Annotated in this window: 39 protein-coding genes and 9 pseudogenes (1 of these 48 running past the window's edge); 23 read left to right on the plus strand and 25 right to left on the minus strand. The window is 60.8% G+C overall.

All coding sequences use genetic code 11. The features are described from left to right. Positions 1-242 precede the first annotated feature (242 nt). The 3 genes and pseudogenes from ASF57_RS25445 (at position 243) to ASF57_RS25450 (ending at position 7,212) form a co-directional block, all read left to right on the plus strand. Positions 243-3,869, plus strand: a complete 3,627-nt coding sequence (locus tag ASF57_RS25445) for a glycoside hydrolase family 99-like domain-containing protein (RefSeq protein ID WP_156375982.1) — start codon at positions 243-245, stop codon at positions 3,867-3,869. A gap of 471 nt (positions 3,870-4,340) precedes the next feature. Then, positions 4,341-5,420: pseudogene (locus ASF57_RS24410) on the plus strand (IS5 family transposase). Between the two features lie 349 nt (positions 5,421-5,769). Then, positions 5,770-7,212 carry a hypothetical protein gene (locus ASF57_RS25450; protein WP_156375983.1) on the plus strand — a complete coding sequence of 481 codons (1,443 nt, stop codon included), beginning with the start codon at positions 5,770-5,772 and terminating at the stop codon, positions 7,210-7,212. A 137-nt stretch (positions 7,213-7,349) separates the two neighbouring features. Here ASF57_RS25450 and ASF57_RS26755 read toward each other — a convergent pair. The 7 genes and pseudogenes from ASF57_RS26755 to ASF57_RS05485 all read right to left on the minus strand — a co-directional run. Continuing rightward, positions 7,350-7,487 (minus strand): annotated as a pseudogene (locus ASF57_RS26755) (IS701 family transposase); the annotation flags it as partial. Positions 7,488-7,531: 44 nt separating this feature from the next. Next, entirely contained in the window at positions 7,532-9,184 is a 1,653-nt protein-coding gene (locus ASF57_RS05465) for an ISL3 family transposase (RefSeq protein WP_056480985.1), read from the minus strand. 105 nt (positions 9,185-9,289) lie between these two features. After that, positions 9,290-9,481, minus strand: a pseudogene (locus ASF57_RS05470) (transposase); the annotation flags it as partial. Between the two features lie 45 nt (positions 9,482-9,526). Beyond that, entirely contained in the window at positions 9,527-10,612 is a 1,086-nt protein-coding gene (locus ASF57_RS25455; protein WP_210166821.1) for a hypothetical protein, read from the minus strand. A gap of 185 nt (positions 10,613-10,797) precedes the next feature. After that, positions 10,798-11,432, minus strand: a pseudogene (locus ASF57_RS05475) (transposase); the annotation flags it as partial. A 16-nt stretch (positions 11,433-11,448) separates the two neighbouring features. Further along, positions 11,449-11,994 (minus strand): annotated as a pseudogene (locus tag ASF57_RS26760) (transposase); the annotation flags it as partial. Between the two features lie 234 nt (positions 11,995-12,228). After that, complete coding sequence (locus ASF57_RS05485; protein ID WP_162241540.1) at positions 12,229-15,531, minus strand: glycosyltransferase; 3,303 nt, start codon at positions 15,529-15,531, stop codon at positions 12,229-12,231. A gap of 572 nt (positions 15,532-16,103) precedes the next feature. Here ASF57_RS05485 and ASF57_RS05490 point away from each other — a divergent pair. The 9 genes from ASF57_RS05490 to ASF57_RS05530 all read left to right on the plus strand — a co-directional run bounded on the left by ASF57_RS05490 (position 16,104) and on the right by ASF57_RS05530 (position 26,960). After that, the gene (locus tag ASF57_RS05490) at positions 16,104-17,201 is read left to right on the plus strand and encodes a hypothetical protein (protein WP_056480920.1); all 1,098 of its coding nucleotides are present in this window, start codon (positions 16,104-16,106) and stop codon (positions 17,199-17,201) included. 436 nt (positions 17,202-17,637) lie between these two features. After that, positions 17,638-18,501, plus strand: coding sequence for a carbohydrate-binding domain-containing protein (locus ASF57_RS24415; protein ID WP_162241541.1), 864 nt, complete (start codon positions 17,638-17,640; stop codon positions 18,499-18,501). 343 nt (positions 18,502-18,844) lie between these two features. Then, the gene (locus ASF57_RS05500; RefSeq protein WP_056480924.1) at positions 18,845-19,093 is read left to right on the plus strand and encodes a hypothetical protein; all 249 of its coding nucleotides are present in this window, start codon (positions 18,845-18,847) and stop codon (positions 19,091-19,093) included. Positions 19,094-19,597: 504 nt separating this feature from the next. Continuing rightward, entirely contained in the window at positions 19,598-20,461 is an 864-nt protein-coding gene (locus tag ASF57_RS05505) for a porin family protein (protein ID WP_056480989.1), read from the plus strand. Between the two features lie 122 nt (positions 20,462-20,583). Beyond that, the gene (locus tag ASF57_RS05510; RefSeq protein ID WP_056480925.1) at positions 20,584-21,576 is read left to right on the plus strand and encodes a catalase family peroxidase; all 993 of its coding nucleotides are present in this window, start codon (positions 20,584-20,586) and stop codon (positions 21,574-21,576) included. A 274-nt stretch (positions 21,577-21,850) separates the two neighbouring features. Then, positions 21,851-23,080 (plus strand): Na+/H+ antiporter NhaA, encoded by a 1,230-nt coding sequence (nhaA, locus tag ASF57_RS05515; protein WP_056480927.1) that lies wholly within the window; start codon positions 21,851-21,853, stop codon positions 23,078-23,080. Between the two features lie 118 nt (positions 23,081-23,198). Next, on the plus strand, positions 23,199-23,861 hold the full coding sequence (locus ASF57_RS05520) for a TRAP transporter small permease subunit (protein ID WP_056480929.1): 663 nt from the start codon (positions 23,199-23,201) through the stop codon (positions 23,859-23,861). 45 nt (positions 23,862-23,906) lie between these two features. Then, positions 23,907-25,790 (plus strand): TRAP transporter large permease subunit, encoded by a 1,884-nt coding sequence (locus tag ASF57_RS05525; protein ID WP_056480930.1) that lies wholly within the window; start codon positions 23,907-23,909, stop codon positions 25,788-25,790. Positions 25,791-25,868: 78 nt separating this feature from the next. Continuing rightward, complete coding sequence (locus ASF57_RS05530; protein ID WP_056184449.1) at positions 25,869-26,960, plus strand: TRAP transporter substrate-binding protein; 1,092 nt, start codon at positions 25,869-25,871, stop codon at positions 26,958-26,960. Positions 26,961-27,922: 962 nt separating this feature from the next. Here ASF57_RS05530 and ASF57_RS05535 read toward each other — a convergent pair. Together ASF57_RS05535 and ASF57_RS26765 are read right to left on the minus strand one after the other, a co-directional pair. Then, a pseudogene (locus ASF57_RS05535) lies at positions 27,923-28,138 on the minus strand (transposase); the annotation flags it as partial. A gap of 73 nt (positions 28,139-28,211) precedes the next feature. Beyond that, positions 28,212-28,843 (minus strand): annotated as a pseudogene (locus ASF57_RS26765) (transposase); the annotation flags it as partial. Positions 28,844-28,916: 73 nt separating this feature from the next. Between ASF57_RS26765 and ASF57_RS05545 the strand changes: the two are divergent. Then, positions 28,917-29,942, plus strand: a complete 1,026-nt coding sequence (locus ASF57_RS05545) for an IS110 family transposase (protein WP_056480934.1) — start codon at positions 28,917-28,919, stop codon at positions 29,940-29,942. 260 nt (positions 29,943-30,202) lie between these two features. On the opposite strand, the pseudogene ASF57_RS24425 reads toward ASF57_RS05545, so the two are convergent. Together ASF57_RS24425 and ASF57_RS25460 are read right to left on the minus strand one after the other, a co-directional pair. After that, positions 30,203-30,840 (minus strand): annotated as a pseudogene (locus ASF57_RS24425) (IS630 transposase-related protein); the annotation flags it as partial. Positions 30,841-30,899: 59 nt separating this feature from the next. Further along, positions 30,900-31,157, minus strand: a pseudogene (locus ASF57_RS25460) (helix-turn-helix domain-containing protein); the annotation flags it as partial. 315 nt (positions 31,158-31,472) lie between these two features. On the opposite strand from ASF57_RS25460, the gene ASF57_RS05560 reads away from it, so the two are divergent. The 3 genes from ASF57_RS05560 (at position 31,473) to ASF57_RS05570 (ending at position 33,592) form a co-directional block, all read left to right on the plus strand. Beyond that, positions 31,473-31,940: a GspH/FimT family pseudopilin gene (locus tag ASF57_RS05560; RefSeq protein WP_056480939.1), complete on the plus strand. Its 468-nt coding sequence runs from the start codon at positions 31,473-31,475 to the stop codon at positions 31,938-31,940. 97 nt (positions 31,941-32,037) lie between these two features. After that, positions 32,038-32,721 carry a hypothetical protein gene (locus ASF57_RS26190; protein ID WP_056480940.1) on the plus strand — a complete coding sequence of 228 codons (684 nt, stop codon included), beginning with the start codon at positions 32,038-32,040 and terminating at the stop codon, positions 32,719-32,721. 1 nt (position 32,722) lies between these two features. Then, positions 32,723-33,592: a type II secretion system protein GspK gene (locus tag ASF57_RS05570; protein ID WP_056480942.1), complete on the plus strand. Its 870-nt coding sequence runs from the start codon at positions 32,723-32,725 to the stop codon at positions 33,590-33,592. Between the two features lie 22 nt (positions 33,593-33,614). Here the strand turns inward: ASF57_RS05570 and ASF57_RS05575 are convergent, their stop codons facing one another. The 5 genes from ASF57_RS05575 to gspD all read right to left on the minus strand — a co-directional run bounded on the left by ASF57_RS05575 (position 33,615) and on the right by gspD (position 39,851). After that, on the minus strand, positions 33,615-34,706 hold the full coding sequence (locus tag ASF57_RS05575; protein WP_082503718.1) for a class I SAM-dependent methyltransferase: 1,092 nt from the start codon (positions 34,704-34,706) through the stop codon (positions 33,615-33,617). A gap of 596 nt (positions 34,707-35,302) precedes the next feature. Then, positions 35,303-35,752, minus strand: coding sequence for a type II secretion system major pseudopilin GspG (gspG, locus tag ASF57_RS05585; RefSeq protein WP_244476826.1), 450 nt, complete (start codon positions 35,750-35,752; stop codon positions 35,303-35,305). Between the two features lie 12 nt (positions 35,753-35,764). Then, positions 35,765-36,985, minus strand: coding sequence for a type II secretion system F family protein (locus tag ASF57_RS05590; protein ID WP_056480949.1), 1,221 nt, complete (start codon positions 36,983-36,985; stop codon positions 35,765-35,767). Then, complete coding sequence (locus ASF57_RS05595; RefSeq protein ID WP_056480951.1) at positions 36,986-37,663, minus strand: A24 family peptidase; 678 nt, start codon at positions 37,661-37,663, stop codon at positions 36,986-36,988. After that, the gene (gene gspD, locus ASF57_RS05600; protein ID WP_244476827.1) at positions 37,605-39,851 is read right to left on the minus strand and encodes a type II secretion system secretin GspD; all 2,247 of its coding nucleotides are present in this window, start codon (positions 39,849-39,851) and stop codon (positions 37,605-37,607) included. Before gspD ends, ASF57_RS05595 begins: the two co-directional genes overlap by 59 nt. 356 nt (positions 39,852-40,207) lie before the next feature. Here gspD and ASF57_RS05605 point away from each other — a divergent pair, with 356 nt between their 5' ends. Continuing rightward, entirely contained in the window at positions 40,208-41,164 is a 957-nt protein-coding gene (locus tag ASF57_RS05605) for a ferritin-like domain-containing protein (RefSeq protein WP_244476832.1), read from the plus strand. A 697-nt stretch (positions 41,165-41,861) separates the two neighbouring features. Here ASF57_RS05605 and ASF57_RS24430 read toward each other — a convergent pair. The 4 genes from ASF57_RS24430 to ASF57_RS05630 form a co-directional block, all read right to left on the minus strand. After that, positions 41,862-42,919 (minus strand): IS630 family transposase gene (locus ASF57_RS24430; RefSeq protein WP_156375985.1). Its coding sequence is split into 2 segments (ribosomal slippage): positions 41,862-42,424 and positions 42,424-42,919, totalling 1,059 coding nucleotides; the frame shifts between segments, so codons are not numbered across the junction. Positions 42,920-43,583: 664 nt separating this feature from the next. Next, the gene (gspM, locus tag ASF57_RS05620) at positions 43,584-44,150 is read right to left on the minus strand and encodes a type II secretion system protein GspM (protein WP_056480961.1); all 567 of its coding nucleotides are present in this window, start codon (positions 44,148-44,150) and stop codon (positions 43,584-43,586) included. Beyond that, the gene (locus ASF57_RS05625; RefSeq protein WP_056480963.1) at positions 44,147-45,214 is read right to left on the minus strand and encodes a PilN domain-containing protein; all 1,068 of its coding nucleotides are present in this window, start codon (positions 45,212-45,214) and stop codon (positions 44,147-44,149) included. Before ASF57_RS05625 ends, gspM begins: the two co-directional genes overlap by 4 nt. Continuing rightward, entirely contained in the window at positions 45,211-46,893 is a 1,683-nt protein-coding gene (locus ASF57_RS05630; protein ID WP_244476833.1) for a GspE/PulE family protein, read from the minus strand. The genes ASF57_RS05625 and ASF57_RS05630 overlap by 4 nt, the downstream gene beginning before the upstream one ends. A gap of 361 nt (positions 46,894-47,254) precedes the next feature. Between ASF57_RS05630 and ASF57_RS25465 the strand changes: the two genes are divergently transcribed. The 4 genes from ASF57_RS25465 to ASF57_RS25470 are packed head-to-tail and all read left to right on the plus strand — an operon-like array spanning position 47,255 to position 52,906. Next, on the plus strand, positions 47,255-47,977 hold the full coding sequence (locus ASF57_RS25465) for a hypothetical protein (RefSeq protein ID WP_156375986.1): 723 nt from the start codon (positions 47,255-47,257) through the stop codon (positions 47,975-47,977). Continuing rightward, entirely contained in the window at positions 47,974-49,860 is a 1,887-nt protein-coding gene (locus tag ASF57_RS05635; protein ID WP_056480965.1) for a glycosyltransferase, read from the plus strand. Before ASF57_RS25465 ends, ASF57_RS05635 begins: the two co-directional genes overlap by 4 nt. Beyond that, on the plus strand, positions 49,857-52,034 hold the full coding sequence (locus tag ASF57_RS24435) for a glycosyltransferase (RefSeq protein ID WP_244476834.1): 2,178 nt from the start codon (positions 49,857-49,859) through the stop codon (positions 52,032-52,034). The genes ASF57_RS05635 and ASF57_RS24435 overlap by 4 nt, the downstream gene beginning before the upstream one ends. Next, positions 52,031-52,906, plus strand: a complete 876-nt coding sequence (locus ASF57_RS25470) for a hypothetical protein (RefSeq protein ID WP_156375987.1) — start codon at positions 52,031-52,033, stop codon at positions 52,904-52,906. Before ASF57_RS24435 ends, ASF57_RS25470 begins: the two co-directional genes overlap by 4 nt. Positions 52,907-53,309: 403 nt before the next feature. Here the strand turns inward: ASF57_RS25470 and ASF57_RS05640 are convergent, their stop codons facing one another. The 4 genes from ASF57_RS05640 to ASF57_RS05655 all read right to left on the minus strand — a co-directional run bounded on the left by ASF57_RS05640 (position 53,310) and on the right by ASF57_RS05655 (position 55,807). Next, a complete protein-coding gene (locus ASF57_RS05640) occupies positions 53,310-53,657 on the minus strand; it encodes a nitrile hydratase accessory protein (RefSeq protein WP_056480967.1) in 348 nt (115 codons plus the stop codon). Next, on the minus strand, positions 53,654-54,331 hold the full coding sequence (gene nthB, locus ASF57_RS05645; RefSeq protein WP_056480969.1) for a nitrile hydratase subunit beta: 678 nt from the start codon (positions 54,329-54,331) through the stop codon (positions 53,654-53,656). Before nthB ends, ASF57_RS05640 begins: the two co-directional genes overlap by 4 nt. After that, a complete protein-coding gene (nthA, locus tag ASF57_RS05650) occupies positions 54,328-54,990 on the minus strand; it encodes a nitrile hydratase subunit alpha (RefSeq protein WP_056184444.1) in 663 nt (220 codons plus the stop codon). Before nthA ends, nthB begins: the two co-directional genes overlap by 4 nt. Positions 54,991-55,147: 157 nt before the next feature. Then, positions 55,148-55,807 carry a sigma-70 family RNA polymerase sigma factor gene (locus ASF57_RS05655; protein WP_338011504.1) on the minus strand — a complete coding sequence of 220 codons (660 nt, stop codon included), beginning with the start codon at positions 55,805-55,807 and terminating at the stop codon, positions 55,148-55,150. 290 nt (positions 55,808-56,097) lie between these two features. On the opposite strand from ASF57_RS05655, the gene ASF57_RS05660 reads away from it, so the two are divergent. Beyond that, positions 56,098-56,316, plus strand: a complete 219-nt coding sequence (locus ASF57_RS05660; RefSeq protein WP_200935822.1) for a hypothetical protein — start codon at positions 56,098-56,100, stop codon at positions 56,314-56,316. 85 nt (positions 56,317-56,401) lie between these two features. On the opposite strand, the gene ASF57_RS05665 is transcribed toward ASF57_RS05660, so the two are convergent. Beyond that, complete coding sequence (locus ASF57_RS05665; RefSeq protein WP_056480971.1) at positions 56,402-56,725, minus strand: helix-turn-helix transcriptional regulator; 324 nt, start codon at positions 56,723-56,725, stop codon at positions 56,402-56,404. Between the two features lie 460 nt (positions 56,726-57,185). On the opposite strand from ASF57_RS05665, the gene ASF57_RS05670 reads away from it, so the two are divergent. After that, a protein-coding gene (locus ASF57_RS05670) for a type I secretion system permease/ATPase (RefSeq protein ID WP_056184438.1) crosses the window boundary here: on the plus strand, positions 57,186-57,671 show its 5' end (the start). It continues 1,281 nt past the right edge of the window; only the first 486 of its 1,767 coding nucleotides appear in the window; it begins with the start codon at positions 57,186-57,188; its stop codon lies beyond the right edge, outside the window.

Genomic DNA, 57,671 nt, shown 5'->3' on the forward strand with positions numbered 1-57,671 from the left:
GCTCATCGCCCGCGGCAACCTGTTCTCCAAGACCGCCTACGGCCAGGCTCATCGCCCGCGGCAACCTGTTCTCCAAGACCGCCTACGGCCAGAACCTGCTCAAGCTCGCCAAGGAAGATCAGGCCTCCCTCCTGGCACGGTGAGAATGAGCATAGCAAAAGCCTGAGACTGCGCTATTATCTACAAGAAATAATAGTAATCTCAGCAAAATAAACAGAAATCTCAAGGATTTGAGGGACCAGATGATATTCAATAAATACAAAAAATTAGTTCCAGCTAATTTTAAGGCAGAAGAGTATTTTCAACTTAATCCAGACGTCAGAGAAGCAGGTGCTGATCCCTATAGGCATTATGTTGAACACGGCGCAAAAGAGGGTAGAATATACAATATAAAAGAAAATCTGCCTCCAAATTTTGACTATAATACGTATTTTCTCCTTAATCCTGATGTGAAGGCTTCGGGGATTGACGCTGGCTTACACTATGTCCGCTTCGGGGTGTCTCAGAACAGACCCTACCAAATTGACAATGATGCCACGTTCGATCCCATGTGGTATATCGAAGAGTACCCCGATGTATCAACTACAGGAATGTCACCTTTCGATCATTATCAGAAAGTCGGTATATTTGAAGGCAGGCATAAAAAGTTCGACCCCGTTTGGTATTTGAGCGAGTACCCAGACATTGCAAACTCAGAATTAGATCCATTAGTTCATTATAGAAGTTATGGTCGTGATGAATGCCGTCATCCTGCATTTCACGAGTTCTGGTACAACCTTGAATATTATGATGTAAAAGAGTCCGGGTTGAATCCGGAAGACCATTATAACTTAGTTGGCAGAGATGAAGGAAGATTGCCAGCTTTCAACGCGCGTTGGTATGTCGATGAATATCCAGAAATTGCAGAAGCGGGTGTTAACCCATACCAGCATTATCTTACAAATGGACGCGGAGAAGGAAGAAAGCCAGCTTTTGCAACAAAATGGTACGTACAGGAATATCCAGATGTAGCAGCAAGCGGTCTTGGCTCGTACGCTCACTACCGGAAATACGCAAAACAAGTCGGATATAGTTCAGGGCCAACCCGATCGCAAATAATCGAGCATAGCGTTCGCCTGAAGGATTTTCCGGACCCATATGACGCTAGGTATGAACCCCAGAAAGATTTTGATAATTTATCTACCACAATAAAAGCAATTACATTTTACTTGCCACAATTCCATGTATCGGAACATAATAATAAATGGTGGGGCGAGGGATTTACTGAATGGACAAATACGAAAAAGTCTAAAGCTCGATTCGAGGGGCACTTTCAGCCCCGAGAGCCACATCTAGATATTGGTTACTACGATTTGAGTAATCCAGAGGTAATCAAGCGTCAGGCTGAACAGGCCCGTAAGCATGGAATATACGGTTTTTGTTTCTATCACTATTGGTTTTCAGGGGAGCGTCTGCTAGAAAAACCAGTAGATATACTATTGGCGAATAAAGATATAGACATAAAATTTTGCTTATGTTGGGCAAATGAAAATTGGACGAAGACATGGGATGGGCAAGAAAGTAATGTACTTATAAAGCAGCAATACAGCATGGAGGACCCTAGCAAGTTCATTAAAGATATATCAGTCTACTTGCTGGACGAGAGATACATTCGTGTGGCTGGTAAACCAGTAATAATGGTTTATAAACCTCATTTGATCCCCGAGGTAGGTAGGGTATTTGCTACTTGGCGGCAATTTTGGAAGATAAAGACTGGAGAAGATCTTCTGATCTGGTGCAATCGTACCGAACCGTCTGACTATAGTTTCGAGCAAATCGATGCAGAGATTGACGCTGTGGTGGAGTTCCCTCCACATGTAGTTCCGCATAGTCGGCATGTACCAAAATATAGGATGATTCAAAAGTTCGCCGGTATAAAGTCCGAGGGCAACTTCTACGATTATCGTCGATTGGTCGACGACATCGTATCCGGGAAGGATTATGCCCCTATTCCCGTTAACATACCCTTCTATCGTGGGGTTACGTTAGGATGGGATAATTCAGCACGTCGCGCGACTGGGCAATCGATCTGGTTTGGCTTCTCTCTTGCTTATTACTATAAATGGTTACGGTATGTAGTGGATTATACAGTGTCTACCTTCGATGATGATAAACGGTTTGTCTTCATAAACGCCTGGAATGAATGGGCGGAAGGCACCTATCTTGAGCCTGATGTGGCTACGGGCTATGCGAACCTAAATACGACCTCGAAGGCTATTTTTGGAGAGCAGCTTAAAAGTTTGCCAACGTTCTCGAGTGCAAAAATAAGTACTAATCTCAACTTAAAGATTGCTGTTCATCTGCATGTATACTTCTTAGACCAAGTTGATTTTTTTGTGGAGCAACTAAATCAAATTGATGCAAATTTTGACTTGTTTATTACGACCGATTCAGATGCAAAAAATGCATTCATAACAGAAATATTCAGTACAAGGGGAATTCAAAAACAACTAAAGGTTTTGACGACGCCTAATGTTGGCCGAGATATTGGCCCTATGCTCATGTTTGTGTCGAAATATTTGTTGGAATATGATGTTATAGGCCATTTCCATACGAAAAAATCTTCAACGGTTAAGTGGGGGGATCGGTGGTGTAAGTATCTAGTCAGCAATCTACTCGGAAGTACAAACAATATTAAGGGAATCTTCGCAGAATTTACTACGAATGAATCCCTTGGCTTGGTGTATCCGCCCACTTATCCGCTGATATCTCCGCATGTCAGCTGGGGTGAAGTAAAGGATCGATGCTATGAGATTTTAAAAACCCTGAGACTGAACGTTTTGCTTCCAAGTGATCCTGAATTCCCGGCTGGAAATATGTTCTGGGCTAGAGTTCCGGCAATCATTCCGATTTTGAGGCACAATTGGGAAATCGACGACTTTGAAACTGAAGCGGGCCAGATCGAAAAGACTTTGCCGCATTGCATAGAGAGGCTATGGGGATACGTTGCAAGTGCTTCAGGCTATGAATCCAAGGAAATTCTCAATGGTTTCTCTCTGGATAAATCTGACTGTTGCCCGCAGCCGAGACGGTTGACACTATTCGTCCATTACAATGCCAATGATGTTCACATCACTGATGCTGATCTGTATCTCCTCATGCAGCTTAAGCGCATCTCGGCTTATATCTGTGTAGCTTCCAATTCTGATTTATCCGCCGAATCAAAATCTAAGGTACTTTTATATGCAGACGATGTGTTCATAAGACCGAATGCCGGTCTTGACTTTGGGGCGTGGAGGGACTGTTTGAACCAAATTGGGTGGACGAAAGTCTCAAGTTACGATGAGATTATCTTCGTTAACAACAGTTGTTACGGTCCTATATTTCCATTTGAGACGATGTTTGATCAAATGTCTGTACCAAGCATCGATTTTTGGGGGGTTACTTCTTTCCCTGAGGTGAAAAACTCTGGTAGGCCAGAAGCTGTCTTCCTAAAAGATAGAAATATTCCAGCCCATATTCAGAGTTATTTTATGGTAGTTAAAAAAAATGTTGTTAACTCCCCAGAATTCTATAGGTTCTGGAGTAACGTTGAAGACAAGCACGACTTCATGGATGTTGTCACATCTTATGAGATGGGCTTTACCGCGAAAATGACTGCAGCAGGATTTCACTGGGGAGCCTATATCAAGGAAGCATCGGAGATGCAGTTGGACATGATAAATGACCATAGATTTAATACTCCGTACAATAAGCCATTTGATCTTATTATATTGGGGTCTCCGTTGTTAAAGAAGAGATCTTGGGATTACAATTCTCAAAGCTTGCTTGCCTGCCGAGAATTATTAATTAGCTCGTCAAACTTCCCTGCCCATTATATATGGCGTTGAATGAGAAGCGTGGGTCTTTAATCTTTTCTGCTTCTCAGATCTATCTGAGAAGCAGAATCGGTCGCTCAAAACTTAGGATGTCGTCGACATTCGGGGTTAGTTGCGGTATGCCTTTGATCTGTAGGGATCGGTCTGGTATTTACCTTTTTTGTTGTGGTTTCATTAGCCTCCCTGCAGCGGCCGCACTCCGAGAGGTTGTTGTGCCGCGAGATCAGCCGTCGGCCTGAAGCCGGTGAAGACCTGCCCGGCGATTGGTTCTGCTAAACTTATAAATTCGGCTTTTTCCATAGCGACCTTGCGCAGGTTCGGATCAGCGATTACAAGCTAGAGGCTGTTGCTCCTAGTCTGGACTATTCGGCTATAGCCGAACCGATCTCTCTCCATCGCCCCCGGTCGGACACCTCGAAATACCCCCTTCCGTGCGGGGCGGTGTTGTAATTCCCTGATGCCGTCGGCGTTGGGTCGGCTCGGATGGGTCCGCCAGGGTTCTTCGATCTGGAGGAGCGCTATCAGCGTCTGTCGGAGAACGGCGATCCGTTGGTGAAACTCGCGGCCCTGATCGACTTCAAGGCGTTCCGACCGAAGCTGGCCACAGCACCGAAGCGGTCCGACGGATCGAAGGGCGGCCGCCCGCCCTACGATTCGCTCCTCATGTTCAAGATCCCGATCCTTCAGACGCTCACCGCGCTCTCGGTCGACGCCCTGAGTTCCAGATCCGAGACTAGCTGTCGTTCATGCGTTTCCTCGGCCTCGGTTTCGAGGATGGCGTGCCCGACGCCAAGACGGTGTGGCTATTCCGGGAGCACCTGACCCGGGGCGGCGCGATCGACGGGTTGTTTGCCGCCTTCGACGCCTGGCTGAAGGGTAAGGGTTATCTCTCGATGTCGGGCCAGATCATCGATGCCTCGATCATCGCGGCTGCGCGTCAGCGCAACACCGATGCCTAGGAGGCGGCTCTGAATGAAGGCAGGATCCTGGAGGCGTGGGCGGCAAGACCGAAGAAGCTTGCACAAAAGGATCGCGATGCTCGCTGGACCCTGAAACGAGCCAAGGCACGGCCCGCAAAGGCGGATGGTGCTTAGGCCAAGGTCGAGATCGCCATTCCGGTGTTCGGGTATAATACGCACGTCTCGATCGACCGCAAGCACGGGTTCGTCCGCCGCTTCCGCGTGACCAGCGCGGCTGCCCATCATGGAGGGCAACTGGCCAACGTCCTCGACCCAGCCAACACAGCGAGCGACGTCTCTCGCTGATACCGCCTACCGCTCGAAGACCAACGAAGCTCATCTTGCTAAGCATGGCCGGCGCTCGAAGATCCACTTTCGACGGCAGCTTGGCCACGACCTAACGCCGGCGCAGCGCAAGGCTAACCGCGCCCGCTCCAAGGTCCGATGGGCCGTCGAAACGGTGTTCGCCAGGCAGAAGCACCGCTTCGGCCTGTTCGTGCGCACCATCGGCCTAGCTCGAACCCGGACCAAGATCGGGCTCGCCAACCTCGCCGACAACCTCAAGCACTTCCTATGGATCGAGGCCCGGCCGGTGGCGGCCTGAAGCAACCTCGGGATGGGCTCCTGAGCTCCTCGCGACTACCGCCAGACTGCCAGAACCTCAAACCGAGCCCACCAAAGTTGCTGCTGTCGTTAAACCGACAACCAAACCCCTCAATGACGCGGTTCTTTGAGGTTTCCGGTCGTTACTCGACTTAAGGTGCCGAAAACTGTGGATATTGCAAAACTATTCTACGCCAGGAGGTGGACCTTCTGTGCCCGGCCGACTAAGGCACCCTTCGTTTGTGCTGCGGCCGTATCTGATACCATCTTGGAGTAGCCAGCTAGGTCATCGCAAGCCTTCGCCGCGAGTTCGCATTCTAACCCAGTCGCATGAACCTCCGGACCATCTGATGCGCAAGCTCCTTCTAGCAGATATCGCCACGCTCGCTGCATTGGCGATCGTTGCTCCGGTAAAGGCTGATCAGCTTCTCCGTCAGGCTCGAGTCGACAATAGCGGCCGTGTGATCCCGCCTGATGGTCCGATTCTTGGGCGATGGCAGGGCAACAAGTACACTGCCACTCCCGATGCCCTTGTGCTACCACCCACCGACCAGGGCTCCACGGGCAACCTGTCCGGGATGAGCGTCACTCCCTCGTCGACCGCTTCCATTAATACCTTAGGGCGGCTGTTCGGTGATATCTCCGGCTTTAAAGCGCCTGGCCTAACGGGGTTCGCAAAGCTGGATGCCGCCTACTTCACGGTCAATAGCCGAATGTTGGTCAACTCGCCGCCATCAGGGCACCCTACAAACTGGCTAGGGAATGCCGCGGGCGGGTCGGCCTTGCAATACGCTTACGGAGGAATCGGTCAGATCGTTTCTTTGTCTAGCATCGGCGATGTTGGCATTGTCGGCGCAACGCGTACCACGGACATGGCATCATCCGGGCGCCTCCCGGTCGGCACCATGGGTTGGGGCTTCAACTTCCGCACAGATGCCTCAGTCGTTCCACTTACGTCAGCCTGGGGCGGCTACTTTGAAGCGCGCCGAAAGACTGGCGCGGGGTCTGCGCAAGCGATGGAGATCAACGTCACCGAGCTTAGCTCGTCCGACGTAGCTGATATTAGCGCAAAGAACACTGCACCGAATGCCTATTTTAACTATTCTTCAGCAGCGCTCAATCTCGCTTCAGGTGGGAACTGCACGACGGTTGCAGGGTCCTGCTGGGATGGAATGAGGCTTGCCAACGCGGTTGATGCTTCCGTTGCGCTTGTAATCCACAGCAACGGGGCGAAGTTCCGGAAGGGGCTCATCTTTGCTGAGGACGGACTGACGGGCTGTGACGGAGCCGGTGGTAAGACCTGCACAGCGATTGAAGCGGGTCGCGGCGCGACCTTCGCTTGGATTGATGGAACTCCGCGTCAAGCCGTCAAGATCCGGGGTGACGTTTCCCCCGCTGGGGATCCCCTTAGTATGACTTTCACGGATGGCGGTGTTCAGTTTGAAGGCGGTGGCGCGGTGACGATGCAGGTCGTGAGCAAGGCTACCGATGTGAACGGGGTGCAGGTTCTGGGTGGCAGTGCTGCCGGTAACCCCGCGCGCGTTATGGCGACGGGCAGTGCGAACGCCAGTCTCGCCCTTTCCCCGAGTGGGATGGGTACGGTCCAGATGCAGGCGCCCGTCCAGCTTGCCATGTTCAGGGTAGGAACTCTCCCCGCCTGCAACGCAAGCCTCGAAGGTGCGATGGCCTACGTTAACGATGCAAGGAACATCACCTACCGCGGCGTTCTAACGGGTGGCGGCGGTGAACGGGTACCGGTGTTCTGCTCAGGTACTGCCTGGGAGGCACATTGACATCCTGATTTGGTGCGCTGCGCTGCGCAGCCCGTCTCTTCGAGTACTACCTGGGCACTTTGATGTTAGAGGGCAGCGTGAAGCGTCTCTGGCAGTTCGGACACAGGACTGGCGGGACGAGGCTGGCAAACAGGTGACCGATGATGGCCTGCCGCACGGCGGGCAGGCTGGGTGATGGCGGCGGCCCCGGAAGGCGGGTCGTCATGTTTTCCCCGCCCCGTCCGACAATGTTCGGCGAGGCGTAGGTTCTGCAGGTAGGTGCAGGCGATACACGACTGAGATTGCCCCGATTTGGCGGCTCTTGCTCACTTTGCGTGGATCATGCGGCCAGAACTAAGCGGCGCTGGAGCAGATTGAGGCCCGCTCGCCCGTAGCTTTGGCGCTTGATGAGCTTCAACCGATTGATCTGGCCTTCCGCCTGTCCGCTGCTCCAGGGCTCGGTCAGGGCGGACCGAACCGCGGCGTCACCGTCCAACCCCGAGGCAAACGTCGCGACCACTGGGGCGGTGCAGACCTTCGCCGTCGTGATCCAGGCCGCCAACTCCGCTGCGGCATCGCGGCCCTGAGTCGACGCCCTACCCACGCCCGACGCGCGCACGAGCGCCGTTAAGCGGCGCGCCAGATCGGCGACGGCGCTGGCCGTCGCGTCCTGCTCGACACGAGCCACGACGGCGGCCGCGACGGCGTCCAGGGCCGAGGTCGCTTGAACCAACAGCCACGCGAGTTGCCGGGCACTCGGTAGGTACCGTTCAACGGCTGGCGCCTCCAGCACCGGTATGATTTCGCCTCGGGGCTTGCGGCCCGACCGGATCGGCTTCGTCCGCCGCTCGGCGACGAAGCGGTGCACTTGCCGGCTCGTGCCCGGATAGCCGCGCTCCCGGAATTCGCGCCAGAGCGCCATGGCGTTCTCGCAGCCCTCGCCGATCCGAACCAAGAGATAGTTCACGTGCGGGTCGAGCAAGCTCGGGCCCGGGCCGTGAGGCAGCCGCGCCGGGAAGGTGTCGGCGGTCGCGTATTTGCGCACTGTAGCTCGGGCCAAGCCCATGGTGCGGCCGATGCCGAGCAGCGTCTGCCCATCGGCGTGCCGACGCCGCACCTCGTCGTAGGCGGCCTTCCACCGCGCCCGGCTCTCTGCGCCTGCTTCGCATTCCGACGCCGTGCGTGGGAAGGCGCGATCTCGTCGGGGAGCAAGCGGTGGTCCAGGGATAGGTGGCAGGCGGCGAAGCCTCGCATGAGCGCTTTGCAGCCAGCGTTCGACGGCTTGGCGCATGTTGCCGAGAAGGTGCCAACGGTCGGCAACCTGTACGGCTTGGGGCGCACCGAGACTGGCGCCGCGGGCGTACTCGATCGAGCGGTCCCGGGCTACGACTTTGATGTCCGGTTGCTGCAGGAGCCAGCCGGCCAACGTCGCCGCGGTAAGGTCCGGGAGAAGGTCGACGACGCGGTGCCGGTCCAGGTCCACCACGATGGTTCCGTAGCTGCAGCCCTTCCTCATCGCCCAGTCGTCGACGCCAACGTGTGTAGGTGCCGGCGCGTCCGGCATCGGCATGGCCCTGACCAGGCGCAGCACGGTGGCTCGGCTCGCTGGCATGCGCAGGTGCGTCAGGAGCCGCGCCCCGGGGGCGCCGCCGCAGACGATGCCGACCCGAAATTGCGTTTCGGCCAGCCGACGCGTCCGCCGAGCCGACGGCGCAACAAGATCGGATGCGGGCTCGGCGAAGGTACGTCGGGGGCAGCAGGGGTTCGAGCAATAGAAGCGTCGGACCTCGATGTTCAGTGTCGTTCGTGAAATGGAGACCGGCAGATTAGCCGGGCGACGATGATAGCGGCTATGGACGGATCGGCTCGCCTGGCCACACTCGAGACACCGACCAACCTCTCCGTCAAGATGAACCTCGACCGTGAGGTGGTTGGAGCGCTGCTCGACGCAACGACCGATGCGGCACTGGGGCATGGCAAACGGGATAGGTATGCCTTCCACGATGGGAAGCTCAGCCTGAGCCGTCACCGACCCGAGTCAATCGGCTGCCATCCACGCAAAGTGAGCAAGAGCCACAAAAACGGGACAATCCCAGACGTGCTGCAACTGGTCGTGGCCCGACGGCTTGAGCCGCATCGCGATCGGCTGCAGACTCTTGCGATCCCCCGACCCCAGCAGACCTCGGAGGTAGAGCGGCGCCCAGGTCCGTCGGGTCTTGCGTCCCATCGCCGCCAGAAACGGCGCCAGCCACGTATCAAGCCCGTCCGTCCCCTCGCGATCCAAATTCATCGCCGCTCCCGAGCCATCGTAAGGCAGACAACGCATCACGAACCTTCAAAGTGCCCAGGTAGTACTAATTGTTTCCTGCTTCATGAAGTCATAATGGACTTCATAGATTTCTGTCTCTGAAGGCCGACTCAGTCTCCATCGGAAATACTGCGGCACAAACAATAAATCGTAGGGAATTAGATAAGAAAAAATGAACCAATTCAGCCAACGATGGTAATCCGCGGGGGCAACAGGTGCGGTTTTTCGCTCCAGCGACGATGAACCGGCGGAAAAAGGGGAATCGCCAATTAGATAAGTTGGCTTTCCGGCTAACAGCGCTTCAAAGCCAATGTTCGAATTCACTGTAAGGAGATTATTTATTTGAGACAAAAACTCCTCTGACGAGCTGTGCTCGCTCCAGTCGACAGGCAGATCGCTGAAACGTTCAGTGTCGCTTGGATGGAGTCGAACGATGGGCCGGCCAAAAGGAAAGCTCAGGCTAAGCGCAATTAAGTCACGATTAGTTACACCGTTAATTGCAGCATCTCCCGTTGCATGGAGAGCAACGCCAAGTTGATGGGTATTCGCCAGGTCTTCGACCGTTGTAATTTTGTCAAAGCTCATAAACCTTAAAAGACTTTGGCGATCCATTATTGGCAGATTAGAATTTTCTTGTTTATACTTGTCATAGCGTCGAGCTGCCTCTGTGGCCGTTACAAGCCCCTCCATGTCAAAGTAGGCTGTTGGCCTGAAACGTGGAGGCCTCAATGGACCCAACTCGTTATGAATGACTGGGATTCCGAGGTTCTTTGCGACCAATGTCAGCGAAGGGCAGTTCACCCAGGTCATCACAGCATCTACTTGGCCAAATTGACGAAGCGCCTGTTCAATTTCCCTCATTAGACCTAAATGAGGAAATAGTAGAAGCTTTGACCAAACTTGACTGACGTCGCAGCACTCGGCTATGAGGTCGTCGACGACGTCCGACGCTAGGTCATATTTAGCTAGTTTATCAAAATCGCTTTGTGCTATGTCTAAGGTTTTAATGTAATCAGTAGACTCGCTGGGAGCCGTAGAAAGAGTTGATGAAACGATTTCGTCCACGTTGTCCCAATAAGATTTTGGCATTAGAAGAGCAATATCGTCTTTCATACGCGAGACTGCTTTGTAAACCACCCATAAATAGCTAAGTGGATTGCCTTTTGCGTTGAACGGGAGCACGAATTGTACAAACATTCGATCTTAATTACCATTGCATGAACAACTATCATCTATAGCGGATGCAGCAGTGGAATTGCACCATATCCCGGCGATGGGATACTTCCGTCATATCAAAATCAGCTGGGCATTCCGCAGAGTCCGTCCGAAAAGTTAGGTTGATCGGGCGAGGCGCTGATGAGGATCATGACGGCTGCGGCATAGAGGAAGGCTCTAGCGGATGCGAGGGTCGCTTCCGTATCCTTCAAGAAACGGTGGTTGCGAATAATACAACGAAAGAAGCGCTCAACAACCCACCTGCTTGGGTGAACAGCAAAGCCAGCCTGATCCGACGACTTGCGCACGATCTCGATCACGATGATTGACACACGCGCTGACTTGTCACCGGCATAGCTGGTGTCGGCGAAGGCCTTAGTGATGAATGGGAAGCTTCGGCGCGAGAGGCGCAGCATTGGAACGGCTCCGCCCGGGTAGTACACGTCGGCAAGCTGCAGATCGAGGACGAGTGCACGCCCGCCCGTGTCCGCCAACGCTTGGCGCTTGCGGCCTTTGGCCTTCATATCGGCGTCGTAGCCGCGCGGGCCGCTGCTCTCCATCAGTTCGACGGTCTGGCTATCGAGCGCTGCGGCAAACGGCGACGCTTCACTTCCGACACCCTCGCGGTCCGCCATGCCGAGGTCGTGGTCGACGCGAGCAAACAAGCCATGTCGCGCCAGCGGCTGAAGTAGCCGAACGTGGCCGAACGCGGCGGCAATACCAACTCTCACTGATCAGAACTTATGAGCACATTGGCGCAGTCCGAGGGACGTGATGCGCCACGGCTGGGCGATGATCTACTTCCATGTGTTGCAACTGTGGTCGAGAATGTCGCCATGGGATCGGAAGATGTGGTTGCCGAGCCAGTTGCCCGCATGAACTGCAAAAGGTTTTCGACTGGGTTGAGTTCGGGTGAGCGCGCCGGCAGGGGCAGCAAGGTGATGTTGTTGGGGACGGTCAGCTTCCTGGTGGTGTGTCAGCCGGTCTAATTGAGCAGGAGCACGGTGTGGCCCCCCGGAGTAACGGCGATGGCGATCTCTTCGAGGTGGTGGGTCATGGCCGACGTGGTGCATCGGGGCATGACCAAGCCTGCGCCGACGCCCCGGGCCAGACAGATCGCTTCGAAGATGTAGGCCGAGACTATGCGCTGGTCCTGCGTAGCCGAAGGACGCGTTCCGCGCTTGGCCCAGCGTAGGGGTAGGGTGGTCTTCTGTGGCCGACACGCCCCTCGTCTCAGAACCAGATTTTACAGGCTTAGCTCCGACAGCCTGCGCGATCTGCACCGAACCGTCGGGGAAGCGTTTTAAAAACAGGCAGACCTCGTCCACCATCGCACCATTCTCCGCTTGGCGCAGGGCAAAGGCGATCTGCTCATTTGTTAGGCGCTTCCGAAACATGGCATCCACCCTCCTTTCGGGTTCAGGATGCCCGAAAATCTGAGCCTTAGCTCGGACCCGTTTGCTGGGTCAGGAGCATAGCATCAAGCCAAACCTGAGCGGCCTTTTTTCTCTTACTCATCCTATTTCTCCGGCGGTGCGAAACCAGCGTTCAGCACCAGCATCATATAGATCAGCTTCAATCGTGTCGCTCATCAACGTCAGAGGCCGGTTCCAAGGTTCAACTAGCACATCGCGGTGCAACTCATTCTCGTTCCAGCAAGACGCGTGTTCAGTGACTTTTTGAATAAGCAAAGGTAGTGGGTTTGCTGTTCCAACTCCAAACTCACGGTGTGCCTCGATGTCGGAGGCAACGACCGGTAAGCCCATGGCGCGGGCTTGGCCAATACACAGATTGTATCCTTCCCAACGCGAGAGGCTGACGAAAAGATCGGCCGCTGCATAGAGCTCGGCCATCTCTGCGTCGGACACATTCGTGAAGACGACGATTCCCGCCGCGCTCACGTAGGCTTCATCAGACGCATTCCCACGGCCGGCCAAGACGAAGACCGGTGAGGCGCCTCGTGGATCAGCATGGAACTGCGCTTCGGCAGCGAGTTCCATGTAGCTGTCGATTCCTTTGTAGTGCCGCTCAGCTTCACCAAAGCGTGCGACGTTCAGAACGACGAAGCGTCCTGTAAAACCGAACTTTTTCCGCAGGTTCCCGCGCTGCCGCGACCACTTATCGGACCAAGTCGACAGATGACTGTTGCCGTTTCGGATGACGATCGCGTCTTTCCGGTATTGTTGATTCTTGATGGTCTGCGAAATCGTGAAGACCCGGCGTGCCAACGGGGCGCAGAGACGCTTTTCCCAATCGATAGAAAGTCGCTCCTCAGCGTCGGGAAAGAGGTAAGGCGGTGGTTCGCCGTGGTCCATGAAATAGACGAAAGGACGGCGGCCCAGATACCGCGTGATGGAGAAGAACGGCGGCGTGTGCGCAATGATGACGTCGATGCCCTCATTGATCGCGAACTCGGCAGCATCCCGCTCATTCTGACAGTTGGCGCGCTTACATCCAAGATAATCTATGTCGTCACTGGTTTGCGGTCCTCCGACGAATACACTCCATCCGCGGCGCCGCAGGAAGGCTGCCTGTTCAGCCACTACCATGGCCACGCCGTGACCAAGCCCGTGGACACGGCTAAGGAGTAGAACTCGGGGTTGTCCCGGCTCACTCCTCCGCCACGGCCGGATTGTACGTGGCGGGGTCGCTAGCTTACCAATCTGCTGAAGAGAAAGATTTGGATTATAGTAAGGGTCGCTCTGGAAGAAGCCCGGATACCTTTCGCAGACATAAATTGCCTCACGTCTATTTCTTGCCTTTTTGAACGTCGACTGATCAAACCCGCGAGATTTTGACTCGTGATGGATGAGCAGCGCATCACTCACGTAGAGGTTCCGATAGCCAGCTTGCCGCGCATCAATGCAAAACTTCACATCGTTGAATGCAACTTTCAGCACGGGATCAAACCCGCCGAGTTCTTCAAAAATCTCTCGGCGGATCGCCAAGCAGGCTCCTGTGACGGCTGACATCTCGCGTGTCACGTCGAAAGCGTCGGCATCTGTGTGGTCGACCCCGACCAGCCGGTGAGCGCCTACTCCCTGAATGCCGATAACGACGCCGCCATGCTGGATCGTGCCGTCCGGGTACAGGAGTTTCGCGCCGACGACTCCGACGTCCGGAAGCGCGGCGAGCGACACGAGTTGCCGAATCCAATCGCCCCGAATGATGCTCATGTCGTTATTCAGAAAAATAAGGATGTCACACGCTATGGCGGCGGCGCCGGTATTGCAGATCTTGGCGAAGTTGAACGGACCGGGAGCCGGAACGATCGTGGCTGTCCGTTCTGCCGAGAGCTTCGTCAGGTAGGAGATCGTCTCCGCCTCGACCGAACTATTGTCGACGATGACGATGTCGAACGCCGCCTTGGGATAATCCGTCTTGGCCAGAATGCTGTCGATGCACTCCTTGAGCAGATCGACCTGGTCTCTCGTGGGAATGACGATTCCGACGCGGGGGACACTAGCCGGCTCAAGATTCACAGACGGAGGGTCGGATTGCACCGGAGCGCCCTGCCGGATCGGTTCGTAGAAGGGCTCGGGGCTGCGCGGCGGAGCCGTGAGAACGTGTGAGAGAATCAGAGGGACGTGGACGACCTGCCGCGCATCCGCGTCCAGGAGCAGATCGGCGCCAGGCTGGTCGAGGGAACCTGTCCGGAGAAGGCTGCGCAGCAAAAGCTCGGGCATCTGCGAAGTGACGCGGAGGCTGATTACCGACCCGGCATAGGGTGTCTGTCGCATAAATTCCGGAGACATCACCGGCTTGAAAACGGGATGGGATCGCGTGCCGGCTCGGTCGCATTGATCGTGGTCAGCATAGGCACCGGTCACACCGTCGGATTCCAGCGCCAGCGCGAAGACGGTGCTGGCGTGCGGTCGCAGAGTCGAGGCGCCGCTGCAGAGCAGGAGCAGGTCGCCCTCTGACAGGGCCTCCACGACGGAGGCAACGTCGGCAACGAAGTCGATCTGTCCCTGCTTGGCATGCTCGGCCTTGCAAGCGTTCCAGGCTGCGTCGCCGATGCCCGGGCCGCGCAGGAAACGGACCCGGACCTCCAGCCCGACCTGGTTCTGATATCCCGCGATAATCGCCCTGATGTGCGTGCAGCCTTCGGCGTCGAGACGGTGGAGACTCGTTATGTGGGACGCGACAATGGCCTTGGCGTCGGCTGCGACCCTGTCAAGATCGGGCTGTGACAGAGTATCAAAGGCATCGACCCACCGCTGATATTTCGGCAGTCCTTTAGCGGCGTTCCCCTGTCGTTGACCGATTCGAAGGTAATGCTCGATTGGACTTCGAGTGTATGTTGAAAATTCAGGATAGGTCTCCGCATAGTAATCGCTCTCGAAATTAGGGCCGGGATCGCGACCTTCATCAGCTCCGTAATCAACGAAATGGTCGAAAGGGGCCATCCCGATCTTTGCTACGTCTTGGTTCTCAGCAAGATAGAAGGTCTCATTGAAAAGATTGCTTCGTTTCAGCAGATACGTGAATGTCGTGATGCTGTCGGAAAGCCAAGATGGACGCTCGTGATCGATGTGTGGCGTCGACAAAGCATGGAGGAAGGGTGCGCGGCGTACCGCCTCGTTATCCGGATGCGCTGCCAAATACCGGGCTGTATCAAAATTCGGTCCGGGATCTCGATGTTCGAAGATGCCATATTCACAGAAGTGACCCAACGGACCGGACGCGAACTTCGAAACTTCAGGATAGGTTTGGACGTACCATTCCGGATCAAACAGGTTGGAATTTTCGACTGCCGCAACCAGCGCCGGGTCAACGGGCGGCTTCGACGCACGTTTTTTTCTGGCAAAAAACATCAGAAACGTACCCTGCAATTCACAATCAGTTCTGATAACTCGATGGTCGGCATCATTCGGCTCGTTGTCTGGCCGCGAGAGACGTGGCCGAGATGTGCATCGGCCACATCCCCTTCGGCAACCCCAGTCGATCTGCATCCCCCCGCTTCGGTCATTCTGAGGCGTAAGCACCGCGATGCCTCTTTAGTGCTCGGTTCGACATCCGTTTCTCAGAGGATCTGGTCAACTCGGTGGCGTTTGGGGGGGGGCGCCGATTTCCCTCGTATGACGATCGTCCACCGTGCGCGGTTCGGGCGGCCGTCGCCCGCTCTTGCCATAACGCCCGGAGGGTTTGAAGACCGGCCCAAGTCGGGCGCAGTTTGGGAGGCCTTGTAGTTTTGAGATTCCGGGTCATGACGGCGTGTCTCCGCTTCGGAAAGGGCTACCCATCCGAGATCACGCTACAGGACGGGGCCTGCTTTCGCCGCCGAGCAGGCTGCTCGATGTTGGGCGCCCTGCGCTGGCATTAGGGAGCGGAGCCGCCGCGACATGTCATCATCACCGGTCTTAAATCTTGAGTTCATGGACGTCGAATGAAAGCAATCTACACGGCCCGCGGCGATGGCCTTGGCACCCGGATGCTCTCGGCGCTCTATGCCCGCATCCTGGCGCAACAGGTCGACCTGCCGCTCAAGGTGATCTGGTCGCCGCTGGGCGGCGCGAGCATCTATGCCGATTACGTGCTGATGCATCCCAGATATTTGCTCGAGATCTTTGCTGATCGAGCCATATTCACCGATCTCGATCCAGGTCTTCGCGGAGAGATCCTGACCAGCGAAGAGGCCGCGCACATCAGGCTTCGAAGCTTGTATCATTCCAGAGATGCGCTCGCCGGTCTGAGCCGTGAGGAGCTGCTTGCTGCCCGGGAGGAGTCCGAGGAGCTGCTCTACGATTTTCCAGGTCCGCTCATCGACTTCCTGTCCACCGAGATCGACCTGGGGAGCGCCCTGGCCGCCGCGTGGTCGGCGGTGAACTGGAGCGCGCCGGTCCGTGAGGCCATCGACCTCGTCGGCAGGCGCATCGACCTTCCGACCTGCACCGCGGTTCATGTCCGCCGAGGTGACATTCTCGATGTGGTCAATCGCGGCGACCTGGAGCATCTCGTTCATGACGGGATGATTCAGATCCTGCAGCGCTACACGTCCTTGAAGGCGTTCTTCCGGCGGATCGACACGTCGAGTTTCTCGGGCGACATCCTGGTCTGTACGGAAGACGAGGATGTGGTGCGTCGATTCGGCGATCGTTATGGAAGGGCCCGCGTTGCCTCGAGTGTCGGACTCGACCTGACCGAGAACCAGCGTGCGGCAACGGATCTGCTACTTCTCTCGAAGGCTCGGCAGATCTTCGCGCCGGCCGTCAGCTTCTTCTCGCATTGTGCCGCCGCCGTCAGCGGAGCCCGCCTTACGAACATGGCATGGGACCTCGAGGCGAGCATCGAAGAAATCCTGACGTTCGTCGATCGGAGCGACACCGCACGGTTGCGGCAGGTCTCATCCATCGCTTATGCGGCCGCGAGTCGTTTGGTCGCTGGGCAGGACCCCGACCTCGCGCTTCGGTTTCGGGCGCAAGCCTTCGACTTCGACGCGGCATTGTGCTGCCGCATCCTGGGCGAACATCAGCCCGCTGCTTGATCCGTTGCGGCCTGGGCATGGCGTGTTCGGTGCTGGCCCGGCCGTTCGTTCGGATCCGGTGCCTAGCCGCCGACCAGGGCTTTGACGCCGTCTGGCGACGCATCGTGTTGTGAAAGACGGCATCCCACCGGTGATCTCTAGAGCGCGGCCGCTAGCGCCGCATCCAACTTGGTTGGCACCATGACTGCGCGCCAGCACGGCGCGGCGACCGCCGGCCGCCTCGGACTTCCCATAAATTGCAACGCGCGACGACATGCCGTTCTGCAAGTTCGCCACAGCCATCCCCGTGTCCGCCGTCATCACCTTTTGGTGTCGAGCCGATCCAGAGCCTCCTTTCAAGCTTGCAAAAAATTAATATTAAGGAATATCGTACTCGAGATTATCAACTTGAGCCCCGAGCGTAATCGGGCTCGCAATCTTCAGGATGTATACTGCCATGGTAGATACGTTTACTTTCCGGGTATCGGAAGATAAGTTCCAGTTACAGGCCGATGCAGAGTTTGTGATTAAGATAAACGGCTTGGTTTATGGGGATGTTTTGACCGCGACTGCATCGCATACAGCGGGTCGTTTTCAGGACTTCAGTTTTGCAGGCGACTTCAGTAGCGCTCAGCAGATTTCAGTGACGTTTTTGAATGACACTATCACTGCAGGCGCAGATAGAAATCTGTATGTTGATAGTTTTACCTACAATGGCGCCACAGTGAGCGGCGCAAGCGCTGCTTTTACGAATGGTGCCCAGTCTGGCGCAAGCACAGGTCTTTATAAAACCTTTGATACGGCGGCATTCAACGTCAACGGGTTTGGGGGCAACACGGAAGTCGCTACGTTTACGTCCGAGGGCGTGAACCGGTTTTTCAATATGCAGACCGGCGGGCACTTCTTCACGATCTCGGCCGGGGAAAACGCACAGGTGCTGTCCACCCGTCCTGATCTGCGGCCCGAAGGCATCGGCTTTGGCGGCTTTGCCACGGACCAGGGTGCGGCAACGGAGGAGGTCTACCGCTTTTTCAACACGAAGACGGGCGGGCACTTCTTCACCACTTCGGAGGGTGAGCGTGACGAAGTGATCGCCACCAACCGCGACTATAAGCTGGAAGGCGTAGGCTTCTACGACTTCGTTGTGGACAAGGGCGCGGCGACGGAGGAGGTCTACAGGTTCTTCAACATGAAGACCGGCGGACACTTCTTTACCGCTTCGGAAGGTGAGCGCGATCAGGTGATCGCCACCAACCAGGACTACAAGTTCGAGGGGATCGCGTTCTACGCTCCGGACCATGCGGGCACGTTCGTCGTCTAAGCCGGGGACGCGATACCCCTGGCGGGCAGGCGCCCGGCGGGCATGACGGCCGCGATGGCGCGCGATTGTCACGCTGCCGCGGCTTCCCGGCGACGGGCGGACTCGATGATGCGAGCCTGCACTGCTTCCCCAATTGGCCGGACGTCAGTCCGGCCAATTGAGTCTGAAATCCAGAGTTTGGAAGTGCGGGCGACCTTTGCCTGACCGGTCCGTCCGTTACTTTACCCCCGGAGACGTTCGGGTTATTGCTCCATCCCCTCCCCTTCCTGCCCGAACGTGCAACGGTTATCGCCGCGCCGACGTTCTCGCTTCCGACCCGCATAAGTCGCGGTCGTGGGAGCAGATGACGATGGGACGTTTCGGGTTGAGCTTGGTCCTAGTGGCCGCTGCTACCGGTACTGCACTGGCTGCACCGATGGGCGCCGAGGATAAGGCCGTGCTGCAGCAGCAATGCGCCGGCGACTTCACCACTTTCTGTGCCGGGCTGCCGCCCGAGGATGGTCCCGAGACACAGGCCTGTTTCCAGAAGAACATGTCGAAGCTGTCGCCGGGATGCCAGAACGCAATCCAGGCCTACAAGAAGAAGGGCTGAGGCGGCGCCGGGGCCCTGGGCGATCGTCCAGGACCCCGCGTGATGGTCCTGCCAGTCTTCGCGTGAGCGACCTTCGGGCCCGCGACTTTCGAAGGGGCAGAGCAGTCGAGCGAATCCGGACAGGGCACGCCCGGCCGCCGTCGCAGGGGGGAGCTGACGCGGTTCCATCCATCCTGATCAACCTCCCGCTGCACTCAGTCTGATCTTTCCCGGACAGATTTGAGAAGCATTTGGGAGAGCGACAAGGGAGCGCAAGGTCTATTCGATCCGTGCTCGAATAGACTTCATGATTTAATCCCGCTTCACGAAAATGTCATACCGGATCGTAAGCACAGTTTTATGTTGCGCATAAACCACGCTTGCCCGCGAAAGCGCGCGATCTACTGGTAAGTCGTCGCGCTGGGCGTCGTCAGATCTATGCGGGCACTTCGAGTGAAAGGTATGTCGGGTTTGGTCGGGCGCCGTCCTGCCAGCCCGGACGTCCTGAATAAGAAAGCCCTCGCGATGCTCAAGACGCTGCTCCTTGCCGGCAGTGCCGCTGCGCTTCTCACCAGCGCTGCCGCGGCCGCCGATCTGCCTCGCCGGGAAGCACCCCCGCCGGTGTTCACGCCCATTCCGGTGTTCACCTGGACCGGCGCCTATTTCGGCATCAATGCCGGCTACGCCTTCTCCGAGGATCAGACCGTCCGGACGATCGGCAACAATGGTCCCGGCGCTGCGCCCGTCGCGGCCCCCTTCAATACCAGCACGGTCGGCAACGTGGCCTCCCTGCGCCGCACGCCGGCGATTCGCTCGGAGCAGGAGGGTTTCACGGGCGGCGGTCAGGTCGGCTATAATGTCCAGCTGACGCCTGGCTCAGGTTTCGTCATCGGTCTCGAGGCGGATGCGGCCTACACTGACCTGTCCCGCACCCGCTCGTACCTGAGCGCCCTCAACGATCCCTCGACCTTCCGCCAGAGCCTCGATTTCCTCGGCACCGTGCGCGGTCGCGTCGGCTACGCCTTCGACCGGTTCATGATCTACGGAACCGGCGGCTTCGCCTACGGCAACGTGAGCTACGACGCGCAGTTCTTCGGCAACGCTGCGGCCCGTCCCCTCGCCTATGCCGGCACCTTCAGCGACATCGAGACCGGCTACACCTATGGCGGCGGCATCGAGTACGCGCTCGCGACCGACAGCATGTTCAATTTCTTCCGGTCGAGCGCCGTGACGATGAAGGTCGAGTACCTGCGCTACGATCTCGGCTCACGGAACGTGCTGGTCAATTTCACTGGCGCAGCGCCCGTCAACGGCTCCTACACCAGCCGCTTCACGACGGAGGGCAACATCGTCCGCGCCGGTCTGAACTACAAGTTCAGCGGCTTCTAGGCTCTCATCCGAGCGGGCCGCCGAGAGCTGATCCTTCCAGGGTCGACCCCTCCAGGGTTGGCCCTCGGAGGCCCGCTCCAGCTCTCCCCGAGACCAATCGTTCCTGCGAGGCTGGCGATACAATGACATCGAACCTGTTCCGTCTCGGCTGCGTCGCCGGTCTTGCCTGGGCAACGACTGCGGTCGCCGAACCCGAGACGCAGGCCATCGTGGATGCGCTCTTTAAAGCCGGTGGCAACCAGCCGAACGTGCGCGGAAGCGGAGCCAAGGGCGTGTGCGTCCGGGGCAGCTTTACGCCTTCGGCGGAGGCGTCCGGCCTGTCCAAGGCGCCGCACTTCAGCAAGGACGGCACCGGGAAAGCCCTGCCGGTGACGGCCCGCTTCTCCATGGGGGGCAGCAATCCAAAGGTGTCGGACAAGGCGAAGCCGGTGACGCGCGGCTTCTCCATGCGGATTGGCGACCCGTCCGGCGACATGGTGTTCGTGTTCATCTCGGCGCCGGTCTTCGGCACGAAGACCCCGCAGCAACTGCTCGATTTCGCCACCGTGCGGGCGCCCGGGCCGGATGGCAAACCCGACGCCGACAAGATCAAGGCGTTCGCGGCGGCCAACCTCGAGACGACCCGCCAGGCTGCCTGGTTGAACGCGCGCCCGGTGCCGGCGAGCTATGCCGGGGTCGATTACTGGGGCGTCCACGCCTACACGCTCACCGACGCCAAGGGGACGGCGACCGTGGCCAAGCTGAAGACAGTGGCGGCGGCCGGCCAGCTCGGCCTCTCCGACGACGAGGCCAAGGCCAAGCCCGACGCCTTCTACGCCGACGAACTGAAGGAGCGTCTCGCACAGGGGCCGGCCAGCTTCGACCTCGTGGCCATCCTTGGCGAGGCCGGCGACCCGACCGCCGACCCGACGGCACAATGGCCGGAGGCGGATCGGAAGTCGGTCAAACTTGGCACCCTGTCGATCGCCGCCCTGGAGCCGGCGGCGACCTGCGACGCGGCCACCTTCGATCCGGTGGTCGATCTGCCCGCGGGCGTGGCCGGCCCCGGCGACGACCCGATGTTCGCCATCCGCTCGCCGGCCTACGCGATCTCGCTGTCGCGGCGCACGAACTGAGATCCGGCCTCGCGAGACCAGTATCCAGAGACGCGTCCGTCGAGAATTGCCTGCCAAGCTTCGGCAGCCGAGAGTCGCCTTAACCGCAGCGTCGGGTCGCCCGCTCTTTTCGGGCGCCCGGGATGGCAGGCCTGCGCATCCACCTGGTCGATGGGCGCACGGGTTGCGGGATACGGTCTGGCGATGCCATAGAACCCTTCGGGTGCAGGGTCCGGAGGGTCGGACCCGCAGGCTTCAGCGCTGGTCGGGCCGCCAGCGACGGAGACCTGCGCCCATGTCCCTGCCCACGCCCCTGCCGGTGCCGCGTCGCTTCCGCCCCGCCTCGGTCCTGCGCAGCTTCCTGACCAGTGAAGCCAGCGGCGGGATGATCCTGATGGCGAGCGCGGCCCTGGCCCTTGCCATCGCGAATTCCGGCTGGTCCGACGCGTACTTCGCCGTCCTCAAGACCTATGTCGGCGGGCTCAGCGTGCTGCACTGGGTCAATGACGGCCTGATGGCGCTGTTCTTCCTGCTGGTCGGCCTGGAGATCAAGCGCGAGGTTCTCGACGGGCGCCTGCGGACCTGGCCGGACCGCATCCTGCCCGGCATTGCCGCGCTGGGCGGCATGGTCGTCCCGGCCCTGGTCTACGTCGCGGTCAATCGGCACTCGCCCGAAACCCTGCACGGCTGGGCGATCCCGACCGCCACCGACATCGCCTTCGCGCTCGGCGTGCTCGCCCTGCTGGGATCGCGCGTGCCCGTCTCGCTCAAGATCTTCCTGACCGCGCTCGCCATTATCGACGACCTCGGGGCGGTCCTCATCATCGCGGCGTTCTACACCGCCGACCTGTCGCTGCCGATGCTGGGCGGCGCGGCACTCGTGTTCGCCATGCTGTTCGGGATGAACAAGGCCGGGGTGAGCCGCCTGACGCCCTATCTCGTCCTCGGCGCCGTGCTGTGGTTCCTGGTGTTGAAGTCAGGCATCCACGCCACCATCGCGGGGGTGCTGCTGGCCCTGACGATTCCGCTGCGCCTCAGCCTCGGCGAGCCGGATGACCCAACTTCGCCCCTGCACACGCTGGAACACGCCATCCACCCGTGGTCCGCCTACCTCGTGCTGCCGCTGTTCGGCTTTGCCAATGCGGGCGTCTCGTTCGCGGGCATGTCGGCCGGCATGCTGCTCGATCCGGTGACGCTCGGCGTGGCCCTGGGCCTGTTCGTCGGCAAGCAGGCCGGCGTGTTCGGAGCAATCCTCGCGGCGGTCAAGCTCGGTCTGGCGCAGCGCCCCGCCCATGCCGGCTGGTGGCAGATCTACGGGTTGTCGCTCCTGTGCGGCGTCGGCTTCACCATGAGCCTGTTCGTCGGCCTGCTGGCGTTTGCCGGCCGACCCGAACTGGAGGCTGAGACGAAGATCGGCGTCCTGCTCGGCTCGGGCGCCTGCATGCTTACCGGGGCCCTCGTCCTCATCCTCGCGGCCCATGCCCATCGCGATTCGGATGCCGGGACGCGCGAGGCCGCGGTTTAGACGCGGGTGCATGTAACAAAGACTGTAAAATCTCTCATCGCGTGCTGAACTCGGCCCAGCTTCGCGCTAGGAAGCAGACGTAAGCGCGTCGAACAATGACCCCAGGAAGAGGACGCCCATGCTCCGCTTGAGCCACTGGATCGACGTGCTGAACGAGCGCATCGGCAAGCTCGCCGCATGGGCGATCGTGGCTGCGGTGATCGTGTCCACTCTGAACGCGATCGTGCGCAAACTGTTCGGCACCTCCTCGAACGCCTGGCTCGAATTGCAGTGGTACCTGTTCGGCGCCGTGTTCATGCTGTGCGCCGCCTGGACGCTCAAGGACAACGAACACATTCGCATCGACATCGTCTCAAGCCGTCTGTCGAAGCGCGGGCGCGACCTCGTTGACGTGTTCGGGCACCTGTTCTTCCTGCTGCCGTTCCTGGCGGTGATGATCTGGCTGACGACGCCGTTCTTCCTGAACTCCTTCAACTCCGCCGAGGTCTCGACCAATGCCGGTGGCCTGCTGATCTGGCCTGCCAAGGGCTTGATTCTCTTGGGCTTCGTCCTGCTCGGGCTGCAGTGGCTCTCGGAGCTGATCAAGCGCCTGCTGATCCTATCTGGGCGGATCGAGGATAGGACGAACGCGGGCGGCCACCACGCCGCCGCAGAATCCGAGGCTGAGCGCCTCGTGGCGGAACTCGCTGGCGAACCGGCGAAGGCCGCTTTCGCGGCCGATCCGAAGGCGGGTCCGAAGCCTGCACCGAACCTTGCGCTCAAGTCCGCGCCGAAGGCCTGACCGACCAACACCGCCGCCCCCAGTCCTCGCACCCACCAAGGTCCGATGCTCGCCGAGTTGATCGCCCATAACCTCGCGCCGATCATGTTCGCGACGCTCGTCGTGTTCCTGCTCCTCGGCTACCCGGTCGCTTTCGCGCTCGCCGCCAACGGCCTGCTGTTCTTCGTGGTCGCCGTCGAACTCGCGCCCTACGCACCGGACACGATCAGCCTGTCCTGGCCGCTGCTGCAGGCCCTGCCGGAACGCGTGTTCGGGGTCATGTCGAACGAGGTGCTGCTCGCGGTCCCGTTCTTCACTTTCATGGGGCTGGTGCTGGAACGCTCCGGCATGGCCGAGGACCTTCTCGACACCATCGGGCAATTGTTCGGGACCATCCGCGGCGGTCTTGCCTACGCGGTAATCTTCGTCGGCGCGCTGCTGGCCGCCACCACCGGCGTGGTCGCGGCCTCGGTGATCTCCATGGGGCTGATCTCGCTGCCGATCATGCTGCGCTACGGCTACGACCGGCGGCTCGCTACCGGCGTGATCGCGGCCTCGGGCACGCTGGCACAGATCATCCCGCCCTCCCTGGTGCTAATCGTCATGGCCGACCAGCTCGGCCGCTCGGTGGGCGACATGTACGAGGGCGCCTTCGTCCCCGGCCTCATCCTTTCGGCCATGTATGCCGGTTACGTCCTCCTGGTCACCCTGATCTGGCCCAAGGCCGCCCCCGGCCTGCCTAAGGACGCGATCGGCTTCCGGGAGGAGAACGGCGCCCGCGGCGTCTGGCAGCTGGGGGTCTTGGTCCTGTTCTCCGCCGGGATCGGCATGGCGGTGATGACCCAGACCGGCACTAAGGGCGGAGCCGACTACGTCATCCTGACGATCTGCATCGCCACCGTGGTCGCGCTGGTCTGCGCGGTGATGAACCGCTTCCTTGGTGCGCAGCGCATTGTCGCCTCCGGCATTCTGGCCGCGGCCCTCGTCGCGCTCAGCCTCTACCTCCGGGCCACCGATGGTGGCACCTGGGGCCTGCTTGCCGAACTGGCCGCGGCGGGCGCGCTCTATGCCCTGGTCGTCGGGCTGGTTGAGCGCCTGACTGGCCTACGCCTGATCTCGCGCATGGCCCAGCAGGTCACCTTCGTGATGGTGCCGCCCCTGCTGCTGATCTTCCTCGTGCTGGGGACGATCTTTATCGGCATCGCGACGCCGACCGAGGGCGGCGCCATGGGGGCGCTCGGCTCCCTAGTACTCGCCGGCATCAAGCGGATCCTCGACCGCAACCCGGCTCGCCTGAACTTTAGTCTCGTGAAGCAGGCAACGGAATCCACGGCCAAGCTCTCGACCTTCGTGCTGTTCATCTTGATCGGCGCGCGCGTGTTCTCGCTGACCTTCTACGGCGTCAACGGACACGTCTGGGTCGAGCACCTGCTGACCAGCCTGCCCGGCGGCCAGGTCGGGTTCCTGATCTTCGTCAACATCCTGATCTTCCTGCTGGCCTTCTTTCTCGACTTCTTCGAGCTGGCCTTCATCATCATCCCGCTGATCGGGCCGGCGGCGGACAAGCTCGGCATTGACCTGATCTGGCTCGGGGTGATGCTCGGGGTGAACATGCAGACCAGCTTCATGCATCCCCCCTTCGGCTTCGCCCTGTTCTACCTGCGCTCGGTCGCCGCCAAGGTGCCCTACCTCGACCGCGTCACTGGCAAGCGCATGGAGCCGATCACCACCGGGCAGATCTATTACGGGGCGATCCCGTTCGTGATCATCCAGTGCATCATGGTCGCCCTGGTCATCCTCTTCCCCGGCATGGTGACACATTACAAGTCGAGCGGCACCAAGGTGGATCCCGCTGCGGTTCAGCAGCAGCTCGACAACCTGCAGGGACTGGGCGCCGGCTCCGGCGACGATGCGCCGCCGATCGATCTGGGCCCGCCGAAGATCGAGTGAGCAGGCCCGCAGGCTGATCGGTTCGGAGAACCGCACCCGCGTTCACAGAGTGCGACCCGGAAACACACGGAGGAAACCATGAAGAGACGCGAATTCCTGAAGAATGCCGGGCTCGGCGCGGTCGCCGCGGGTACGGTCGCCGCACCCGCCATCGCCCAGTCGGCGCCGGAGGTGCGCTGGCGCCTGAGTTCCGGCTTTCCGAAATCCCTCGACACGATCTACGGCGCGGCCGACGTGCTCGCGAAGTTCGTCTCGGATGCCACCGACGGCAAGTTCGTGATCCAGCCCTTCGCCGCGGGCGAGATCGTCGGGACCTTCCAGGCGGCGGATGCGGTCAGCAACGGCACCGTCGAGATGGTCCATACCGCCGGGTATTACTATGTCGGCAAGGACCCGACCTTCGCCATCGGCGCCGCCGTCCCGTTCGGCCTGAACAGCCGCCAGCAGAACGCCTGGCTCTACCACGGCGGCGGCAATGAGATCGTCAACGAGTTCATGGCCAAGCAGAACATCTACGCGCTGCCGGGCGGCAACACCGGCACGCAGATGGGCGGCTGGTTCCGTAAAGAGGTCAAGACGGTCGCCGACCTGCAGGGCCTGAAGATGCGCATCGCCGGCATCGCCGGACAGGTCATGGCCAAGCTCGGCGCGGTTCCGCAGCAGGTCGCGGGCGGCGACATCTACCCGGCACTGGAGCGTGGAACCATCGATGCCGCCGAGTGGATCGGCCCCTACGACGACGAGAAGCTCGGCTTCAACAAGGTGGCGCCGTTCTACTACTATCCGGGTTGGTGGGAAGGTGGCCTGACGCTCCACTTCTACATCAACAAGGCCAAGTGGGAGAGCCTGCCGAAGAACTACCAGGCCATTCTTCAGGCCGCCGCCATGGCGGCCAATGTCGACATGCTGGCCAAGTACGACGCCAGGAACCCGGCCGCTCTGCGCCGCCTCATCGGCACGGGGGCACAATTGCGGCCCTATTCGAACGAGATCATGGAAGCCGCCCTGAAGGCGACCAACGAGGTCTACGCCGAGATCTCCGCAAAAAACCCGGACTTCAAGAAAGGCATCGACAGCCTGCGCGCCTTCCGCGGCGAGGAATATCTCTGGTTCCAGGTCGCCGAGTATACCTATGACGGGTTCATGATCCGGAACCGAACCAAGAACTGATGCGGGATCGGGCTGAAGCGTTGCCTGTGACGTAGCGGTTAAGATGTCCCGGGGCGTGATCCGCAGGTTAGGACCCGGGACGCATCGTTTCTCCGAACTGACCATCCTGCGCCGCGGCGGCGCGTTTCGGTTCGGCAACAAAGTCTTACGTGCCCGCCCGGTTCTCGCCCTGGCCAAGCTTAGCTCCAAGTTACATGGGCCCCGCTAAGTCTGCGAATGCCGTTATCGCTGATATGGCGCCGTTCTTTGCAGTGCTCCACCCTGTTGGGCGACATTCTGTCGTCTACTGCGTCGGTCACAGCGACGCCCCGTGGAGCTTGAGGCCTGGATCGCGACGGGCGTGCGGACGCGGAACTCGAAACTGCTATCACGCATCCCAGACGTGCTAAGTTTTCTCGACTTTGACGACAGCAGGGAATGCCCTTTTCGAGCAATAGGTAGAGCTGCTTACCCACAACCGCCCGCGAGATAGTGCATGATCCAAAAACTGGGGGCAGCGACGCTCGGCCTTGCGGGAGAAATCTGAGTTCACCGGTCGCTTCATCGCGATCTACTGTTTAGGCTCTGTCGTGGCGGATGTCTGGATGACAGCATCGAGGACTTCGTCTCGCTCGCCATCGAATATCCGTTCATCAATTTAGCGCTTGGGGCCCGGTCACTCTTCGTCGCGGCAGGCCGCGGCTCCGTCCCCCTGTCCCGTCAAACTAAACCTGTCGCCCTCTCGACGTTCGCAGCACTGAGCGACGCCGACCTACTCGAACCACTGACGGCTAGCGACCTCTACCTGAAACCGTAACGCCGGCAGGGCGTCGAGTGCGGCTTCGAGCACGTTCTGTTTATCGGGCTGCCGATGATCGTATCGTACACCGTGGCTCATTGTACCGATGCTCTAGACCGCCTCGGACCTGCCAGGCTTGTGTGGACTGATCGCGTCCCACGCAGAAAGCTAGAGCTGCACCCGATCAAGTTGGGTCAAAGGCATCGTAGCCTGCGGCCATCAGGTAGTTACGGCATTCGTCCGGTGTGAAGCGGCCGAAGGCTTGCTTGATGGTGTCGGAGAGGTCTGCGAGCGTGCTAGCAGCGTGGGCACGCAGAAGGGCTTTGAGCTTGGCGAAGGCGAGTTCGATGGGGTTGAAGTCGGGGGAGTAGGCCGGCAGGTAGAGCAGGCGGGCACCGGCCACGCAGAAAGCTAGCATGCCAGGCTTGTGTGGACTGATCGCGTCCCACGCAGAAAGCTAGAGCTGCACCCGATCAAGTTGGGTCAAAGGCATCGTAGCCTGCGGCCATCAGGTAGTTACGGCATTCGTCCGGTGTGAAGCGGCCGAAGGCTTGCTTGATGGTGTCGGAGAGGTCTGCGAGCGTGCAAGCAGCGTGGGCACGCAGAAGGGCTTTGAGCTTGGCGAAGGCGAGTTCGATGGGGTTGAAGTCGGGGGAGTAGGCCGGCAGGTAGAGCAGGCGGGCACCGGCTGCCTCGATGCGCTCGCGGATGCCGCTGACCTTGTGGGCGGGTAGGTTGTCGAGCACGACCGTGTCTCGAGCGGGGTGACCGCAACGGGAAGCAGGATCGACTGCACATCGTGGAAGTCGAGAGACCGCAACGGGAAGCAGGATCGACTGCACATCGTGGACCGGCTGCCTCCGGGGGAGTAGGCCGGCAGGTAGAGCAGGCGGGCACCGGCTGCCTCGATGCGCTCGCGGATGCCGCTGACCTTGTGGGCGGGTAGGTTGTCGAGCACGACCGTGTCACCGTGCTTCAAGGTCGGGATCAGGGTCTCCTCGACATAACTGCGGAAGCGAGCGCCGGTCATCGGTCCGTCGAAGAGCGCGGTCGCCGTCAGGCCGCTGGCCCGTAGCCCCGCCGTGACTGTGATGGTCTTCCAGTGATGGGGTGGACGCCCCCCGACGGCATTGATGTGCCAGAGTGGTGGTGTTGTGAACCACCCGAGGGAGGCGTCCGTGACAGAGGTGAGCACCATCGGCCTGGATCTGGCCAAGAACGTCTTTCAGGCGCACGGCGCAGATGCCGCCGGTGCACCGGTTTTCCGCAAGAAGCTGCGGCGCGATCAGGTACTGGCATTTTTCGCGGCCCAGCCGCCCTGCCTCGTGGCGATGGAGGCCTGCCCCGGCGCGCATCATTGGGGCCGCGAGATCGGCAAGCTCGGTCACACGGTCAAGCTGATCGCCCCGGCCTACGTGAAGCCCTTCGTCAAGCGCCAGAAGAACGACGCGGCCGATGCCGAGGCGATCTGCGAGGCCGCGCAGCGTCCGACCATGCGCTTCGTTGCCGTGAAGAGCGAAGCCAAGCAGGCATCCGCGGTGATCTTCCGGACCCGCGACGTGCTGGTCGGCCAGCGCACCCAGCTGATCAACGCCATCCGCGGCCATCTTGCCGAGTACGGCCTGATCGCGCCGCAGGGGCCCGCCCACATCGAGCGGTTGATCGCGCAGATCGAGGATCCCGCTTCGGACATTCCTCCGGCCGCCCGCGCAAGCCTTGCCGTGCTCGTCTGTGCGTTCCGCCACCTGCAGGAACAGACCGCAGCCCTCGATGCCGAGATCGCCACACGCGCGAAGGCCGACGATACGGCTCGGCGGCTGATGAGCGTGCCGGGCATCGGCCCGTTGATCGCCACCGCGATCGAGGCTCTGGCCCCGCCCGTAGAGACGTTCCGTTCGGGTCGCGACTTCGCCGCCTGGGTCGGGCTGACTCCAGTACAACGCTCGACCGGCGGCAAGGAGCGCCTCGGCCGCACCTCGCGCATGGGCGAGCGAACGCTGCGACGCCTGCTCATCATCGCGGCCAGCGCGGTGGTGCGCTGGGCTAAGCGCAAGGGCGTCCCGGCCGACTCATGGCTCGGCCAAATGCTCGCGCGAAAGCCGCCGATGCTGGTCATCGTGGCTGTGGCGAACAAGAACGCGCGCATCGCGTGGGCCCTTCTGACGAAGGGTGGGATCTACCGAGCTCCGGCCGTCACCGCGTAGGCGGGGCGGACGCGAGGCAGTCGGAGGGTGTGAGGAGGTCGACGGACAGGTATGGCGCAACGTCGGTGAGACGGGGTCGAGAAAACCAGCCGTTCGGGGAGCGCTTCGAGCGCGTTCCAGTGATGTGGTCTTGACCTTCGTACTCCCATACGGGCCCGCGGCATGTGACCCGCCGCATTAGAGGCCGGACACATGGCAGCACCCGATCACGCACCGCGCCCGTCCAGAGATTCTGCTTGCATCCAAAGGGGCGTCCACACATGTCCGAACGGCACGGCCACCCGGCAGCGTTCGCCCCGTGGAGCCCGCCCGTAGCGACGCGCCATCTTCGTGTTGGTCGCGGTCTCGTCGAGGAACACGAGGCTGTCCGGATCGAGGTCGGGCTGGCCCTCGAACCAGGCCAGGCGGGCCGCCTTCACGTCCTCCCGATCCTGCTCGGCGGCGTGACCGGTGTTTTTTTACGCGTGATGCCGTGGCGCCGGCTGGCCCTCGAACCAGGCCAGGCGGGCCGCCTTCACGTCCTCCCGATCCTGCTCGGCGGCGTGACCGGTGTTTTTTTACGCGTGATGCCGTGGCGCTTGAAGAAACGGGACAGGCTGCTGACTCCGACCCGCAGGCCGTGTTCGGCCAGTCGGGCGCGTAGCTCGCGCAGGAACAGTTCGGGCTTCGCCTCGTAGGTCTGCCGGATCAGGTCGGCCTGGGCCTCGATGGCGTGCGAGCGCTGATCGCCGCCCATCGGCTTGGCCCATGTGCGTCCTTCCCGCACGAAGGCCTCGTACCAGCGCACGGCGCTGGCAGGGCTAACCTTGAACCGTCTAGCGGCTTCCCGGCGTGAGGCGCCTGCCTCGATCGCCACCACGACGCGTTCACGCAGATCGGCTGACAGGGCTGAGGGCATCCAGCTCTCCTCCTTGGAAAGCCGCGCATCGAATCACATCTGCGCCGCCCTCGAAACCCCACCTCGCGCAGGAACAGTTCGGGCTTCGCCTCGTAGGTCTGCCGGATCAGGTCGGCCTGGGCCTCGATGGCGTGCGAGCGCTGATCGCCGCCCATCGGCTTTGCCCATGTGCGCCCTTCCCGCACGAAGGTCTCGTGCCAGCGCACGGCGCTGGCGGGGCTGACCTTGAACCGTTTAGCGGCTTCCCGGCGTGAGGCGCCTGCCTCGATCGCCACCACGACGCGTTCACGCAGATCGGCTGACAGGGCTGAGGGCATCCAGCTCTCCTCCTTGGAAAGCCGCGCATCGAATCACATCTGCGCCGCCCTCGAAACCCCAGTCGACTCAAGCCGATCGGACACCGCTCTAGCAATTGGGCACTTTAAGGTGGTGCTCATGCCCGGCACAGATCCTCTGTCTGTCCCAGCGGACGCCATCGCTCTCGACCTAAACCGTATTTTTCTTCGAACACTACATCTGAGTGTCTCCCGCGACGCCTCGAATTCGACGCGCTTGGATGAAAGTGCTTCATTCATAAGCGGATTTCCCGCGGCCGAATTTCCGCCGCAGGGTCAGGATTCTCGAATAAGCGCATGACACCAGTCGTCGCCTCCTCCCGCGAGAAAGATGCGGGCTTCACTTTGATCGAGATGACGTTGGTCCTGGCGATCATCAGTCTGATCGCGGCGCTCTCCCTGCCGCGGGTATCGTTCTCCGGGAGCGCGACCAGCCTGCGGGTCAAGGGTTTCGAAATTATAGCCATCCTCCGAGCCGACCGCGACCAGGCAGTCAGGAGCGGGCGTCCAGTGACGAGCATAGTCGATTTAGCCGGTGGCCGCGTGCTGTCCAGCGGCGAGAATGGCGTGGTCGCTATTCCGGCCAACCTTCTGCTGCGCGTTTCCGGCGCCGCGCTTGACGGCATCCGCTTCCTACCAGACGGGCGGGCGTCGGGTGGGGAGATCTTCCTGATGCGGGCTGACCGGGCCGGCATCCTGTCGGTCCGAGTCGATCCGCAGACCGCCGCGATCGTAATCGACCGGGGCGCTCGCTTTGAGAAGTGACCGGAGTGCCCATGCGGCACGCATAGCACGCCGTTTCCGCGCCGCGCCAGCACGGCCGTCTTCGGCCGGCTTCCTGCTGGTTGAGGCTCTAGCGACGATGGCGATCGGCGCAATAATCCTCGTCGCGGTCGGGTCGCTGCTGGGATTGATGTCTCGGCAAGCCGACCAGACGGCGGAGCGCACCGAACGCATGGATGTCGCCAGCCACGCTCTCTCCGCGCTCGCCCGCGATATAGGATCGATCGCGCGAGCGCGCTGGGCGGGTCCCGGCCCACGGAATTTCGTGTTCACGGGGCTGCCAGATCGAATGCTGTTTTCTCTAGACCGCTCCGACGCGGATCGCCCTCCCAGCAGCTTCGCAATCCGACTGCAGGGAACAGAAACAAAGGACGGCAGCGCCATCCTTCGCGCCGAGGCGTCGCTCTCGCCCCTCGACCGCGACGAGGCTGCCCTCGATTTTGCCCCCCCGCACACGATCTACATCGGCCCTGCCCCAGTCCGCTTCGCCTATGTCGTAGCGCCCAGTGCTGGCGGTCCTGAACTCGTGCTCGATGCCTGGCCAGGGGGCGAGGCGCTGCCGATCGCAGTTCGCGTTTCATTTACTGATCCCGCGAGCGGCGAGATCCTGTCGAGCCTTCGCGTCCCTCTCCGGATTGAGGCAGAGGCGGGCTGCGCTGCGCCGCAAAAATCATTTTGCAGCCGCTTTGATCCGCGCTCGGTCGAAGAACAGGGAAAGCATGGAGCGCCGACGCGCAACATGGGCGCGACGGGGGGGCGCTGAGATGCGTAGTGGCCGGCAGGCCGGCTTCATCCTGGTGGCAGTGCTCGGCATCATGGCCCTACTCCTGAGCCTCGCCGGCGGGACGGCGCTGATGGTCCGCTCCGCGATCAACGGCGTCCGCGGCAGCACCGACGACCTGAAACTGGAAGCGATGGTCCGCTCTGGCATCGATCTCGCAGCCCACGAATTGTTCGCATTGAAGCTCTCCACGGCGAGGATCCGCGACCAGCGCATCGTTCTCGACGGCGGCACGATCACCCTGTACGCGGTCGATGAATCCGGCCGGATCGACTTGAACTGGTCCGATCCCGTTCTGCTGGCAGGCGCCTATCGCACCGCTGGGTTGACCGGGCTGAAGCCCGAGGCCTTCGCTGCCCGTGTGGTTCAATGGCGCGACCGCTACGAGGACAAGCAGCCTGAAAACATTGATCCGGCCAAGATCAATCTCGCCGCCAAGCCCGTTGGCCGCGGCAAGGACGGCTTCCGAACCGTGTCAGAACTCCGCTGGGTGGCCGACGTTTCGGATGACGACGTTGCAGCTCTCGCGCCCCTGCTCACCGTCGACAACGCACAGGGCCGCGTGAACGTGCTGGAAGCCTCGGAAACGGTTCTGATGGCACTCCCTGAGATGACTTCAAGCCTCGTAGCGCAAGTCGTGGCCCTTCGTTCCGCGCCGCGTACGACGATGGCCGATCAACTCAAGGTTATAATGCCAAAACAGCAACCGCTTATCACTACGGCGCGGGGCACAGCGTTCCGCGTTCGGGTCACGGTCGCCACAGCGTCAGGGGCCAACCGCAGCGTTGCTGTGATCTTAGCCCGTGCTCCTGCCCGCGACGCGCCGTACTACGTCACTGCTTGGGAGCGCTGATCGGTCTTAGCGGGTGTTGCGATCATATCCGATTGCTCGGCTTCACCACAAAATAGAGGTCGTCCGAGGCGACAAGCCGGGTCTCGATCGCGATCCGCTCTATCATCATCGTGAGGTCGAGGATCGCCATGTCGCTCTCACTGCGGAAGTTTCCGGCGCGGTCGGCCAGCAGATTTCGCAGTAGGGTGCCGCCCATCGGCAGCACCTCGACCACGTCGAAAGCCGCAAACAGCATCGAGCGAAGGTCGGCGCTGCGGGGTGCTTCGCTCGGATCGTAGCTGGCCACCGCCGGGATCGTTGGCAGCGTCAAGCGCACGTCGATCCGATCGTCTTGCTCTGCTTTGAGGTTCCGCCGCAGGTGCTCAGGCATGTAGGCAAAAATTTCGTCGGCGAGCCGGCGGGCATCCCGGTCCATCTGAAGGCGCGGCGGTCCAAAATAATCGAGTCCGAGGATCAGGCCGTCCAGCGAAACGATCCGGTTGAGAAAAGGCAGGAACCGTTCGAGGTCGGCACAATGGTGGAGCGAGTGGCAGAAGAACACCACGTCGAAGCTGCGATCGATCGGGGGCGGGTGGTTGAAATCGAAGGCCAGGAACTCAGATTCGATCGGAAACGGTTCGATCTTACGCCGGGCGTCCGCGAGCAGGGCCGCGTCGTATTCGTAAAGCGTGATCTTCGAAAGCGGCCAGTTTCCCTGACGCAAGATTGCCTCCTCGATCCCGCCCGGACCGCAGCCGAAGGAAGCGAGGCTGAGATCGCGACCGAGGCGCTCGCGTAGGGGTGCGAGGTGGCGGTCGAGAGTCCAGTCGAGCCACAATCCACGCTCGGCGGTGGAGCGGCCGGTCATAAGCCGAGCGACGTAGTCGTGGATCTTCGGCAGGCCCTTCCAGTCGAGCACTTGGCGCCGTGCCTCCCAGTCGGGGTCGAGCACCTGCCGCCACGTGGTCTCGTCCGGCGCGACCGGCTCGCTCGAGAGCGTTTCGTCCGCAGCAGATGCTGGTTCCGTTGGGGCTGGCGCAGACCGAGTAGAGGCTGCCTCCAGCTTAGGAGGAATCGGATCTGGAATCTGGCGCGCATCTTTCTTGAAGCGTTTTAGGAAAGTTGCGAGAGCCATCACACGGATTGCTTTCCGCCTGCGCCGCGTCGCAAGACTGGAGGTTTGGAAGTGAGCCAGTTTCGGCCGGGTCGCGATGGCTTTGGCTCTGTCTCAGTCGCGATCATGTTACCGCCCCGCGGCATCGGCCGATGCCGTTTGCCCCAGCCGGATCGTCTCAACCGTAACGGCCGTTCCGCGGCGGGTCAAAACCTCAATGTCCTGGCGCATTGGCATCCAGCGAATATGTCTCGCGAGATCTGCCGGATCACAGGCGCTGACTGCTAGCTGGCAGACGTCCTCCGCGTCTCGCTCGGGCTCAGGCAAGGGAAGCTCCAGAGCCCCTAGACGAATGGTGTAGTGGTAGCCATTCAGGGTACCGGTGCGTCCGCCCCTGTTGATATCCGTTACGTGCAGCGGTTCAGCGAGAAGCGAGCGGGCGACGCGCTCGGCGGCGAGTCTGTCCTCCACCGCCACTAGTCCAGCGCGCGACTGTACTACACCCCGCTGCACCACGAGGCTCAGGACCGCCACGATGGCGAAGGCCGCGAGCGCCTCGACTAGCGTGAAGCCCGCCGATGCCCCGCGATCGCGAGGATGCCTTCGAACCCTGGACATCATTCCTTGCCAATTACGCCGTTGCCGCCCTTCACGCCGTCGGCGCCGAGCGAGAGAATGGCGTATGGGGCGGTCTTGCCTGGCGTCCGGTACTCGTAGGGTCGTCCCCAGGGGTCCGCCGGCACGTTGCCCTGCTTGAGGTAGGGGCCGCTCCAGTTATCGGCCGCCGCTGGACGCTGAACCAGAGATTGCAGGCCCTCGCTCGTTGACGGATAGCGACCGTTGTCGAGGTAGAACAAGTCAAGCGCCGACGCGAAGGACTCCATCTGTAGCTTGGCCGCCTTGTCGCGCGAGCTCGATAGGTAGCCAAGAACGCGCGGACCTGCGAGGCCCATGACGAGGCCAAGGATCACCAATACGACTAGCAACTCGACCAGGGTAAATCCTCCCTGCGCATCGCGCCGGGGACGTCCGGATCGGTCAAAGCGGGAACGCACGGAAACCATCATCGGCGTGAAACCTCAGACCAGAAGGTCGTTGATGCTCATAAGCGCGGTCATCACCGAGATGATGAGCCACGCGATCAGGAGGCTTACCACAACCATGACCGTCGGCCCCACGACTGCGATGACGCGACCCAAGGCTGAGTCGAGCTTGGCCTCGTAAAACACTGCAACGCGGCTCGCACTGTCGGCGAGATCGCCGGATTCCTCACCGACGCGCAGCATCTGGACCACGTGGCGGGGAAAAAGCTTTCCGCGCGACAGGGTCTCGGAAAGGCGCTGGCCCTGGCGTACGTCGGCTACGACCCGGTCGATCTCGAGGCCCGCACCGGGAAGGCGCACGACGCCGCGGATTAGGCGGAGCGCCGTGGAGATGTCGACGCGGTTGCGCACCAGGATCGCTAGCGTTCGGCAGAAGGTAACGGTGAGTTCGTTGGCTAGAACCGCGCGACTGAATGGTAGGCGCGCGAGCAGGGCGAGCCAAAGCCCGCGCTCGCTGCCGATCCGGTTGAGCACCACGGCGCTTCCGAGAAGGCCGGCCATTGATAACACCACGACGTCGAAGTTGCGGTTAAGAAATCCCGACATCTCGAACACTACGAGGGCAGAAGGGTCAATCTTGTCGCGGAAGCCCTGCAGCGCGACCTCGAATTTTGGAATCAAGTAGATCAGGATAAAGAACAGCACCCCCACCGCCGCGACCACGAGGAAGCAAGGGTAGGAGATCGCAGAGATGAAGCGCTTACGCAGGCGCTCACCGCGCTGGCGCTCGGCGGCAAGGCCGCTCAACGCCTCCTCCAGCCGCCCGGAGGTCTCAGCGACCTCAACCATTTTCACATAGATGGGTGGAAACAGCTTCGGGTGCGTGGAGATCGCCTCAGACAGGCTCTTGCCGTGGCTGAGCGCCGCGTGAAGGTCGCGCAGCACCCGCACGAGCCAGCTACGGCTCTCCATCTGAGAGAGGATTTGCAGCGCCTCGGTGAGCGCGACGCCGCCCTTGAGCAACATCGCCAGATCTAAAGTTAGACTGGTAATGTCCTCGGGCCGCGGGTCCGGCGTCAGCCAGTCCCGCAGCGAGCGCCCTGTCGACCGCGTCCCTTTGGTTTCCGCCTTCACCGAGATCGGGGTGCACCCGACACGGTCGAGATGGGCGAAGACCTCGCCGCTCGCTCCGGCCTCCATCGTCCCCTCAAGGATTTTGCCCGAAGCATCCAGGGCCATGTAGGCGAAGGTCGACATCTACGGATGCCCCAGTGCGCTGGGCAGGATCTGCCCCACGAGCCACGTCGCCCAGAGCGCGGGGGCGAGGACAGCGCCAAAAGCGATCCGGTCGGTCACCTGAACTGCACGCGCCAGGACGGGCAGCATCCGGCCCGCGCCGACGATCGCGAGGCCGGTCAGACTCGCGCTAAGGATCGCTAAGGAGAGCCCAACGGTCCCGAGCAGGACGCCACCGGCGGCGGCGAGCTTTACGTCGCCAAGGCCGATGCCGTCATGCCCGCGGAGGCGGTAATAGGTCTCCCGTAGTGCAAGCAGAACACCGCCGCAAATCGCGGCGTCAACGGCTGCGAAACCGATGGTCGTGACCGGGTGGGTGCCCAGAAAGGCGCCGTCGCCGATCCTACCTGCGAGGCCGATCAATCCGAGAGCAAGGGTCGCAGCGTCAGGAATCGTAAAATCCGCCAGATCCTGCCAGACAATCCGCAAGCCGATGATGGCCAAAGCGATGGCGACGATGCCGGTAGCCATCGGACCCGGACCAGCCCACGCTGCTAATGCCGCGCTGGAGACTGCAACGGCAATCACGAGCCCGGCGAAATCGTTCGTCTCGATGCGTCTGACCAACATGCGCGGTCGATCAAGGCTTGTAGACCGGGCGGCGAGCGGGCAGTGCGGCACCGCGTCGGGCGCCTGCATCGAGCAGTTTACCCCGGTAATCCTCAGCCACCCGCTGCGCGTCCCGTCCCGAGCGGACAACAACGGGACGGATGAATACCACCAGTTCGGTCCGCTGTGCGCCATTGTCTACGGAGCTGAACAGGTCCCCCACGCTGGGAAGCCGATCAAGGAACGGGATCCCGTCGCGGGACACCTGCCGCTTCTCACTGATCAAGCCGGCGAGCAGAACCGTCTGTCCGTTGGCCACCGAGATCGTGCTCGCGACCCGCCGCTTCGAGATCGTCGGGGTCAGGGTGTTCGAGGCGCTGACCACCGCCGAGATCTCCTGCTCGATCTGCATGGTAACGGCATCGTTCTGGCCGATACGCGGGACCACGTTGAGGATGATACCGGTGTCACGGAACTCTACTTGGCTGACAAGCGGCGCGCCGGGTACGGTGATGCCCTGTGCCTGCGTGGTTGTGATCGGCACAGAATCGCCGACCTGGAGTGAGGCGGGCTGGTTCTCCAGCACCACGAGGGAGGGCGAGGACAGGATCTTCACGTCGGTGAAGCCATCAAGCGCCGAGAGCACCACGTCAGGGCCGGAATAGCCACCGACGAGGAAATTGAAGCCCCCGCCGGCGCTTGCCGTCAGCGCGTTGGTGGCGCCGCCTGCCGTTGCTGCTGCTGCGCTCAGCAGACCGATCGATCCCCTGCCCTTGCCCAGCCCAATATTCTTTGAGTCGAGGAAGTATTGCACCCCGTACTTGAGCTGATCGGTGAGCGTTACCTCGGCGATGGTCACGTTGACCGCCACCTGCGCTGGGGTTGCGTCGAGTTGGCGTAATGCTGCGTTGATCTTCCTGTAGGTCTCGCCGTCGGCATAGGTGATAACCGAGTTGTTCGACGGGTCCGCGCTGATTGAAACGCGCCGCGCCCCGTTGCCCCGTCGGGTTAGATCGAGGCTGTCGCTACCACCACCGGTCGCAAATGAACCGCCGCCGTCGGCCATGCCATTGTTCGGCATGGTATCGCCAAAGGCCGACGCGAACCGCGCTCGGAGGAGGTCGGCGCCGGTGTTCTGCTGGCCACCGCCTTGATTGCCGGAAGCGCCCTGTCCAAGCCCGCCATAACCGGAGCTAGAATTGCCTCCGTACAGACCGCCGCTCTGGGTGCCCCCGGAAAAATTGCGGCCCTGTCCTTGTCCACCGCTGTTAAAACCGCCGAGCCCAGCGCCCTGCGTCGGGGTGTTGGTGTTGGAGTTGCCCGTTCCGAATAGGCCGTTGATGACGCGAGCCAGCTCCTTCGCGTCTCGATAGCGAGCCTTGTAGATGAACACCGTTTCCTCGGCTGCCTCGACAGTACTGTCGAGCTTGCGCACAAAGGTTTCCGCGCGCCGGATTAAGGACGGGTTCTTTGACATCGCCATCACGGCGCGCAGCCGAGCGATCGGCTTGAACTGGATCAGGCCCGAACTCGCCCCGTTTTCGCCGGTGTCGAACAACTGCGTGAGGTCGGCGACGATTGCCTCCGGCCGCGCGCGGCGCAGCTCGAACAGGCTCACCGATTGTCCCCGCATCCAATCTGCATCGAAGGCTAGGATCGCGCTTACAGCCTCCTGGCGACGTGGCCCAGGACCTTTCACGATGATCGTGTTGCGGCCGGTATCGAAGCGAAGGCCATCGGCCTCTGTGACAAAACCCGACACCAGCTTCGACATCACCGCGGCTGAGACGTAACGGAGCGGAACTACCGAGACTCCATAGCCCGGCGCTTGCGCGTTTCCAAAACTGACGTTGCCGATGCTGGTGGCGGCTGATGTTATGCGGTAGCCGCCGGTGTTGCGGGTCATGGTGTAGCCCTGGCCCGACAGAACCGTCTCTAGCGCTGAGAGTAATTCGGCGCGGGTCATTGGCCGGGGCGAAGAGATCGTAATCTGACCGGCGACGTCGGAAGCCATTGTGTAGTTAAGGCCGAGCGTATCGTTCAAAATGGCATGGACCACGTCCTTCACTTCAGCCCGCTCAAAATTCAGACGGTAGCTGCCAGCTTCGCCGGGCTGTGTCCCAATCTCCACGGCTTCGGAGCCGAGGCTCGCTGTTGCCTCAACATCCTCGGGACTAAAATTATACGTCCGCCCCTCGCCACGATCCGGTGCGACGACCGCATCCCGTGACGGCTTGCCCGCGACCATCCGGCGGAGCGGACGCGCCGATAGGTCCATCTGGGTTTCTGGGCCCGTCAAGCTTGCGCGTGGGGGAGTGGCATCACGGGCGAAGGCGACGGCGCCGAGAAGTCCCACGCAACAGACCGAGGCGAGGCAGAGTCGCATCAAGAGCATGAGAAGATTTTCCAATCCAGGCGTTACGTTAACGTACCCCTCATTCCTGCCCGTGCCCACGGGGACAATCACTATAAATAGGCTTTCTCAACTCGCTGTGCCTGATTAGACACATGCTTTACAAATTCTGTTCAATTAAAGATGTTTTAGCATCTCCGTCATTGTCGCGAATCCATCTGCAGCTAAGTTGGCCTCGACGCTAGAGTAGCAGCGTGCGACCTGCCGGGAGAAAACAGACCATGACTGAGAAACTGATCAGCACTGAGAGTGAGATGTCTGGCCTTGAGCCCGGCACTTGCGTCGTTAACCTCGAAAAAGGCCGCCGTGCGTTCCTCCAAACGCTCGGCCTTGGCATTGCCGGTGCCGCCATCCTCGGCAACTCCACAACCCAGTCCCAGGCCCAGGGGCTGCCGACGGATATTACCGATGCAGACATCCTGAATTTCGCGCTGAACCTCGAGTATCTCGAGGCTGAGTTTTATCTTAACGCCGTGAACGGCTCCGGTCTGAAGGCTGCGGATCTGCAGGGCGTCGGCGCCATTGGTGCTGTCAATGGCGGTGGCCGTGCCGTGCCGTTCACCGATCCGAACGTCCGCAAGTACGCTTTTGAGATCGCCGCCGACGAGGAGGCTCACGTCCGCTTTCTGCGCGCAGCGCTGGGCAGCGCCGCCGTCAGCCGGCCGCGTCTTGATATCGACTTCGCCTTCACCGCCGCCGCCCGCGCAGCCGGCCTCATCGGCCCAAATGACCGCTTTGACGCCTACGCCAACGACACGAACTTTTTGCTCGCCTCGTTCATCTTCGAGGATGTCGGCGTCACCGCCTATAACGGCGCCGCCGGTGCGATCCAGAATAAGACTTTCCTCGGCGCCGCCGCGAGCATCCTCGCGGTTGAGGCCTATCACGCTGGCATCATCCGCGCAGTGCTTTACTCCAAGGGCCTGATCAATCAGGCTGATGCCATTTCCAATGCCCGCGACTCACTCGATGGTAGTGCGGATCTTGATCAGGGCATCAGTGGAACTCAGTCAGCGACCCCAGGCTTCCAGTTCTCAGATGCCAACTTAGTCCCGACCAACGCTCAGGGCCTCGTGTTCGCCCGTACCCCCGGCCAGGTACTGAACATCGTCTACCTCAACACCACCCAGAGCCCGGGCGGCTTCTTCCCGGGCGGTCTCAACGGCACCCTGCGCTAGTCTCGACGCAGTGATCGTCGTCGGAGAGCGAGACATCGCTCTCCGACGACACGAATTACAGTCGATTTATAAATTCAATCACAAGGAGGACTGGCGAAACGCCTATCCAAATGCCTCTGCAGCCCCGCCTATGCGTGTGTTTCGTCTTAGATCGGCCTGCCGCGCGGACCTCTGCAAAAAAGCGTGATCGACCGTTCGCGTCGCTGGACTGATTTGAGATTCCGCGCTGAAACTAACCCGTGTCTCGCAGCGTAGTCGCCTTCAGAAAACTTTTGTTGCAGGCAGGCGATGTCACAGGTTCACTACGTCGTGCGGCGCAGCCGATCGGGCAGGTTCAACTTTACACTTATGAGTGAAGGGGGGCGGCTCACGGGGTCAGTCATCGTAGTGACGACGGGCAAAACCGGTTCCGAAATTGAAGGCGATGCACACGACCAGATCCTACATCTCGCCAAGATGTTTGCGGAAGCAGCAGCCTCAAACAAGCTCGACGGGATTGATTCATTGTCGAAGAATAGTGGGCAGGCCACAAGTCGCCCCGTCAGCGCGATCGCACTGGACGATTGTAGCATTGCGCATTCAGATAAATGCTGATCGAACATCCACTTAAATACGTCGTTGCAGGACCGGCGGACCAGTGCTTTGCCTATTGCTGAATTTTTCTGCGGCTTTTGGTTGTAATACCAACCCTCACTGATCAGCACCCATGGGCCCATCGGCGCAGTCCGATGGACATGATGCGCCAGGGCTGGGCGATGAGCTTTTTCCAGGCGTCGCAGCAGTAATGGAGGATGTCGTCGTAGGATTGGAAGATCCGGTTTCCGAGCCAGTTGTCGCGAAGGAACTGCCAGAGGTTCTCGACCGGATTGAGTTCGGGTGAGCGCGCCGGCAGGGGCAACAGAGTGATGTTGCTGGGAACCGGCAGCTTCCTGGTGGTGTGCCAGCGGGCTTGATCGAGCAGGAGCACGGCGTGGGCGCCAGGAGCCACGGTCGCCGAAATCTCTTCGAGATGATGGGCCATCGCTGACGTGGTGCAGCGGGGCATGACCAAGCCTGCACCGACGCCCCGGGCCGGACAGATCGCTCCGAAGATGTAGGCCGAGGCCGTGCGTTGGTCCTTGGGGGCCGAGGGTCGCGTTCCGCGCTTGGCCCAGCGCCAAGTCAGCGTGTTCTTCTGGCCGACACGGGCCTCGTCGCAGAACCAGATCTCTACGGGCTTGCCGCCGACAGCTTGCGCGATCTGCGCCAAACGGTCGGGGGAGTCTTTTTAAAAACAGCCGCGGCGTCCGGATCCTGGGCGTGATGGCGCGGGCGGGCTGAGAGTTTGCGGTAGCCCATGGCCCGCAAGACTCGGTTCAAGGTCTGCTCGGAGACCGACACGCCGTGATCCTCGAACAGGATCTGGGCCAGATCGCACAACCGCCACCGCACCAAACCGTGTGCGGCCGGCGTCGGTCCCTGTTCGACCAGCGCCTTGAGGACCTCGCGCTGGTCGGCGTTCAGGCGCGGACGGGCTCCGGGGGCCTTGCCGTCGATCAGTCCGTCCGGTCCATCGGCGTTGAAGGCCACGACCCAGTCGCGCACCGTTTGCAGCCCGACCCCGCCGATCTCGGCCGCCTCCGAACGCGAGCCACCCGCGGCGATCACCGACAGCGCCAACAGGCGGCGGGTCTGCGCCGGGTCTCGCGAACCCTTGGCCAGACCGCGCAAGGCCTCGGCATCGAAGTCCGATCGCAGCGGCACCGGAGCAGCCATCGCATCCTCCTCAGGCTTCAAATCCGAAGAAAAATCACGACCGAGATGCCAACGCTACCCCGCGTGAGTCCTGCTCAGCGAGGTTTGGTATAAGTACCCCACAACGTGCATGGCGACAGCGTTTGGGCTCATCGCGCTGTTGGAATGCCGATGGGTGGGGGAACGCCGCCGCGTAGACCTTGCGGGCTTGATGGGCCGACGGTGAACAACCGGTAGGTGACCTCGCGTGTCCCTTCTCGAAGCGTCGCACGATCGGGGCCGATAGCATGGACGCGCCACGTTCCCACGACGTCGCCGATCTTAAGGCTGAGCGAGGATCCGCCTGCCGGACGGCGTAGGATCGCGACGGCCTTATCTACCCCTGCGACGACTCCAACGAGGCGCAGATCCGGCGGTGGAGTGTCCACCTCGGTGGACGCTGGTGGAGCGACGAAAGCCTGAGGCGGCGGCGGCGGCGGGCGCCGCGATGGTGCGAAGAGTGGTCGTCCGCGGAAGGCATCCAAAGCAGCCGGATCGAGCGTACTTAAAGGATTGAGGTTTTGCGGTGGGCCCAATGGAGGGCGCATGTCCGCAACCTGTGCTGAGACGGTCGCGATCTTTGACACGAGCAGGGCAAGTACCAAACCGGCAGCAGCAGACCATCCGGCATGACGATGCGGGCGGATCATTGCGTGTTCTCACGGCAGTAGCCGCGGATCGCGAGAGCGACGCGCAAGGTCGGATTTGCTTCGTCGCTCCCTGGGAGTCGCCCAGACACTGGGCGGATGTTCGCGGCCTCGACTGTCAGTAGCGGCAGTCCGGTCTCCACCGCTCTAAGCAGATCGAACAACCCATCGTTACCGATGTCGAGGCTGAGGCGGAGCTGAATGCTGCGCTGTACCGTTAGGTCGGGCGTGTCGTCGCTGCGAACCTCGATAAGGCGGCCACCGGCGCGTTCGACGAGACTAGCGAGGCGCTGCTGTAATTCGGCGCGTGCGAGGCTCCCGGTCCTTGCTGTCAGATAAAGGGCCGAGAAGTCGCCCTCGGTCGGGACTGAACGAACGGCTTCCGCCCGGATGCGCGACTCGACTTGTGCAAGATAGCCGGCCGAGGCAGTCGCCTCGTCACCAGCCTCCGACCAGCGCGCAAGGTTGGTCAGCATCACGAGGAGCAGCAGCAGCGGTGTCCCAACAAACAATGCGACGGCCAGCGGTCCGAACCAGCGGGCCTCCCGAGCTTCTGCAAGCGTCATTGCCCCACGTCCATTACGTCGCCACGGGTCGCCACCAAATCGAAGGCGTCGCGCTTCTCGGCATCGCGGATCACCGGCGCGGCGAAACGCGGGTTTTTAAGGCCTGCCTCAGCTTCGAGGCGGGCGATCAGCGCTGGCGCATCAATGGAGCGGCCGACGAGGCGGATCCGGGCTGGGCCGATATCAAGTTCGCGCAGCACCGTGCCGTCCGGCAACGCACGGCTCAGCTTGTCGATGAGCACGATTGTCGCGTTTTCAGTGCGCTTGCCCTCGATTAGGATCCGTTCGCGCGACGTGCCGACGCCGCCGCGTAGCGTGAGCTTCGTGCGCAGTGCGGTCAGCCGCTGCCGGACTTCCTCCGCGTTAGATGCGGCCGAAGCCGCGACGACCGCCGAAAGCAGGCAGGCGACCGTCAGCCCGCTGAGCAGGATCGCTAAGCCGCGGCCGATACGGCCTCGGAGCCGGTCGTCAGCTGGTTGCGTACGCCCCTTGTAGAGGTCGAAACGCAGTGGCGCGTCGAGCGGTTCGGCCGCACTGCCTAGAGCCGTCGCTGTAAGCCCTGCATTGGCGAGGCGTGCCAGGAACGGCGCTACGAGATCGACGGAAGTTGCGAGAAGATCGACGCCGATTGTACCGTCTTCGGAAACGCCGTCAACGACACTGTAAGCGTAGAGGACTTGATCTGCTCGCCATGGCGTCAGGCGTTCTAGGCGATGTGTGATGATCGGCTGGAGATAGCTCCGCCCGGCATCGGGGAGGCGCAGCGCGCGCGTCAGGAACACCTCCGGTGGCAGTCGCAACTCCACCGCGCCCTTGTGGAAAGTTTCCGGCGCGCGCACGTTGCTGTCTAAGTGCTGCGGCGGGCCTAGGCGATCCTTCTGCGAGGTGTGGAGCACGAGCCCGTTCGGCGCAATCGTTACGACGTGGCTCAGGCCTGTAGAGAAGCGGCCCAGAAGCGGCCGGATGGTCGCGACTAGGGCGTCGAGTAAAGCTGCGCCGATCGCTTGCACAATGTTCGCGGCGCGATGGAGCGGGGCCGGCATCGTTCCCTTGGAAAACGTCATCCCGAAATCCGCATGACCTCGTCGAGTGAGGTGAGCCCGAGGCTGGCCTTCTCGATCCCATCGTCGAGCATCGTGGTCATCCCGATCGCGCGCGCCGCCTGGAGCAGGATGCGGGGATCGGGCTGGCCGCGGATTAGGTCGCGCAGATCGTCGCCGACGGCCAGCGCTTCGAACACTCCGATGCGCCCGCGATAGCCGCTGTCGTTGCAGTAAGCGCACCCTGTCGCAGTGTGAAAGTTGCGGCCCGTCGCCTCGGGGCCGCCGCGCCGGGCGCGTAAGTCGCGCGCGACGGTGGAGCCCTTCGGATCGGGAACCCGGCAGCGCTCACATAGGCGACGCACCAGCCGCTGGCCGATCACCCCTCGCAGGCTCGAAGCAATGAGGTACGGCTCAACGCCCATGTCGACGAGGCGTACCACTGCGTCAACTGCGCTATTGGTGTGCAGCGTTGTCAGCACGAGGTGGCCGGTGAGCGCGGCCTGGATACCGATCGCCGCAGTCTCGCGGTCGCGCATCTCGCCGACCATTATCACGTCAGGGTCGTGGCGCAGGAACGAGCGCAACGCCGCGGCGAAGGTCAAGCCGATCGCCGGCTTGATCTGGGTCTGGTGGATGCCGGGGAGCTGGTACTCTACAGGGTCCTCAACTGTGACGATCTTGCGCGCCGGATCGTTCAGCAGCGAGATTGCGGTGGCGAGCGTCGTGGTCTTGCCGCTGCCGGTGGGGCCGGTGACGATGATGATGCCGTGAGGCTCAGCGAGCAGCTTGACTACCACGTCGAGGTCGCGATCGGACAGGCCGACGCGCTTGAAGTCGAGTAGCCGCGTGTCCTTCAGCAGAATGCGCAGCACCGCCGTCTCGCCGTAGAGCGTTGGCATGATCGCGACGCGCAGATCCGCCTCGGTGTTGCCGACTTTTATGTTAGTGCGCCCATCCTGCGGCAGGCGGCGTTCGGCTATATCGAGGCCGGCAAGGATTTTCATTCGCGAGATCACCGCGGCTGCCATGTGGCGTGGCATCGTCTGCTGCGCCCGCAAGTGACCATCAACCCGAAAACGTACCTTCAGCTCCTCGCGGCCAGTTTCAATGTGGATGTCGGTGGCGCCTGCTTGAATCGCACGTTCCAGGAGCCCATCAATAACGCGCACAATCGGTGCGCCGCGGGCGAGATCCTGCAGCGTTTCGATGTCGTCGGAGAGGGCATAGTCGGACTGAGTCTCAGTTTCAGCCACTTCGCGCGGCGCATCTATGGGGCGACTACGCTCGAAGAGGTCCTCAATTTCCTCGAACGACAGCACCTCGAGTGGCACTGGTCCACCGAGCGCAAGCGCAACAGCGCGAATTGGTTCGAGATGTCCGGGGTCTGCGGTCACCAGCAGAATTTGCCCTTCTCGTATAACCGGATAGAGAAAGGCTTCGCGCAGGAAGTCGCGGGAAAATTTGTTTAAAGCGTGGGGAAGAAGTGCGATTGTGTCACGGTCAGCCCGCGGTATTCCGTTGAAGGTGGCGACTGCATCAGCAAGATCAATCGCCGACACGGTACCGCCCCGCCAGATCGCCTCGGCTGTTCCACCATTCACTCGCATCAGCGTCGGCACCGTCGTCAGACCGCGACGCCGCCGAAGGAACTCCGCGAGCGTCTCGCCTTGGATGGCAACCACGTTGGCGTTCGTCTGCATACGTCGCCTTTCACTCCCACAGCCGACTCAGACCTGCATCATTCTAGGAGATTCGCTCACGCAAGAAACGAATAAAATTGAAGGTTACCAGCAATACTATATACTGTGCCAGATTAGCGACACTGAAGATAATATGGTCTGTGCGATTTTGGCAGTCATCGTAGACCAGGTGACTTCGCGGCTGAAAAAACGATTTCGATGAGGGTTGCACGCGAAGGAGGCCTGCCATACCAAACCCCCGCTCGGCGGCGCGCAATCGAACGCGCTATGTCCCATGGGAAAAAGTCTGAATGCGACGAGAAGGTCGGGATTTGCCGATCAACACCGGTTGCTTCGATGGGATTGTTCGGAGAGACAACGGATGACGGCGTCAGTCAAGCCTAAAAGATCCTCCAATATTTGCGAAGGACGTCTCTTCGACTTTGGTTCCGATTGGGTCTTATGTAGCTTCCGCCTTCCAACCTCGATGCCGATACCGCTTGCGGTGGTTGCGCCTTCTAATATCGCGCTTGAGACCTGGGCATTCACCGGCATGACGTCGAGGGCAAATCGGCCGATTTGTTTGATGTTGTTGCGGATGGAGGACGCTGAAGCGAGAGCATCGTTGGCTCGTGAGATGCGGCTCGTCGTTGCCACGCATTTTCACCTAATCACCGTTGCGACTACACCGCCCGAGCCAGCGGACGGCATAGACCTGAATGATCAAAAAGTAATGGCCGAGGCCGTTCTGTCAGCTGTGACGCCTCGGAATGCTAGGGCGCTGGCCGATCCAATCGCTCTGTTAGCTCCAACTCTCCGTGCTGTGCCCCTGCCGAAAAGTGCACCCGAAATTATGCTAGGTTCTGAACCAACCGAAGCCTGCACTGTGTCGGGCACGGATGTACCTAACTACATTCTCTTTGATGCCGACGCCGGCCTGCGCCTTACACGCGTTGCGACTGCGCGGCTAACTTTCTCACCGATCCCGCGAATGGATCTCGATCTCGAACCACTCTGGGGGGCAAAAATTGAGCTGCCGCAGCGCACGTTCCTTGTTGGGCACGGGCGCTTCACAACGGCGCGCCTTCGTACGGGCACAGCATGAGCATCGAACATACCCTTGGTTCTCCGACATCGACAGTCCTCGTCGTTGCCCCAATGCCTGCCGCGCCGGCCAGTGCAGGTAATCGTAAACGTCTCTCGCTGATTTGTTCCGCACTGCAACGAGCGGGCTTTGCTGTTGATTTTGCCTATTTCGCTCATGAAGATCAGGTTTATCGTCGTTTCGGTCAGCACCCACCGACCGATCTCGCAAAGATGTCGACGACTTTTCAACGCACCTTCCTGATTGAGACTCAAGATATAATTCCGTTAAAAACACGCTCACCTGCGTTTGGGATCGACGAATGGGGTTCAACGGCGCTTGATAGGTTCGTGTCTTGGTACGCGGAGGAATACTCCGATACCGTAGCAATCCTCGTCAACTACGTATTCTTGTCGCGCTGCCTTGATCACGCGCCAAACATGCTCAAGATCATCGATACGCACGACCGTTTTGCTGACCGACAGTTGCAGTACCGTCCATTCCGCGCCGAACCAAACTTCTACTACACCGACAGCGCCAGCGAGGCAGCGGCGCTCGATAGAGCCGATGTTGTGCTGGCGATCCAGTCGGAGGAGGCAGCTCATTTCGCTGCACTAACCGACCGCCAGGTGTTGCTGCTGCCGCCAATGTTTCCTGTCCGCTCACAGTTCTCGGCGCCGTACGGGATCCGAAAAATCGGTTTTGTCGGACACGGAAATGACCCTAACTTATTTTCAATCGGCAAGTTCGCTCACGAATGGGCAGCTGGCTGGACGCCGGACAGACCCGAACTGAGGATTGCGGGCGAGATCTGCAACGCGCTAGGTAGCCTCAACCTGCCAGGGGTGAGTCTGCTCGGCTACGTCGACGATCTCGCGGCTTTCTATGCAGATACCGACCTGATCGTCGCCCCAATGCTAATGGGTAGCGGCCTGAAAATGAAGGTCGCCGAGGCGTTATCGTATGGCGTACCGGTGGTTGGAACTGAGATCGGGTTCGAAGGGTTTGACGCCGAAGCGCCCGCCCATAAATGCGCAGGAGTAGCTGCAGTTAAAGCGACGATCCTGAAGCTGCAATCGAACCCCGTGGCACTCAAGGCCTTAACGGAGGCTTGTGCCGAGCTTCTAGAGCGCTTTAACGCGATGTCGCAGCAAGCCGAAGCTGAGCTCGCTAGCGTGATCAAAGCCTCAATACGTGGGCGCTCCGCTTCCGTTGTGCCCGCGGCAGCGTTCGCGCTTTCGGCTGCGTCCGTCGAATCGGTAGGGCAGTCATGGCCAATCTGCGTGCGCTCGGCGAACTCCTTACTCTCAGACGATCCGGCTCATGGGCAGTTGCTGGCGACCGAGCGCTTCGGGGAGGACGCCGCGCTGGCGACCCAGTACTCGCCGGAGCGCCGACGCTGGTTTGCCGGATCTACGCCGCCGCTGGAGAAGCAATCGTCGATCGGTCCGGTCAGCGTGGCATTGTCACCTGAATGGGTTCGCGGGAAGCGTCTGACAAGAGAGATTCGTGAGAGTGCTGCCTATGCGTTTCGGGATATCTTAGCTGACTGGACCACTCAGTGCCGATGCGTCGGCGTAAGCTCCAAAGGTTTCGTCCTTGCAGTCCCGATGCCAAGCCACCTGCTCACCGGTACCCCCGCAATTGCTGCCTTCCTAATCGCGGCCGATGGCGCGCACGCGCACGAACTAGCAATCGACGGGATAGCTCCGCTCTCGTTGTCGCCTGGTTACGCCTTCAAAGCATCGCGCCTGGACCTTACTCCAGTGCCTGCAATTGTTAAGATATCCTGCATGGGACCAGCTTCTGTCGTCGCAAATGGCACGGTCTTGTTCCTTACCGATGACCTTATCGGCCGTATCACAATCGTGCCTCCGCCTATCCGTGAAAATATTCGGCCATGAACGCCATGCAAAAAAATGATATAAAGCAGCATAGTGCTATAAAAAATGGTGCCATCAAAGGTGACGTGTCATCGAGCGAGGTGACCATGAAGGGCGCGGTCCGCAGCGACGCCCTTCCGGTGGAGCCCTTCGACGCTGTTGATGCTAGTATTGGACGCCGAGTAGTAATCGCCGAGGCGCAGTTAATTTATGACGCCATATTTCTCAACGAAATGCGGATCGACTTTCTGATAGAGGACACGCCCCTAGTATCAATTGTCATTGTTTCTCTAAATGCGCGATATATTTTGGCTCTTACTCTATGGCGCTTGGCGGCTCAGCAGCGTCTCGCTGGCGTATCGTTCGAAGTCATCATTGTTGACAATGCGTCGGCTGCTGAGACGCATGCATTGCTCGACTACATCGATGGCTCGACGATCATCCGTCAATCGACCAACGTCGGGTTTGGACCGGCCTGCAACGAAGGCGCAGCACAAGCACGTGGCCGTTTTATACTTTTCCTCAACCCAGACGTTGATCTAATGCCAGGCGCGATGCGAGCGATGGCACAAACCTTCACTGACCAAGACCATGTCGGAATTGTTGGCGCACGTCTCGTGTTTCCTGGCGGCATCCTCCAAGAGGCTGGCGCGAACTTCCAAGCGGATGCACAGGTCACTCACCCTTATCTAAGAGGTGTACCCGACCCATTCACCCCGGAGGCGAGTTTCACCCGTGAGGTAGGCTACGTCTCTGGCGCCGTGCTAATGATCGAGGGAGCATTGTTCAAGGCGCTCGGTGGCTTCGACAATGCATACGCACCAGCCTATTTCGAGGATACAGATCTGTGCGTACGCTGTCATCAGGCCGGGCGCCGAGTTATCTACCAAGCTCGTGCCACTGCGATACATTTTGAAAATGCCACAAGCGTCAAGCGCGCCGATGTGGAGGTTCTACTCGATCGTAATCGAGCGCTGTTCCTCGACCGACATCGCAACTGGCTGTTCGAACAGGGACCGCGGCCCATCGGCTTTGCTATCCGCGATCATGAACCGTGGGGATTACGTGTTCTGTTTGTCGACGATACCGTACCACATCTCGACATGGGCGCAGGCTATCCGCGCGCCAATCACATCGTCAATACCATGGCACAACTCGGCTACCGAGTTACGCTATACCCTGTCTATCGAGCGGACGCCGAGCAGGCCCAGCGTTACCGCGATATTGATCAAAGAGTTGAGATCTTAGCTTCAGAGGAGCGTGAAGGGATCGCCAAGATAATTGGCGAGCGGTCCGATTATTTTGACGTTCTGTGGGTCAGTCGGCCCCATAATATTGGACTTGTCATTCAGATTTTTCGTGATTCCGGACTGAGCTTGCGTGATTTTGTCAAATCTCGTATCATTTTCGACTCTGAAGCTCTTTTTGCCTCTCGTGCCTTTGTTACCGACATGGTATTGGGAGGTTCCGGCATTGCTGCTGATCTTGCCCGGCACGCAATCTCAGAAATACAACATTATGCAGTTGCAGATCAGGTCGTCTGCGTCTCAGATGCCGAAGCGCGCCTGCTTGCTAGCTACTCCCACGTCAACGCGACGGTCCTCGGTCACGCTATGGCATTGCCTGAGGTTGCGGCCCCGCCTTTCTCCGAGCGAAGCGGCTTTCTGTTTATAGGTGCGCTCTCGCAGGACGGCCAGCCGAACGTAGATTCGCTGGACTGGTTCTTCGATGCTGTATGGCCCCGCCTGCGACTGTTAATGCCCGATGCGACACTTCATATCGTTGGTACTATCGGTCCGGCTATCCGCGCCCGCTACACACGGCCTGGCGTTTGGGTGATGGGCCGTGTGACTGAGGCTGAACCATTCTTCGATGCTGCTCGTGTTTGCATAGCCCCGACACGTTTTGCCGCCGGCATCCCGCACAAAGTTCACGAAGCAGTGCGGCAGGGAATACCATCTTTTGTTACACCAATCCTTGCGGAGCAGATCGGCTGGGAGGAAGGCGTTGGATACGTGAGCTGCGACTGGCTTGATCCGGACGCTTTCGCGGAAGGGCTTGTCCGCCTTCATGAGACTGCCAGCCTCTGGAATAGTGTCCAGGCCGCTGGGTTGATGCGCATTAGTTCTGAATGCGCGCCGGAGGCCTATCGGGAACGCCTTCGCCGGATTTGTGAAGCTTCGACCTTCTCATGAGAAGCCTGCGCAGGGTCGATGCCAAAATGACCGATACTTCCGCTTCTCGCTTCAGCCGTTGGCTCACCGGCACGCTGCGCCGTATTTTATTCGGTCGAGTTCCAAAACTATTCGACACTACCTATTACACACGTAATTCTTCGTATTGGACAGTTTCGGCTCTTGACCCTTACCTGCACTACGTCCTGATCGGCGGTCGCCGAGGGGACGATCCAAATAGCGATTTCGATACGACTTTTTATCGGACGCAGGTGAAGCCCGGCCATAACCCTTTAAAGCACTATATAAACGTCGGCGCAGCCGAGGGTTTCGACCCACATCCGCACTTCAGTACGTTTGGATATCTCGGGCGTTATCCAGATGTCGGCGAAAGCAAAGTCAATCCTTTATTGCATTTCCGTGAAAATGGTCGACCGGAAGGCCGCATCGCTGATCCCTCGACGCGTTTACCTCGGTCGATTATTGCCTTAGTTGGTATTCCTTCATCCGATCACTGGGTACTTCCGAAGCACGGAAAAAACACTATAGATATCGCCCTACTTCGGGAAGCTCCTGAAAAAGCTGCCATTGAGGTAATTGAGCAGTTACGTCTCTCCATCGGCCTAGATTTTGATGTAGTAGATCGGGTTGTTGATGTGCTGACCCAGTTCCCAAGAGGCGTCCAGGACGTAATGCATCTTGCTTTACCAGCAAGCGGCGTACGCGGTGGCGGGGTAGCAAGCTTAATCCTGGCTCTCGAACACTGCTACGTTCAAGCCATCGCAGTAGATGGAACGCGTACTATCCAATACGCACAAGGTATAATCTGGGATATTAGGCCGTCCCTGCCGCGCGTAATCACAATCTTGCCAGACGGCATTATCCGTATTTGATTAGCCTAAGGATGCTGCTGGCTTAGAAAGTAAACTGTATTGAGAATGTAGCGCAGAAGCTCTGCGATCTGTCGGAGCTTCGTAGGCTAATGTCTGAGAATATCACGCGATTACGGTTGTGCCCACTCGAGATAGGCCGACGCTACTGGACGGTTCTACACTCTGCTTCTGCAAGGGCGTAAGCGTATCCTCGACCGTTTGGGCGTGGGTAGCCCATGCGTCGCTGCACGCGGCGCGATGATTGGTGAGCGTAACTCTTCCGATTCCATCAAATGTGCAGTATAAGAATATTATTTCTGCATAATTTGATAAACTATCATTCATCATTACAAAATTTGAAGTGTGCAGTCGCTAATGCGGTGCTGCTACAATTGTGATGTTTGAAGGTGGGTGTCCGAGACGCTTATTCTTGAGCCGCGACGGCGCGGGGATCGTTCGCTAGACGGATCGGCTCGCCGTGTGGGGTTGCGGCGGCGGCCCGCGCGAAGGCGGCCCGGCGCTCCGAGAGGCGTTCGGGTTCGGCGATCCCGCGCGCCGCGAGCAGGCCCTCGAGTGTAGCGAGCCAGGCGGCATAATCCGCCCCCTGCCCGGTCCGCTGCGTCTCTGCCCCCAAGGCTTCGGCCCATTCCTTCCAGTCGAACAGCCCGCCATCGTGAAGCGCCACCACGAGGGCGAAGGCCTGAGCCTCCCAGGGCTCGGCGAAGACCGGGGCGACCGCGTCGTCCAGGGGTATCCGGTCGGCATCCTTCATGCGGTCAGCTCCGGAGCGACGGGTTCCAGGTAGCTCTCGAACGCGTTCACCGAGACGGCATGGCCGGCTTCGGCTTGTTCTCCCCACAGTTCGCGGCCGGAGAACCGGACGGTGTAGAGCCATTGCGGCGCCTCGCCAGCGAGCCGCGCGTTCGTGTCGGGAAAGACGAAGCCGCCATGCACCGTTTCGACGGTCCCGAGTCGGCCCCGCACGTAGCGCGGCAGGCGCGTATGTCCGACCGGATGGAAGTTCCGGGCGCGGACGCGGTCGCCCATCGAGAAGCGCGCGGGCTCGGGAACCGGCCGGTCGCTCGGGAAGCCGCGCCCGAAGAGCGGCGCCACCTCGGGTCCCCGAAGCACGCGCTCGACCGGGGCGGCCGGCGTCGTGATCGTGCCGGTGGACAGTTCCTTCGCCGTGGCGAGGCCGTGGGCCTGGACCTGGCGCTCCAGGGCCTTGAGCCAGATCGCGTAATAGCTGGAGGTGAGATATTCGCCCGGCGGCAGCGCCTCGCGGGCGGACCGGCTCGCATCGAGGGTCCAGGCGCGGCAGAAGCCCATGGCCATCGCGAGGCCGAAGACCCGCTTCTCCCAGGGGGCATGGAAGCGCGGCTCGTCCGCTTCCGGCGCCACGGGACCGAACCCGTGCAGGCCGCCGAGATCCTGGCCCCCGTTCATGCGCCCACCTCCGGCAGACCGGTGCCGATCATCGCATCCCGGGTGACGAGGGCCGCGAGCGCCGCCTCGTCGAGGGCTTCCGTCCCGGCAGGGCGCATCGGCAGCACCATGTAGCGAAGCTCGGCGGTGGAATCCCAGACCCGGATGCGCTGGCCGGCGGGCAGGGTCAGGCCGAACTCGGCGAGCACCGCACGAGGCTCGATCACGGCCCGCGCGCGGTAGGGCGGCGACTTGTACCAGACCGGCGGCAGGCCGAGCACCGGCCAGGGATAGCAGGAGCACAGGGTGCAGACGACGAGGTTGTGCGTCTCGGGCGTGTTGGCAACCACCACCATGTGCTCGCCGCCGCGCCCGCCGACACCGAGTTCGCGCATCGCCGGGGTGGCATCCGCGAGCAGGCGCGCCCGGAAGTCGGGATCGACCCAGGCCCGCGCCACCACGCGGGCGCCGTTATGCGGGCCGACCTGGGTCTCGTAGGTCTCGATCAGCGCGTCGAGGGCGGCCGGGTCGACGTAGCCCTTTTCCACGAGGACGGATTCGAGAGCGCGCACCCGCAGTTCCATCGGCGAAAGCGCGCTTCCGTGATGGGCCGCATGCGGGTGGTCTCCCTGAGAGTGGTCCGAATGCGGGTGGGCATCGTGATCGTGGGTTTGCGCCATGCCAAATCTCCGGGCTGCACCTTACGGGCAGAATCCGCGACCGTCATGATCCGCGCCCGTCATGATCCACGCCCGTCATGCGCACTCCACGATCGGCGCCTCCCGGGTTCGCGCGCTGTCCCGCCCGTGGCGAGCCCGGCAACGATCGCCGAGGCGCTCAGGCCGAGAGCCGCTCCTCCGACAGGCCGAGCGAACCGGCCAGGAAGGCGCGCGCGCGGCTGACCCGGCTCTTCATGGTTCCGGTCTGCGTGCCCACGAGGGTGGCCGCCGCCTCGTAGGTCAGGCCCTGGCCTGCCACGAGCAGCAGGGCCTCGCGCTGCACGGGCGGCAGCTTGGTGAGGACGGACCAGACCTTCTGCAACTCGATGCCGTGCTCCTGGGAGGGCAGCGCGATCATCTGGGCGGCCGCGGCCCCATCGGCATCCTCGACCTCGCGCCGGGCCTTGCGGCATTCGGTGTAGAACTGGTTGCGCAGGATGGTGAACAGCCACGCCGTGAAATTGGTGCCGGGCTGAAAGCGGTGCTGGTGCGTCCACGCCTTCAGCACCGTCTCCTGCACGAGATCGTCGGCCCTGGATGGCTGCACCGCCAGCGACTTGGCGAAGGCGCGCAGGCCCGGAAGCGCGGCGATCAGGTCGTCGCGGAAGGTGGAGGTCGCGGCCGGACTCTGCCGAGACAGAGTCGCCTGGAGCTGGTCGATGAGGTCGAGGAGGCGCTGGGGCGGCGCGTCGTCCAGGCTGGCAGCGTAGAAGGTCTGCAACTCGCGGCTCAGGTGGTCGCGCAAGGCCGGGGGCAGGCCGGGCCGGGTGTCGGACACGGCATCCATCCGGCACGCTACGACCTTCCGACCCGAGGGCCTCTCACCACCTGGCACCATGGCCTTCTCCTCTGCCGCCCGCGACACCCTCCCGGGGTGTACAGTGAATACAATATGGCACTCTCAGGCAATTCTCAAGATCGGACTTGGTCCGGAATCGACCAGGAGGAACCGCCTGCGCCCTGGGTCGGTCCCGCTGCCCCTGTGCCGATGCGCCCCTTTCCACCTCAGGGCGCGTGGCTTATGGCTCGCGCATGCCACGCGGTGTGTCCTACCGGATCGAGGACAGGTTGGACGGCCTGTTCGATGTCGTCGTCACGCTCGACTCGGGCAAGGTCTTCCGGCGTGCCGGCAGGGCCTCACGCGCCGAGATCGATCAATGGATCGAAGATCTCCGGGCGCTGATGGCGGCAATCGGTGCCCCGGTCTCACCGGCCGACACCGCATCGATCGAGACCCCCGGGGTGGTTTCGAACGCCGTCCACCCGGCGAACGATAGAGACAGCTGAGGGGCTGGCTCAAGCGAGGCCCTGTCTTAAGCGCCGAACTGGCGCGAGGTCCGGTGCGCCCCGGAGGGCCGCAGGCCGGGATGCCTCAGGCGTCCGCTGGCCCGGCCGTCTCGTCGCTCTGGAACAGGATCCCGTAGGTAATCGGATCATAGAACCGCATCAGGTTCTGGACGAGGTCCTTGGGATCGACGTCGAGCGCTTCGGCCCAGGCGCGGTAGCGATCGGGCGGAATCCGTCCACGCCCCGTCTCGAGCTGGGAGATGAAGGTGTAGTACTCGGCGCCGACGAGGTTCGCGAGCTGCCGCTGCGACAGGCCGCGCGCCTCGCGCAGCTCCTTGAGATAGCGCCCACCCTCCCGGCGCAGTTCCAGCACGCCCTCGGAATCCAGGCGTTGGTGATGAGCGTACACGAGAGGCGGCCTTCCCGGATGCGACGGCTGAGCGACGCTCAGCTTGTACAGTGAAGTTCATATAGGTGAACACCGGCCGCGAAGTCCAGACGTTAACGCTGTTGGACGAAAACCGCCGCCGCCCGTACGCCGGGCGGGTTCGTGGACGCGCAACGGGTTCCTGGGCAAAATACCGGTTTCCAGGCAAGATGCTTGGAAAGATTCCAGTCTGCGCTATGGTCCGCTCAAGCGTTCGCACTCGGACCTGGCGTAGAGATGGAGTCGATGCACCGGATGCAGTCCCAGGGTGCGCTGACGAAGGACCCGGCTTTGCTGAGCGGGATACGTCGGCCGAGTGTGGAGCGTCCTGTGCAGAACTCGGGCTCGGAAGTGTTCACCGTCGCTGTCGTTGCGGAACGTCTTCGCCAAATTTCTCGGCGGCCCGCTCCCGTCGTCGCTTCCCGCCCGGTGAGCGCGCGCGATGAGCGATGACGCGGTGCGATCGATTCTGGGCAACGGCCTCCGGGCGATGCGGCCGGTGCTGGCGACGGCCGTGCTGTTCGGCTTCTTCATCAACCTGCTGCTCTTCGTCAGCCCGCTCTACATGCTTCAGATCTACGACCGCGTGCTGCCCAGCCGCAACGAGACGACGCTCGCCGGCATCACGCTGATCGCCGCCTTCGGCCTGGCCGTCTACGCGGCGTTGGAGATGCTGCGGTCGCGCCTGCTCGTGCGGGGCGGCATGATCTTCGATCAGCAGATCGCGAACCAGATCTTCGATGCGGCCCATCGCGGGACCTTGCTGAGGCCGGGCGCCCAGCACGAGACCGCCTTGCGGGACGTCGACATCTTGCGCGAATTCCTGACCGGGAGCGGCATCCTGGCCTTCTGCGACCTGCCCTGGACGCCGATCTTCCTCGTCGCCTGCTTCGCCCTGCATCCCTGGTTCGGCTGGATGGCCTTCGTC

Source organism: Methylobacterium sp. Leaf117 (genome assembly GCF_001422985.1).
GTDB lineage: Bacteria > Pseudomonadota > Alphaproteobacteria > Rhizobiales > Beijerinckiaceae > Methylobacterium.

Excerpts from the sequence above, each read along its gene's own strand:
- ASF57_RS24435 (WP_244476834.1), top strand. The coding sequence starts at position 49,857 with ATGAACGCCATGCAAAAAAATGATATAAAGCAGCATAGTGCTATAAAA.
- ASF57_RS25470 (WP_156375987.1), top strand. The coding sequence starts at position 52,031 with ATGAGAAGCCTGCGCAGGGTCGATGCCAAAATGACCGATACTTCCGCT.
- ASF57_RS05505 (WP_056480989.1), top strand. The coding sequence starts at position 19,598 with ATGCTCAAGACGCTGCTCCTTGCCGGCAGTGCCGCTGCGCTTCTCACC.
- ASF57_RS05560 (WP_056480939.1), top strand. The coding sequence starts at position 31,473 with ATGACACCAGTCGTCGCCTCCTCCCGCGAGAAAGATGCGGGCTTCACT.
- ASF57_RS05625 (WP_056480963.1), bottom strand. The coding sequence starts at position 45,214 with ATGACGTTTTCCAAGGGAACGATGCCGGCCCCGCTCCATCGCGCCGCG.
- ASF57_RS05590 (WP_056480949.1), bottom strand. The coding sequence starts at position 36,985 with ATGTCGACCTTCGCCTACATGGCCCTGGATGCTTCGGGCAAAATCCTT.
- ASF57_RS25445 (WP_156375982.1), top strand. The coding sequence starts at position 243 with ATGATATTCAATAAATACAAAAAATTAGTTCCAGCTAATTTTAAGGCA.
- ASF57_RS25450 (WP_156375983.1), top strand. The coding sequence starts at position 5,770 with ATGCGCAAGCTCCTTCTAGCAGATATCGCCACGCTCGCTGCATTGGCG.
- nhaA (WP_056480927.1), top strand. The coding sequence starts at position 21,851 with ATGTCCCTGCCCACGCCCCTGCCGGTGCCGCGTCGCTTCCGCCCCGCC.
- ASF57_RS05525 (WP_056480930.1), top strand. The coding sequence starts at position 23,907 with ATGCTCGCCGAGTTGATCGCCCATAACCTCGCGCCGATCATGTTCGCG.
- ASF57_RS05510 (WP_056480925.1), top strand. The coding sequence starts at position 20,584 with ATGACATCGAACCTGTTCCGTCTCGGCTGCGTCGCCGGTCTTGCCTGG.
- gspM (WP_056480961.1), bottom strand. The coding sequence starts at position 44,150 with ATGACGCTTGCAGAAGCTCGGGAGGCCCGCTGGTTCGGACCGCTGGCC.
- ASF57_RS05490 (WP_056480920.1), top strand. The coding sequence starts at position 16,104 with ATGAAAGCAATCTACACGGCCCGCGGCGATGGCCTTGGCACCCGGATG.
- nthB (WP_056480969.1), bottom strand. The coding sequence starts at position 54,331 with ATGAACGGGGGCCAGGATCTCGGCGGCCTGCACGGGTTCGGTCCCGTG.
- ASF57_RS05630 (WP_244476833.1), bottom strand. The coding sequence starts at position 46,893 with ATGCAGACGAACGCCAACGTGGTTGCCATCCAAGGCGAGACGCTCGCG.
- ASF57_RS05570 (WP_056480942.1), top strand. The coding sequence starts at position 32,723 with ATGCGTAGTGGCCGGCAGGCCGGCTTCATCCTGGTGGCAGTGCTCGGC.
- ASF57_RS26190 (WP_056480940.1), top strand. The coding sequence starts at position 32,038 with ATGGCGATCGGCGCAATAATCCTCGTCGCGGTCGGGTCGCTGCTGGGA.
- ASF57_RS05520 (WP_056480929.1), top strand. The coding sequence starts at position 23,199 with ATGCTCCGCTTGAGCCACTGGATCGACGTGCTGAACGAGCGCATCGGC.
- ASF57_RS05485 (WP_162241540.1), bottom strand. The coding sequence starts at position 15,531 with ATGTTTTTTGCCAGAAAAAAACGTGCGTCGAAGCCGCCCGTTGACCCG.
- ASF57_RS05575 (WP_082503718.1), bottom strand. The coding sequence starts at position 34,706 with ATGGCTCTCGCAACTTTCCTAAAACGCTTCAAGAAAGATGCGCGCCAG.
- gspG (WP_244476826.1), bottom strand. The coding sequence starts at position 35,752 with ATGATGGTTTCCGTGCGTTCCCGCTTTGACCGATCCGGACGTCCCCGG.
- ASF57_RS05500 (WP_056480924.1), top strand. The coding sequence starts at position 18,845 with ATGACGATGGGACGTTTCGGGTTGAGCTTGGTCCTAGTGGCCGCTGCT.
- ASF57_RS05635 (WP_056480965.1), top strand. The coding sequence starts at position 47,974 with ATGAGCATCGAACATACCCTTGGTTCTCCGACATCGACAGTCCTCGTC.
- ASF57_RS05640 (WP_056480967.1), bottom strand. The coding sequence starts at position 53,657 with ATGAAGGATGCCGACCGGATACCCCTGGACGACGCGGTCGCCCCGGTC.
- gspD (WP_244476827.1), bottom strand. The coding sequence starts at position 39,851 with ATGGACCTATCGGCGCGTCCGCTCCGCCGGATGGTCGCGGGCAAGCCG.
- ASF57_RS05605 (WP_244476832.1), top strand. The coding sequence starts at position 40,208 with ATGACTGAGAAACTGATCAGCACTGAGAGTGAGATGTCTGGCCTTGAG.
- ASF57_RS25455 (WP_210166821.1), bottom strand. The coding sequence starts at position 10,612 with ATGAAAGACGATATTGCTCTTCTAATGCCAAAATCTTATTGGGACAAC.
- nthA (WP_056184444.1), bottom strand. The coding sequence starts at position 54,990 with ATGGCGCAAACCCACGATCACGATGCCCACCCGCATTCGGACCACTCT.
- ASF57_RS24415 (WP_162241541.1), top strand. The coding sequence starts at position 17,638 with ATGGTAGATACGTTTACTTTCCGGGTATCGGAAGATAAGTTCCAGTTA.
- ASF57_RS05595 (WP_056480951.1), bottom strand. The coding sequence starts at position 37,663 with ATGCAGGCGCCCGACGCGGTGCCGCACTGCCCGCTCGCCGCCCGGTCT.
- ASF57_RS05530 (WP_056184449.1), top strand. The coding sequence starts at position 25,869 with ATGAAGAGACGCGAATTCCTGAAGAATGCCGGGCTCGGCGCGGTCGCC.
- ASF57_RS25465 (WP_156375986.1), top strand. The coding sequence starts at position 47,255 with ATGACGGCGTCAGTCAAGCCTAAAAGATCCTCCAATATTTGCGAAGGA.